The sequence below is a fragment of the Amycolatopsis sp. NPDC050768 genome, assembly GCF_040654155.1.
In the GTDB taxonomy this organism is placed as follows: Bacteria; Actinomycetota; Actinomycetes; order Mycobacteriales; family Pseudonocardiaceae; genus Amycolatopsis.
Window position 1 is genome coordinate 1,287,022 of the sequence record NZ_JBFAHL010000001.1, and the last position, 56,692, is coordinate 1,343,713.

Sequence of the window (56,692 nt, forward strand, 5' to 3'; positions counted from 1 at the left end):
CCCCCACCCTGGCGCCCACCCCCTCGCCACCCCCAGACGCACACCTCACCAACGCACCATGCGTTCCCCACCCCAGAAAGATGACAAACATCATTTCCCCAGCTCAGCGCTACCGCTACGGGTCTGGACCACGCTGGGTCAGCACCAACCGCACCGTGGGGGGTCCGGGTGGCTCGGCCCCCCGGGAGCAATGACGACCGACAAACGGGAGAAGCCCCGCAGTGCGCCAGCACTACGGGGCTTCGACCAAGGTGGGCGAGGAGGGAGTTGAACCCTCACGTCCTTTCGGACACACGGACCTGAACCGTGCGCGTCTGCCATTCCGCCACTCGCCCGAGTTGCTTCTCTCTGACAGCCAGTAAAGCGTAGCAGGGGGTTTTCACAGGTTTCAGCGGGGGTCGTGTCGAGGCTTCCTCTCCCGGATAGGATCGGTGCGGAAGCACACGTGCGAGGAGGTCACCCCAGGTGGGTCGGGTAGAGCGCTTCGACAGGCGTCTCGAGAACCTCGTGGGGAACACCTTCGCGCGCATGTTCGGTGGCAACGTCGTCACGCAGGAAGTGGCGGTGGCGCTCGAGCGGGAAGGCGAGGAAAACGTTCGTGAGCTGGCAGGAGGTCGGCAGCTCGCCCCGAATCACTACATCGTGTCCTTGGGGCAGGCTGACCACGATCGGATGGCCGGTGACGAGCAGCGGGTCACTGCGGTTCTCGCACAAGCTGTGGGCGAACACCTCGCCGAGCACGGCTGGGAGACCTATGGTGACGTCGTCGTATCACTCGAGCGCAACGAGGCGCTGCATACTGGACAGTTCAAGACCCGTTCGTCCGTCGATCCCGACGCCCACGCGAGTGGACCCGGTGGCTCGTCACGGTCGGCACGACCCAGCAACGCAGGAGACCCAGCAATGAGCCAGCCCCCCGGATACGGCCAATACGACCAGGGTGACCCGTACGGCCAGCAGGGCCAGTACGGCTACGGACAGCAGGGTGGCCAGCAGCCCGGGTACGACCAGGGCTATGGCCAGCAGGGCGGTTACGAGCAGCAAGGTTACGGCCAGCAGCCCGGCTACGACCAGTACGGCCAGCCCCAGCAGGGCGGCGGTGCCGCTCAGCCCGGCTACGAACAGGGTGGCCAGCAGCCCGGCTACGACCAGGGCTACCAGCAGGGTGGTTACGACCAGGGCTACGGCCAGCCCCAGCAGGGCGGCTACGACCAGTACGGCCAGCCCCAGCAGGGTGGCGCCTACGGCCAGCCCCAACAGGGCGGTTACGACCAGGGCTACGGCCAGCCCCAGCAGGGCGGCTACGACCAGTACGGCCAGCCCCAGCAGGGCGGCGGCTACGGCCAGGCGCCGGCGGCGGACCCGTACGCCCAGCAACAGCCCGGTTACGGCCAGGCCCCGGCCGACCCGTACGCCCAGCAGCAGCCCGGTTACGGCCAGCCCGCTCCCGCGGCCGGCCGCGCGCTCGCGGCGAGCCTGCAGCTGGACGACGGCTCGAACCGGACGTACTCGCTGAAGCAGGGCGGGAACGTCGTGGGCCGCGGCCAGGACGCCGACTTCCGCCTGCCCGACACGGGGGTGTCGCGCCGGCACCTGGAGATCACCTGGGACGGCCAGAGCGCCACGCTCGCCGACATCGGGTCCACCAACGGCACGACCGTGAACGGGACTCCGGTGCAGACGTGGCAGCTGGCCGACGGGGACGTCATCCGGGTGGGTCACTCTTCGTTGGTGTTCCGAACCCAGGGCTGACCAGAGGCCGGTAACGGGGTTCCCGCAGAATTGTCTTGCGGGGGGATCCGCGGTGCGCGCGCGCCGCGGCTTGCAGGCAGAGTCGGGAGCGGACACAACAAGTGCCAGAGCTGGTCGTTCAACTCACCAGAGTGGGCTTTCTCGTGCTGCTCTGGCTCTTCGTGTTCGCCGCCCTGCGGGTCGTCCGTTCTGATCTCTACGCCGCGTCCGGCCTGCGGGTGCAGGTGCCCTCGTTCCGGCGGAACAAGGAGAAGAAGCCGCGGGGCAGCAAGGCCCCGCAGCAGCTCCTGGTGACCCACGGGGCGCTGGCGGGTACCCGCATCGCGCTCGACGGCCGGCCGATCCTGATCGGCCGCGCCGACGACTCGACGCTGGTGCTCGACGACGACTACGCGTCGACCCGCCACGCCCGCATCGCCCTGCGCGGGGAGGACTGGTACGTGGAAGATCTGGGCTCGACGAACGGGACTTACCTCGACCGGGCTAAGGTCACTGCACCCCTCCGGGTCCCGCTCGGAGTCCCCATCCGGATCGGCAAGACGGTGATCGAGCTTCGCCCATGACTCTCGTCCTCCGCTACGCGGCCCGCAGCGACCGGGGCCTGGTTCGTTCGAACAACCAGGACTCTGTGTACGCCGGCCCTCGCCTCCTCGCGCTCGCCGACGGTATGGGCGGCCACGCGGCCGGTGAGGTGGCCAGCAAGGTCGTCATCGCCTCACTCGCCCCGCTCGACGACGACGAGCCGGGCGACGACCTGCTCGGTCAGCTCCGCGAGGCCGTGACCAACGGCAACGCGGCCATCGCCGAGCTCGTCTCCCAGGATCCCGATCTCGACGGCATGGGCACCACGCTCACCGCCGTGCTCTTCGCGGGCAACCGCCTGGGGCTCGCGCACGTCGGCGACTCCCGCGCGTACCTGTTGCGCGGCGGCCAGTTCGCGCAGATCACCCGCGACGACAGCTTCGTCAACGAACTGCTGGAGCAGGGCCGCATCACGGCCGAGGAGGCCGCGGTGCACCCGCAGCGTTCGCTGCTGCTCAAGGCGCTCACCGGGCACGAGGTCGAGCCGAGCCTCACCGTGCGCGAAGCGCGTCCCGGTGACCGGTACCTCATCTGTTCCGACGGTCTGTCCGGCATGGTCTCCGACGAGACGATGTCCGAGGCCATCCGCATCCCGGACCCGCAGGACTGCGCGGACCGGATGATCGAGCTCGCCCTCAAGGGCGGCGGCACGGACAACGTCACCGTGATCATCGCCGACGTGGTCGACGTCGACTTCGGTGACGACGCCCCGATCGTGGGCGGCGCCGCCGGCGACGGCAGCGACGAGCAGCACCAGGGCGACTCGCCGGCCGCGCGGGCCCGGGCGCTCACGCAGCCGCCCCCTCAGCCGCGGCCCGAGCCGCAGGCGTTCGAGGAGGACCCGAAGGCCAAGCGCCGCAAGCGGTTTCGCTGGCTCGTCGGCGCCGTCGTGGTGCTGATCGTGCTGGCCGCGGCCGCGATCGCGACCCGCTACTTCGTGCTCAGCCAGTACTACGTGGGAGAGGGTCCCGACCAGGAGGTCGTGATCTACCGCGGGGTGCCGGGCAGCATTCTCGGCATCCAGCTGCACTCCTTCGAGCAGGGCTCGTGCCCGCCGGGGACGCTGTGCACCGACAAGCTGCGCGTGCCGGCCCTGCAGGAGGACGCGCGCATCGCCGTGCAGAACGGCGTGAAGCGCGACAGCCTCGACGATGCCCGCACGTACATCGACGACTTCCTGCGCCTTCGCAAGCAGCTGACCGACTGCCCGCCGGTCACCCCCGGCACCACTTCCGGCGTACCGACGGCTCCCGGCGGTCCGCCGGCGTCGTCGAGCAGCGCTGTTCCGCCGCCTTCGAGCGGTGCGTCTTCGTCGGCGAACCAGCCTGCGGGGAGGGACTGCTCGACGTCGAGTACGGCGCCGACAGGAGGCGGTAACTGATGGGTCAGCCCCTGGCCGACCCGTTGTCGGCGCAGTTCGCCACCAATCCGCCCCGGGAGCTGCCCAAGCGCCGGGGCACCGAGCTGTTGCTGCTGGCGTTCGCCGCGTTCATCGTCACCCTCGCGCTCGTGCTCGTGGAGGCCAACCAGGAGCAGGAGCTCACGCTCTCGATCCTGTGGCTCGGCCTCTCCTACCTCGGTGTCCTGACCGCCGCGCACCTCGCCGTGCGCCGGTGGGCGCCGTACGCCGACCCGGTGCTGCTGCCGTGCGTCGCGCTGCTGAACGGCATCGGGCTGGTGATGATCCACCGGCTCGACCTGGCCGAGGCGGAGCAAGCCGCGCAGAGGGGCAGCGAGTACAGCCCCGAAGTGACCAAGCAGGTGCTGTTCACGGTCATCTCGCTGGCGCTGTTCGTGGTCGTGCTGGTCGTGGTCAACGACCACCGCACCCTCACGCGCTACGGCTACACGTTCGGTCTGATCGGCATCGCCGCGCTGGCGCTGCCCGCGGTGCTGCCGTCGAGCCTGTCCGAGGTCAACGGCGCGAAGGTCTGGCTCAAGCTGCCGTTCTTCTCGATCCAGCCCGGTGAGTTCGCGAAGATCCTGCTGATGATCTTCTTCGCGTCGTTCCTGGTGTCCAAACGCGACTTGTTCATGGTGGCGGGCAAGAAGGTCCTCGGCGTGGAGTTGCCGCGCGCCCGCGACCTGGGCCCGATCCTCATCGCGGCCGCGGCGAGCATCGGCATCCTGGTGTTCGAGAAGGACCTCGGCACGTCGCTGCTGTACTTCAGCATCATCCTGGTGATGCTCTACGTCGCGACCGAGCGCGTGATCTGGGTCGTCGTCGGGCTTACGTTCTTCGTCGGCGGCTGCATCATCGCCTACAACCTCTTCACGCACGTGCAGCAGCGCGTGGAGAACTGGCTCAACCCGCTGGGCCCGCGCTACGACGAGCTCGGCGGCTCCTACCAGCTCGCGCAGGGCCTGTTCGGCCTCGGCACGGGCGGGGTCGGCGGCACCGGCCTCGGCGCGGGCCGGCCGGACATCGTGCCCGCCGCGGGCACCGACTTCATCACCGCGTCGATCGGCGAGGAGCTGGGCTTCATCGGCCTGGCCGCCGTGCTGATGCTGTACCTGCTGATCGCGATGCGCGGCATGCGCAGCGCGCTGGCCGTGCGCGACACGTTCGGCAAGCTGCTCGGCGGCGGGCTCGCGTTCACGATGGTGATGCAGATCTTCGTGGTCGTCGGCGGCGTCACGGCGCTGATCCCGGAAACCGGTATCACGGCACCGTTCCTGTCCCAGGGTGGTTCGTCGCTGCTCGCGAACTACATCCTCGTCGCCTTGTTGCTGCGCATCTCCGACGCCGCGCGCAAGCCGGCCAAGCGCGCGAAACCGCAGCAGCCCCAGGCCCCGATCGCCGAGGCGCACACCGTGCTGGTGCAGCGCCCGCCGGCCGGCGGCAGCCCGAACGGTGACGGGAGGACCGCGTGAACACTCCCCTGCGCAAGGTCGGCATGGCGATGCTCGTGATGATCGTGCTGCTGCTCGCGAACGACACCTACATCCAGGTCGTGAAGGCCGACGACTACCGCACCGACTCGCGCAACCAGCGCGTGCTCTACGACGAGTACTCGCGCCAGCGCGGTCAGATCGTCACACCCGACGGCGTGGTGCTGGCCGGCGTGAAGGCCTCCAGCGACAAGTTCAAGTTCACGCGCACCTACACCGACGGCCCGATGTACGCGCCGGTGACCGGGTTCTACTCGATCAACTACGGCGCCGGCGGCCTCGAGCGCGCCGAGGACGACGTGCTCAACGGCTCCGACCCGCGGCTGTTCGTGCGCCGCCTCTCGGACATGGTCACCGGGCGCGACCCGCGCGGCGGCAACGTGAAGCTCACGATCGACCCGAAGGTCCAGAAGGCCGCGTACGACCTGATGACCCAGCACGGCTACACCGGCGCCGTTGTGGCGATGGAGCCGAAGACGGGCCGGATCCTCGCGATGGTGTCCACGCCGTCGTACGACCCGAACGCGCTGGCGTCGCACGGCAAGGACCAGAACACCGCCTGGACGAACTACTCCAAGGACCCGAAGAACCCGATGCTGAACCGGGCGATCTCGGAGACCTACCCGCCGGGGTCCACGTTCAAGCTGGTCACCGCGTCGGCGGCGCTCGAGGCCGGCATCGGCCCCGACACCGTGATCAACACCGCGCCCAACGTGAAGCTGCCGGGCACCAACACCACGCTCGAGAACTACGCCGGTGAGACCTGTCCCGGCAACACGTTCAAGGACGCGCTGGCGCACTCGTGCAACGTGCCGTTCGCGACGTTCGCGGGCCAGCTCGGCGCCGACAAGATGAAGGCGACGGCCGCCAACTTCGGCATCGGCCAGACCGACCTCACCGTGCCGATGAAGGTGGCCGCGTCCACCGTCGGCGCGCTCGACTCGCAGGGCGCGCTCTACCAGAGCGGCATCGGCCAGCGCGACGTTCGGCTCACGCCGCTGCAGGACTGCCTGCTCGCCGCGACCGTCGCCAACGGCGGCATGGCGATGAAGCCGGAACTCGTGCAGTCGATCCTCGCTCCGGACCTCTCGACGATCGAGGACACCGACCCGGAGCAGCTCACCGGCACGCCGGCGCTCTCGCCCTCGAACGACCAGATCCTCACGCAGATGATGATCGCGTCGGAGGGCTTCACCGCGGGCAAGGGCAAGGACCCGGCGCTGAAGATCGCGTCGAAGACCGGCACCGCCGAGCACGGCACCGACTCGAAGAACACCCCGCCGCACGCGTGGTACACCGCGTTCGCGCCCTCGGACAACCCGCAGATCGCCGTGTCGGTCATCGTCGAGAACGGTGGCAACCGCGGGCTCGCCGCGACCGGTGGCTCCGTCGCCGCCGAGATCGGCCGCGCCGCCATCGCCGCGCGTCTCGGGGGTGGGTAGCCGATGCTGTCCTCGGGTCAGCTGCTGGCCGAGCGCTACAAGCTGACGAACCGGATCGCCGTCGGCGGGATGGGCGAGGTCTGGCAGGCGAGCGACACCCGGCTCGACCGGGTCGTCGCGGTGAAGGTGCTGAAGGCCGAGCTCTCCGGCGACGCCGAGTTCCTGCACCGGTTCCGGACCGAGGCGCGGATGACGGCGTCGCTCAACCACGCCGGGATCGCGGCGGTGCACGACTACGGCGAGACGTTCGCCGGAACCGAGGGTGGCAAAGAAGAAGACGCGCTGCCCATCGCGTACCTGGTCATGGAGTTCGTGGAGGGCGACCCGCTCGCGGGCATCCTCGCCAAGCACGGGCGGCTCTCGGCCGACTACACGCTCGACCTGCTGGAGCAGGCGGGCACCGCGCTGCAGGCCGCGCACGAGCAGGGCCTGGTGCACCGCGACGTGAAGCCGGGCAACATCCTCGTGACGCCGGCCGGCCAGGTGAAGATCACCGACTTCGGCGTGGCCAAGGCCGCGCACGCCGCCCCGGTCACGCGGTCGGGCATGGTCATGGGCACGGCCCACTACATCGCTCCCGAGCAGGCGCTGGGCCACGACGCCGAGCCGGCCAGCGACGTCTACTCGCTCGCCGTGTGCGGCTACGAATGCCTCTCGGGCCACCGGCCGTTCCTCTCGGAGAACGCGGTGAGCGTCGCCATGATGCACATCCGCGACCTGCCGCCGCCACTGCCGCCCGACGTGCCCCCGGGTGCGCGCGCGGTCATCGAGGCCACGCTGGTCAAGGACCCCCGGCAGCGCTACGCGAGCGGTGGCGAGTTCGCCGCCGCCGTCGCGGCCGTCCGCGCCGGGCACCCCCTGCCGACGCCGCTCGGCCTGGTCAACGCCGCCTACGCGGCGGGCCAGGTCCCGCCGTCGCCGCCCCCCGGGATGCCGCAGGCCGGCGAGCTCCCCCACGTGCCCATCGGTCCTGGTTCCAACCCCGGGTTCCCGCCGCTGTCGCCGGGTTCGGTGCACCCCGGGCACCCGCCCGTGCCGCGGCGGAAGAGCCAGTGGGGCTGGTGGGTGCTGCTCGCGGTGATCGTGGTCGCCGTGATCGTGGCAGCGGCGTTCGTCATAGCCAAAGTGGTGGGCACCGGCAACGGACAGACACCGAGAAGCGTGGACACAGGCAGACCGGCGCCGATCGAGCCGACCAGCCGCGCAGAAGGACCGACCGCAGGCGGACCCGCCGAACCGGGTGCGAGCGAGAAGCAGGGCCTGCAAGGCATCATGACCACACCTTGGACTGAATGGAACGGCACACAGAGATGAGCACACCCAGACTGCTCTCCAATCGGTACGAGCTGGGCGAGACGCTCGGCTACGGAGGCATGTCCGAGGTCCATCACGGACTCGACGTGCGTCTCGGCCGGGAAGTCGCGATCAAGGTCCTGCGTGCTGACCTCGCCCGCGATCCCCAGTTCCAGGAACGCTTCCGCCGCGAGGCGCAGAACGCGGCCGCTCTCAACCACCCCGCGATCGTGGCGGTCTACGACACCGGTGAGGCCAACACCGATTTCGGGAACCTGCCTTACATCGTCATGGAGTACGTCGAGGGCCGGACGCTTCGCGACATCGTGAAGACCGAGGGCCCGATGTCGCAGAAGCGGGCCATGGAGGTCATGGCCGACGTCTGCGCGGCGCTGGACTTCTCCCACCGCCACGGCATCGTGCACCGCGACGTGAAGCCCGCCAACGTGATGATCACGAAGAACGGCGCCGTCAAGGTGATGGACTTCGGCATCGCCCGCGCGATGCACGACGGCCAGTCGGCGATGACGCAGACGGCCGCCGTGATCGGCACCGCGCAGTACCTCTCACCGGAGCAGGCGCGCGGTGAAGCCGTCGATGCGCGTTCCGACGTGTACGCGGCCGGCTGCGTGCTCTACGAGCTCATCACCGGGGAGCCCCCTTTCACGGGTGATTCGCCGGTGGCCGTGGCGTACCAGCACGTGCGGGAGGACCCGAACCCGCCGTCGTCGGTGAACCCGGCGGTGACGCCGGAGCTCGACGCCGTGGTGCTCAAGGCGCTGGCGAAAGGCCCGGCCAACCGGTACCAGTCGGCCGCCGAGATGCGCTCGGACCTCGTGCGCACGCTCTCGGGCCAGCGCCCGTCCGCTCCGATGGTGATGTCGGAGGACGAGCGCACCCAGGTGATGAACCAGGACCGCCGGCAGCCCCAGCGGTACGAGGAGTACGCCGAGGAGCCGGACGAGGACCCGCGTGCCAAGCGCCGCAACCGCACGATCCTGGCGGTCGTCGCCGCGCTGCTCGTGGCCGGCGTGATCCTGCTGATCATGTGGCTCAACGGGGCATTCCGTTCCGAGGCGACCACCGCGACGATTCCGGACGTGATGGGCCACCAGGCGAGTGTCGCGAAGTCGGAGCTGCAAACGGCGGGCTTCTCGTCGTTCGCCCCGAACAAGAGCGTGATCTGCGGCGCTGCGGACCCGAGCACCAACCCCAAGAGCATCACCTGCGGCGACGACTCGATCGACAAGGTCGTCGGCATCGACCCGGGCCAGGGCCAGAACGTCGCGACGACCACGCAGATCCAGCTGTACGTGGGCGCGCGGCCGAATTCGTCCCAGGTGCCGGACCTGACCGGAAAGACGGCGGACCAGGCCGGCCAGCTGCTGACGGACGCCAAGCTGAAGCTGGGCAACACCACGAACGAGAACGTCGACAACCAGGACGACGTCGGCAAGGTCATCCGACAGGACCCGACGCCCAACTCGAGCGCGCCGCAGGGCTCGGCGGTGAACATCGTCGTGGGTGGCAGCGTGAACCTCAAGTCGGTGCCGGACACGACCGGCAAGGACTACAGCGCCGCGAAGAGCCAGCTCGAGGGTCTCGGCTTCACGGTGAAGAAGGTCGACGTGGACTCGAACGACCCGAAGAACCAGGTCGTCAACCAGCAGCCGAACGGCGGGTCCGTCGCTCCGGGCTCGACGATCACGCTGTCGGTCTCCAAGGGCCCGCAGAGCTTCACGATGCCGGACCTGACAGGGCAGACCGAGGACCAGGCGACGAATACGCTGCAGCAGATGGGCTGGTCGGGCAAGATCACCGTCCAGACGGTGCGTTTCGGCACCGTCCCGCCCAACACGGTCGTGCGCACCAGCCCGGATGCGGGCACAACGATTTCGCCGACGCAGAACATCACGCTGACGATCTTCGAGGTGGACGACGGTGGCACGCCGTCGACGTCGGGCAGCCCCGGCGGCGGCGGTGGTATCGGCCTCCCGCCCGGACACAATTGATCACCCGCTGAAACGCGACAGGGCCCGCACGGTTTTCCGTGCGGGCCCTGTGCTTTCCCGGGAAGTTTCTCAGTCCTGGTCGAGAAAGCCGCGGACGCTCGCGAGCACCGCGTCGACGTCGCTGCCCGAACCGCAGTCGACGTCCAGCTCTTCCACGGCGCCGGACCGCTTCAGCTTGAGCAGCACGCGTTCGTCGCCGCGGCCCTTGCGCAGCCAGCCGAACAGCGAGCGGCACAGCGTGCCCACGGAGCGGCTGCTCACCATCACGACCACGGCGTCACCCGCCACGTCGTCCGACACGGGTCTCTCGGCCAGCCGGACGCGGTCGCGGAGCTCGTCCTCTGAACGCAGCCAGGAGGCGAGCTGGTGCAGCTCGTCACCCGAGCCGGCCACGGTGATCGCGGCGATCCCAGCCGTCACGACTCTCCCCTCACGGGTGAACAGACGGCGCGAGGGTAACCGACGCGCTGACGCGGAGGAAGACCGCCTTCCTGTATTGCTTACTGCAATTTGCATCTGACTCAGTGCGATCGCTCCGGCCGGGCACCGGCATCCGCCGTCGGCACGGGCGCGTCGTGCAGCCGACGAATGCCGGTGGACCGGTAGACCCACCCGCGGCGCCGGAGCGTTTCCCGACGCCGCGGGCTCTCTCCGCAGCAGTTTTTTGCTGCTGGCCGGTGCCACCCGCGTGGGTGAAGGCAAGACATTAGCGTGCCCGGGGTGATCTCCGGAAGATCCGAACAAGAAATTGCTTTGTGCAATTTGCAGATTTATCTCGGAGCACGCGTCAATCGCTCCGAGCTCAGGCCCGCCGGCCCGCCAGCCACCCGACGACGCCGGCGCTGGCGCCCAGCGCGACCACCGACGTGGCCACGGCGAGGACGAGCGCGCCGCTGTAGGGCGCGCCGTTGGTCAGCGCCGTGATCAGCGGGTGGACCAATGGCACCCACTTGCCCAGCAGGACCAGGCCGAGCACGAGCACGGCCGCGAGCACCGTCCAGCCGATGCGCCCGACGAGCAGGCGCGAGCACGGCAGGCCGATCGCGATCCCGAGCAGCCCGCTCGCCAGGAGGGCCAGCAGGCCGACGCCGAACGCATCCCAGTGCAGCTGCCACGTCCTGATCGCCGACCACACGAGCGTGATCACGGTCAGCATCACCAGGCAGCCGAACACGGCAAGCACCGCGCCGCCGATGGTGCGCAGGCGGCTGCGTGCGTGGCTGAGCGTGACGAGCCGCTGCACCGGATCTTCGATGTCGAGCACCGCGATCGTGAGCCAGCAGCCGAGGACGACCAGCGCGCCGCTGCTCACGCCGTAGAGCGGCAGCACCGGCGAATGCGGGTCGGAGTAGAGGATCACCGACAGCGCGAGGTAGGCCAGAAACGCCGGCAGGTAGCGCTGCGAATGGCCCAGCAGCGCGAGGTAGTAGCGGCTCACGGCGAGCACGGCGCCACCTCCCGCACGGACCAGCCGCCCGACAGCGCGCGCAGGAGGACCGCGTCGGCGCTCGTCGCGTCCACGGTCAGGACCACGTGCGGACCCTCGGCGATCGCGTGGCGCACGCCGGGTTCGGCGGTCCAGTCGGTGCCGGTGCCCGCGAGCACGATCCGCGTGGCGGGTTCGGTCACCCCGTCGACAGCCGGGAGCCGGCCGCCTTCGATGCGGTAGACGGCGTCGGCGTTCTCGCGCACGACGGCCGGCCGGTGGTCGGTGAACACCACGCTCGCGCCGCGCGCCCGCGTCTCGGCCACCAGCTCGCCGAGCACCGCGTGGGTGCCGACGTCGAGACCCGACCAGGGTTCATCGAGGATCAGCAGGTCGGGCCGCGGCAGTACGGCCTGCGCGAGGCCGACCTTCTGCGCGTTGCCTTTCGAGAGCGTGCGCAGCTGCGCGTCGGGCCCGCCGACCAGTGCGAGCCGCTCCAGCAGCGGGTCGATCGTCGACAAGTCGGCAAGTCCGCGCATGCGCGCCATGTGCCGCAGGTACGACTTCGCGCTCAGCCGCTGCCCGCCGGGGAACCGGTCGGGCAGGTACCCGATCGACGGCGTGCCCTCGACCGTGCCGAGACTCGCGCGCGAAACGCCCGCCAGGATCCGCAGCAGCGTGGACTTCCCGGAGCCGTTGGCCCCGAGGATCCCGACCACGCACGCGGCGGGCACGGTCAGGTCGACGCCGTCGAGCACCAGCTCGCCGCCGCCGTACCGCTTACCGACCCCCACGAGCCGGATCAGCGGGATGGTCACGCAGCGGCGGCCTTCTGCAGCGCCTTCGTGGCGCGTTCCAGCTCGTCGACCTTCTTCGGGTCGACCGGGTGGCCGGTCGAGGCCAGCCACGTGGCCAGCATCCGGTGCCCGCCTTCGGTGAGCACGGACTCGGGGTGGAACTGCACGCCCTCCAACGGCAGCTCGCGGTGACGCATGCCCATGACCACACCTGATTCGGTGTGGCCGGTGACCTCGAAGATCTCGTCGCGGATCGTCTCGGGCAGCACGGTCAGCGAGTGGTAGCGGGTGGCGGTGAACCCGTCGGGCAGGCCGGCGAGCACGCCCTTGCCCTCGTGGCGGACCTGGCTCGTCTTGCCGTGCAGCAGCTCGGGCGCGCGGTCCACCGTCGCGCCGAAGTGCACGCCGAGGGCCTGGTGGCCGAGGCAGACGCCCAGCATCGGCGTGCGCGTCTCGGCACACTTCGCGATGACCTCGATGCTCTGGCCGGCGCGCTCGGGCGTGCCCGGGCCGGGCGAGACGAGCACGGCGTCGAACTCGGGCACCCGCTCGAGGTCGACCACGTCGTTGCGCCACACCGTGCACTCGGCGCCGAGCTGCGCCAGGTACTGCACCAGGTTGTAGACGAAGCTGTCGTAGTTGTCGACGACGAGTACGCGCATGCGGCCACCTTACTGCGTCCCATTTGCTGGACCGTACGCCAGATCACAGTGAAAGTTAGGTAGCCCTAACTTAGCGTGGGTACCGTGAGCCGATCCCTTCGCGTAGCGGTCGTGGGCGCCGGCCCCGCCGGTATCTACGCCGCCGACATCCTGGACAAGTCCGACACCGATGTGCAGGTCGACCTGTTCGAGCGCATGCCCGCGCCGTTCGGGTTGATCCGCTACGGCGTCGCGCCCGACCACCCGCGGATCAAGGGCATCGTCACCGCCCTGCACAAGGTGCTCGACCGCCCGAACATCCGTCTGCTCGGCAACGTCGACTACGGCACCGACCTGAAGCTCGACGAGCTGCGCGAGTTCTACGACGCCGTGATCTTCTCCACGGGCGCGATGGCCGACCGGCCGCTGGACATCCCGGGCGCCGACCTCGACGGCAGTCACGGCGCCGCCGACTTCGTGAGCTGGTACGACGGTCACCCCGACGTGCCCCGGACCTGGCCACTGGCCGCGAAGTCCATTGCCGTGCTCGGCGTCGGCAACGTGGCGCTCGACGTCGCCCGCATCCTCGCGAAGACGGCCGACGAGCTGCTCACCACCGACATCCCGGCCAACGTGTACGAAGGGCTGAAGGCCAGCCCGGTCACCGACGTGCACGTGTTCGGCCGCCGCGGCCCGGCGCAGGCGAAGTTCACGCCACTGGAGCTGCGCGAGCTCGACCACTCGCCGAACGTCGAGGTGATCGTGCACCCCGAGGACATGGAGTTCGACGAGGCCAGCATCACGGCGCTGCGGGCGTCGAAGCAGATCGACATGGTCGTGAAGACCTTGCAGGAGTGGGCGATCCGCGACGAGGGCACGCGCCCCAAGCGGCTGCACCTGCACTTCTTCCACTCGCCCGCCGAGGTGCTCGGCGAAGACGGCCGCGTGACCGGCCTGCGCACCGAGCGGACCGAGTACGACGGTGAAGGCGGCGTGCGCGGAACGGGCGAGTTCCACGACTGGGACGTGCAGGCCGTGTACCGCGCGGTCGGTTATCTGTCGTCGCACCTGCCGGAGATCCCGTTCGACCACGTCGCGGGCGTCGTGCCGAACCAGGCCGGGCGAGTGCTGGACCTCGACGACAACCAGCTGCCCGGCGTCTACGTCACCGGCTGGATCAAGCGCGGCCCGATCGGCCTCATCGGCCACACGAAGGGCGACGCGGCGGAGACCGTCGCGAGCCTGCTGGCCGACGCCGACACGCTCGCGTCGCCGAAGCACGACTCCCCCGACGCGATCCTCGACTTCCTCGCCGGGCGCGGGATTCCGTTCACCACCTGGGAAGGCTGGGGCAAGCTCGACGCGCACGAGAAGTCGCTGGGCGAGCCGCACGGCCGGGAGCGGATCAAGGTCGTGGAGCGCGACGAGATGATCCGCGTCTCGAGGGACTAGCGTTTCAAGGGATCAGCCGGCACCGAGGTAGGCGAGCACGGCCAGCACGCGGCGGTTGGTGTCGTCGGACGCGGCGATGCCGAGCTTCGCGAAGAGGTTGGCTGTGTGCTTGCCGACGGCGCCCTCGCTGAAGTGCAGGCGCGCGGCGATCGCGGCGTTGGAACAGCCTTCGGCCATGAGCTCCAGTACCTCGCGTTCGCGCGGGGTCAGGGCCGCGAGCGGGTCGGAAACGTTGCCCGCGACCAGTTTCGCGATCACCTCGGGGTCCATGGCCGTGCCACCGGCGGCGACGCGGCGCACGGCGTCCACGAACTGCTCGGCGTTGAACACGCGGTCCTTGAGCAGGTAGCCGACGGCGCCGGTGCCGTCGGCGAGCAGCTCGCGCGCGTAGAGCTGCTCGACATGTTGCGACAGCACGAGAATCGGCAAGCCGGGCATCTCCCGGCGGGCCGCGAGCGCCACCTGCAGGCCTTCGTCGGTGTTCGTCGGGGGCATGCGAACGTCCACAACGGACACGTCCGGCCGGTGTTCCCGCAGTGCCGCGGCGAGTTCCGGGCCGGAGCCGACCGCGGCGACGACGTCGAAGCCGTGCGCGGTGAGCAGGTGGGTCAGGCCGTCTCGGAGGAGGTACTGGTCTTCGGCGATGACGGTTCTGGGCCGGCCGGTGCCGGGTCCAGTGGTTCCGGGGCCGGTTCCGGGATTGTCTGGCACGGCACCTCCAGGATCGCCTCGGTCGGTCCGCCCGGTGGGCTGCTGAGGCTCAACGTACCGTCGAAAGCCCCCAGCCTGCGCTCGATTCCGCGAAGTCCCGAGCCGCGCGCGGCTTCGGCGCCGCCGCTGCCGTCGTCGGTCACGACCACGCGCAGCACGCCGTCGGAGTACACCAGCGAGATCGAAACCCGTTTCACCGCACCATGTTTCGCCGCATTGCCCAAAAGCTCGCACACGGCGAAGTAGACGCACGCCTCCACCGGTTGCTCGACGCGGCGGCGCACGTCGGCCGTCACCTCGACCTTCAGCGGACTGTCGAGCGCGACCGCGTGCACGGCGTCGACGAGGCCGCGTTCGGACAGCACCGGCGGGTGGATGCCGCGCACCAGCAGCCGCAGCTCCGTCAGCGCGTCCGACGACGCCGTGCGCAGCTCGGCTGCGAGCCGTTTGGCCGATTCGGGGTCGCTGTCGATGAGTGCCTCGATCGCGCCGAGTTTCAGGCCCATGGCCACGAGCCGGGACTGGATGCCGTCGTGCAGGTCGCGTTCGATGCGGCGCAGCTCGGCGGCTTGGGCGACCGTGACGTGGGTGCGCGACTCGTCCAGTCGCGCCACGCGTTGCGCGAGCCGCATCGCTTCCGTCGGCCCGAGCCACAGCCGGGCGAACCGCGCCTGCTCACGAGCCAGCCAGGTCGTGGGCGCAAGGCCGGCGACGATCAGCGCGAGCGCGACCGGCGTCTGGGCGAGCGCGCCGAGGTGCGTCGCGACTTCGGGTAGTGGGAACCACTGGACCGGTGCGGACACGAACGGCCGCCAGCCCCAGAGGATGACCAGCCCCGTCAGGCCCCAGCCGAGCAAGGCGACCGTGGGCACGGTCAGCAGCAGCGAGACCACCGGGATCAGCGCGCCGCCGGCGAGGTCACGCCAGGTGGCGCGGTCGCGCAGGATCCACTGCGTGCGGGCGCGCTGGACCGGCCACCACGGTTCGTCGTACAGCTGCTTGCCGACCTGGTAGAGCCCGTCCGGCCGCGGCACCGGCAGCCGGGGCGGCGGCAGGTACGGCCGCGTGATGCGCACCCCCGTCCAGTTGCCGGCTTCGCGGCGCAGGGTATCGGCGATCGTCCGGCACGAGACGATGAGCGGCGCCGCGACCGGGGCCGCGCCGATGATCACCACGAACTGCCACACCGAGAACCCCAGGTGCACCAGCGACAGCGCGAGGAGCCCGACCTGGTGGCCGAACGACTCGAGGTGCCGGTGCAGCCACCGCTTGCGCACGGGCCCGGCGGGCGGGCGCGGGCCGAGCCAGAAGCGTGTCCACCGGCCGTACCAGCGCAGCGCCCGGGCACCGGTGACGAGCGAAAGCAGGGCCGTGACCAGCGCGAACGGCGGGTTGAGCAGCTGCCAGCGGAGCTCGCGGCCGGTGGCCGGGTCCTCCATGATCCACGTGAAACGTCGGTTCCAGCGGATCCACCACGCCCGTTTGTAGAGCTGGTTGCCGTCGCGGTACCAGCCGTCCCGCTCGCGTTCCGGCTCTGCCGGCGCCGGCCGGTACGGCGTCGCGACCTCGATCTCGCACCACCGGCCGACGAGCTCCCGGGTGCGCGCCGAGCGCCCGCGTGCCCAGTCGATCGCCGGGGTGAAGAAGAACACGAGCCCGACGCAGAGCAGCAGGAAGGCGAGCAGCTCCACGAGCGCGTCGGCCCAGCTCAGCAGCGCGAGGCCGGCGAGGACCACCGCTCGCCGCACGGATTCCATTCGCCGCACCCCCTTTCCCGCAGTCTGATCTAGCCGGACCCTGGAACGCACTGGCCGAAGCTCCCGTACGGGGGTGGGCACAGCCCCACCCCCGCGTCAGCGAAACCCCACCTGAGCTGGGGTTTCAGCGTCATTCTGCCGGACGTCGCGCGCTTTTAGCGTTTCTCGCATGCCACTCATCGAAGTCACCGAGCTCCGGAAAACCTACGGCAAGCGGGTCGCGGTCGACGGCGTTTCGTTCGCCGTCGAGCGCGGCGAGATCTTCGGCATCCTCGGCACCAACGGCGCCGGCAAGACCACCACGGTCGAGTGCCTGCAGGGCCTGCGCCGGCCCGATTCCGGCGCGATCTCCGTGCTGGGCCTGGATCCGGCGAAGGACGCGGTGCGGCTGCGCCGGCTCGTCGGCGTGCAGCTGCAGGACGCGCGACTGCCCGAGAAGCTGCGGGTGGCCGAGGCGCTGGAACTGTTCGCCGCCTTCTACCCGAAGCCGGCCGACCTCGGCGGGTTGCTGCGGCGCCTCGGCCTCGAAGACCACCGGAACGCGGCGTTCGGCAAGCTCTCCGGCGGCCTGCGGCAGCGGCTGTCGATCGCGCTCGCGCTGGTGGGCGACCCGCAGGTCGCGATCCTCGACGAGCTCACCACCGGCCTCGACCCGCATTCGCGCCGCGAGACGTGGAAGGTCGTGACCGCCGTACGCGACGCCGGGGTGACCGTCGTGCTCGTCACCCACTTCATGGACGAGGCGGAACGCCTCTGCGACCGTGTGGCCGTGTTCGACGCGGGCCGGATCATCGCGACCGGCACCCCGGCCGAACTCCGTGCCACCACGGGGAAATCCACTTTGGACGACGCGTTCGTCACCCTCACCGGACGGGAGTGAGCACCGTGCATACCTTCACCAAGCTCGTCGCCACCGAGGCGAAGCTCTTCCTGCGCACGCCGCTGTGGGCGGTGTTCGGCGTCGCGCTGCCCACAGCGCTGCTGCTCGGCGTCGGCTCGATCCCCGGCATGTCGCAGCCAAGCGACGTGACCGGTGGTTACCGCTTCATCGACCTGTGGGTCCCCTCGCTCGTCGTGGTTTCGCTCGCGACGCTTGGCCTCCAAGCGATCCCCGCATCGGTGGCCACTTACCGCGAGCAGGGTGTGCTGCGCCGCCTCGCGACGACGCCGGTGCCACCGGCGCACCTGCTGCTCGCGCAGCTCGTGATCCACGCCGTGGTGGCGCTCGCCGGCGTGGTGCTGATGCTGGTGACCGCGCGCGTCGCGTTCGAGGTGCCGCTGCCCCGGCATCCGCTCACGTACGCGTTGACGCTGGTGCTCGGCCTGGTCTCGGTGTTCGCGCTGGGCCTGGTCGCGGCGTCGGTCGCGCGTACGGCCAAGGGTGCGTCGGCCCTGGCGATGATCGCGTTCTTCCCGATCATGTTCCTCGGCGGCGTGTACCTGCCACGGCCGCTGCTACCGGAGGTGATCCAGCGGATCGGCGCGTACGTGCCGCCGGGCACGCAGCCGCTGCAGGACGCGTGGGTCGGCGCAGGCGTTCAGCCGCTGCAGTTCGTCGCTCTGGCCGCGTTCGCGCTGGGCGGGACGGCGCTGGCCGTGCGGCTGTTCCGGTGGGAGTGATCCACCGAAGTGGTGATGAATACCGTTTTCTCTTGTGGGGTCCTCGGCCGGGCGAGTAGCCAAGGAGGGGGAACCACTCACCATGGAGGTTGTCTTGTCTCTGGACGTATCGCCCGCGCTGCTGGAAAAGGCCGAGCGCGGGGAGGTCTCCGACGCCGAGTTCGTCGCCTGCGTGCGGGAGTCGCTGCCGTACGCGTGGGAAGTGATCACGGGCGTGATCGCCGAGGCCGACGGCGCGCCGGACGGCTTCGCCGACAACGAGACGCCGCCGCCGAGCGAGGCCGCCCGCGGGCAGCTGCTGCGCGCACTGGCCTCCGACGCCATCCGCGGCGGGCTCGAGCGCCACTTCGGCGTGAAGCTCGCTTTCCAGAACTGCCACCGGGTGGCGGTGTTCCGGACGTCCGAACTGGACGGTGACCGCTACCGCGCGTTCGTGTCGGTGCGCGGCCAGCTGCTCAACCAGAGCCCGGAGCTGCGTGACTGTTAAGCGCTGCTGTTGAAACCCTGAGCGCGGGCAGCACCTCGGCGCCGATCCGCGCGATGTTCTCCTCTGTGCCCTCCGGCGTACCGGACGCTTCCACGAACATGATCACGTGGGCGGCCCCGGTGCGCCGGAGGCTCGTTTCCAGCGTCGCCACGCAGTACTCGGGATCCCCGACGGGGTGGATCTCGCACAGGTGCTCGGTGTACTCGTGCGGATCACGCGACGGACCGGGCCGCCCGTCCACCGTGACGTGCGCGCCGAGGCCGTCGGAAAGCCAGCCGGGCAACGACTTGCGCACCACATCGGCCGCCGCCGAGCGGCTCTCGCCGACCTGGCACAACACCGTCGACACGTGCGCGGCCTCGCCGCCGTACGCCTCGACCGTCGCCGCCTTCTCGTCGTCACCGGCGTGCAGCCCGAGCAGCATCGGGAGCCCACGTGCCGCGGCCAGGCGCACGGCGTCGGACTTCGGCCCGCCGGCCGCCACGACCACTTCCGGCTTCCGCCGCGGCGCCGGCACCAGCGGCACCTCGCGGAAGGTGAACTGCTCACCGGCTGCGGACGCGGTGCCCGAAGCCGCGCGGAGCAGCACGTCCAGCGACTCCTCGAAACCGCTCTCGTACCGCTCGAGCCCGGTGCCGAACACCTCCAGGTCCTGCCACGGCCCGCCGCGCCCGACGCCGAGGCGCAGCCGGCCGCCGGACACCGCGTCGAGCATCGACCACTGCTCCGCGAGCGCCACCGGATGCGTCGTCGACAGCACGCTCACCGCCGTACCGACGGCGATCCGCGACGTGCGCCCGAGCACGTGCGCGGCGAGCGTGATCGCCGACGGGCACACGCCGTAAGGCAGGAAATGGTGCTCGGCGAGCCAGACGTCGTCGAACCCCGCCGCCTCGGCGGCCTCGGCCGCGCGCACGGTCCTGAGCAGCACTTCGGCGTCCTCCTGCCCCGGGAACCGCCCGGAGACGAGGAAGACGCCGAAGCGGGTGTGCCTCAGTTGTCCACCGACACTTCGTTGAACGGCAGCAGCGGGTCGAGCCACGGGAACACCACGAACATCAGCAGCGCGATGATGCCGAGCACCAGCACAACGGCGATTGCCAGCTTCGCCGCGAACGGTCCCGGCAGGCGCCGCCAGATCCACGCGTACATCAGGAAGCACCGCCGATCTCGGTCAGCAGCTTGCCGTAGTCCGACACCTGCGACTTCGGCACCTGCTGCGTGAGCACGGACGTGATGATCAGCCGTTGCTTCGCGGAGAACTGCGGGTGGCACGTGGTGAGCGTGAGCAGCGACGCCTCCTGCGCCTTCGGCAGGACGTCGGCCGGCTTGTACGGCACCGGGTTCACGGCGTCGCCCTGGCTCGGGAGCACGACCTTGCGGCCGAACGTCTGGTCGTACGCGCCGCCGCCCGAGATGCTCGGGTTGCGCAGCGTCGAGACGCCCTTGCACTCCGGCTGCGCGCCCTTGCCGCTGCTCCAGCCGGACATCTCGTCGTCGTAGGGCAGGACCTTGTAGATGTAGAAGTCCGTCTGCGTCTCGATCACGATCTGGTCACACGAGCTGAGGTTGTCCAGATCGTTGAACGGCGCGCCCTTGCCCACGCGGTGGCCGGCGACGCCGAAGTTGCCGGGCTCGCCGGGCAGCGCCGTGCCCTTGTAGTGGCCGGGGCCGATGGCGAGCGAGTCCTCGCCGGTGCCCTCCTGGATCGTGAAGTTGAAGTCGGCGCCGAACTCCGGGATGTGGATGCGCGCGAACGCCTTGCCGTCGACGAGGCCCGGGTGCAGCGTGCGGTCCTGGGCCCAGTCGCCCTGGAGCTGGTCGCTCGCCACCGACTGCTTCTCCGCTGAGAACAGGTCGGTCACGTAGACCTCGTAGACCATGAACAGCAGCACGACCAGGCCGAGCGTGATGAGGATTTCCCCGGCCGTGCGGATCGCGACGCCGCCCTTGCCCAGCGGCGCGGGCTCGGGCTTCTCCTTCACCGCGGTGGTTCCGCCGGCCTCGACGGCGGCGAAGATCTCCGTCGGCTGGTCGGCCACGACGGGCCGGGGCCTCCGCGGGTCGCGGGGCGGCTGCGTCGGCCTCCCGGTGCCTCGCGGTGGAGTGCCCATCCGCTGGGTGCCTTGCGGCGAGGTTCCCTCGGCGCGCGGCGGGAGGTTCAGGCGCTCGGTGCCGCGAGGTGGCGTCCCAGGCCCTTCGGCACCCGCGCCACCACTCCTGCCCGAGTCGCCTTGGGCGCTCGCGCGACGGCCGCGTTCTCCCGGCGCACCCGCGCCCCGTCGGGAGCCGCCGGCGTCCGGCGTCGGGCGCCCCGGCTCGGTGCCGTACTGCTGAGTGGGACGCGGCTGCCTGCTCTGTTCGGGTGATCTGCGCTGGTCGGCCTGCCTGCGCGCCGGGTCACCCGCGACGCGGCGCGGAGGCTGCGGCGATCTCCGCGCGGGGTCCTCCGGGGGCTGCCTGCGTGGTCTCGCGGCGCCATCGGCACCGGGCGGCGGCTGGCTTCGCCGCTGGCCGTCGGGCCCTCCCGAGGGGCGGCGGCGGTCGTCTTCACCCGGCCAATCCTGCGTCGTCACGCAAGCTCCTCTCACACCGCCGGTGGAACTGCCGGTGGCGCTATTGTCACAGTCCGGAAATCCGACCGCTCCCGCCCGGTGCTCTGGAGCCGTCGTTTACGTTAACGTGTTCACGTGGCGCTGGTTGCGCAACCCGACGAGCGGGATGCCCGCGAACAGGCACCGCCACCAGCCAGAGCCAGAACCGCACGCGAGGAACACGATGCCGAAGTCCAAGGTCCGCAAGAAGACCGCGTACACCCCGCCCGTTGATCGCCGGACGCCGGTGAAGGTCAAGGCCGCGGGCCCGTCAAACCTGTTCTACAAGATCGTCATGTTCGGCCTCATGCTCCTCGGGTTGCTGTGGCTCATCGTGAACTACATCGCCGGCGACAAGATTTCGTTCCTGACTTCTCTCGGGAACTGGAACTTCGGCATCGGGTTCGCGGCGATGATCGTCGGCCTGCTCATGACTATGCGCTGGCGCTGATCATTACTCCGGATGGCGGCTTGACACCGAATTACACCGGTGTGACTCATCCCCAGTGTGGATAACCTCTGTGGATAACTACCCCACCTCGTGGGCTCCCCGTTCGGCCATTGTGGTAGTGGCCTGGCTGGTCACGGTCCTGCTGCTCGTCGGCGCGGTGCTCGACGGGATCTTCGGCGACGGCAAGGGCGCGGTCCTGATGGGGCTCGCCACCGTGGCGATCGGGGCGTTCGCGGTGCACTGGAGCGTGGTGCGCCCGCGGCTGTCCGCCGACGCCGAGGGCCTGGTCGCCCGCACACTCGGCGGCGCGCACCGCCTGCCGTGGGACGGGACCAGTGTCCAGCTGCGCACCACCCGCCGGCTGGGCCGCGACGGTGTGACACTCGAGCTGGAACACGACGACGAGCTCTACATCTTCGGCCGCGTCGACCTCGGCGAAGACCCGCGCGACGTCCTCGACGCGCTCACCGTCCTGCGTGGCGCTTTTTAGGCGGCCTTCGGCGCCGGCTTCCCGGTTCTAGGCCAGCAGCGACGAGAGTGCGGCGGCGCGGTAGACCGTGAGGCCGATCAGCGCCACCGCGATGATCGACACGCCGATCACCTGCCAGCGGACCCGGTCGCGCTCCGGCGCGTAGAGCAGCGCGACGGCCACGAGCGCACCCGTGATGAGCCCACCGACGTGGGCGAGGATCGAGATGCCGGGGATCGAGAACGTGATGTAGGCGTTGATCGCCAGCGTGATCAGCAACCCCGACGGGTTGAGCTTCAGCTTCACCACGATCACGGCGTAACAGCCCATGAGGCCGAACAACGCGCCCGAGGCGCCGCCGGAGATCTGGAGCGGGTTGTCGAAGAGCAGCACGGCGACCGAAGAGCCGAGCAGCGCCACGAAGTACAGCGCCGCGTAGCGGACTTTGCCGAAGACCTGCTCCAACGCTCGGCCGATCATCCACAGCGAGAACATGTTCGCGGCGATGTGGATGATCCCGAAGTGCACGAAGCCCGACGTGACGATGCGCCACCACTGGCCGTCGGCAAGCGCGGCGACGGGCTGCATGGCACCGGCGAGATCGATCGACGAGTTGCTGTTGTCGAGACTCTTCGCCTGCAGCGCGGTGATCAGGTAGACCAAGACGTTGACGGCGAGCAAGGTCATCGTGACGACGACGGAGTTCGTCGGCCGGGCTCCCGCGATCGTTCGCGTGCCCTTGCCGGAGTTCTGGTACTCGCGGTGCTGCTGCCGCGTCTGCTGCGAGCCGGCGTGCACGCAGTCGGTGCACTGGAAGCCGACGGGGGCTTCCCGGAGGCAGTCGGGGCACGCCGGCCGTCCGCAGCGCGCACAGCTCAGGCCGGTCGGGCGGTTGGGATGCCACCAGCAACCGGGGAGCGCGGCCTGCGGAGGGTACGCGGGGGGATTCGGCGGTTGGTTCACGATGACTCCAACCTACCGAAATCCCCCCGGGACGGCCCTAGGCCTCGATGGTGACCTTCTCGATGACGATGTCGGACAGCGGGCGGTCCGCCGGTCCGGTCGCCGCGCGCGCGATCGCGTCGACGACGTTGCGGGACTCCTGGTCCGCGACCTCGCCGAAGATCGTGTGCTTGAAGTTCAGGTGGGTCGTCGGTGCGACGGTGATGAAGAACTGCGAGCCGTTGGTGCCGGGCCCGGCGTTCGCCATCGCCAGCAGGTAGGGCTTGTTGAACTGCAGCTCGGGGTGGAACTCGTCGCCGAACTTGTAGCCGGGGCCGCCGCGACCGGTGCCGGTCGGGTCGCCGCCCTGGAGCATGAAGCCGTCGATGACCCGGTGGAAGATCGAGCCGTCGTAGAACGGGCCAGAGTTCGTGCCCTGCGCGTTCGGCTGCGTGTACTCCTTGGAGCCGTCGGCCAGCCCCACGAAGTTCGCGACCGTCTTCGGCGCGTGGTCGGGGAGCAGGTTCACGTGGATGTCACCCTGATTGGTGTGCAGGGTGGCCTTGCGGGCGCTTTCAGTCACGTCGCCATCGTGCCATCCCTTCCCACATTTGGGGGGTTCAGGGGGCTCGCCACGGGGCAACCCGAACGCAGGATCGCAGGAAGATGGGCATTTCCCGAGGTTTCACCGGTTCCCAATGGGGGAAGACACAGCGTCACGCCGGGAAAAAGGGCACGATAGGTTACGGGCAACAGAGCGATATCAAAACGATTGGTGAGGTGAAGGCCATGACCCGGGCCGCAGATTCGGTGGGCGAGTCGGTGAAGTCCGGCGCGGTCGGCCTGCGCAAGCGAGCCACCGAAGCGGGCAAGGCGGGGGCGGCTTCGGCAGCGAAGGCCGCGGAAGCCGGCGCCGAGGAGTTCGCCAAGCAGAGCCGCCGGGCACGCAAGAAGCTCGCGAAGAAGACCGAGCTGACGCGCAAGGAGCTCAAGAAGAGCTCGGCCGCGGCTCGCAAGGAGGCCCTCGCCCGCATCGCCGAGCTGAAGAAGCCCGGTCGCAAGGCGAAGAAGGCCGCGATCAAGGCCGCGAAGTCCACCGGTGAGTCGAAGCGCCGGGGCAAGAAGGACTTCAAGGCCGCGAAGAAGGACTTCCGCGCCGCGCTGGTCGAGGCGAAGTCGGCGGCCAAGGGCACGCGCAAGCGCCGCCGCTGGCCGTGGCTGCTCGGCCTGGGTGCCGTCGCCGTCGGCACGGCCGTGGTGCTGAAGTCGCGCCAGCAGGAGCCGCCGGTCGCCCCGGCGCCGCCGAAGGCCACCCCGCCGGCTCCCCCGGCGAAGCCCGCTTCGGAGACCAAGCCGTCTCCGGCGAGCAACGGCAAGGCGCCCAGCACGCCGGCCGCCGAGAAGAAGAACTGAATCAGACGCGAAGAGGGCCCCGGGATCGCCGTCCCGGGGCCCTCTTCCGTTGCTACTGAGGCTGATCAGGCCATCGCGGCGTGCTTGTCGATCAGCTGGCCGAGGCGGGGAAGGGCCTCCTCGACGTTCTTCTTGCCGTTCGGGCGCAGCTTCGAGTAGACCTTCTTGATGCTGTCGCGGCTGCTGCGGTCGGCGCGGCTGTCCGTGACACCCAGCAGAGCGTTGGACGCCTCGTCGGAGCGGCTGGTCAGGTAGGCACCGAAGTCGTTGCCGCCCTTGGCCTTGTAGTCGCCGTAGAACGGCTCGAGGGCCCCGGCGAAGTCGTCCAGCAGGGTGTCGACAGCCGAGGGGATGATGCCCGGCTTGATCTTCTTGACAGCGGCGAAGCCGGTCTTCACGACGGCGCCGGAGACCCCGCCCTTGTCGGACACCTCGGCGTCCACGAGGCCCTCGAGGTCGGTCACGACCGACGGGCGACGGCTGGAGTCGAGCAGGATTTCCTTGAGGGTGTCAGCCACGAATCTTGTCCTTGTCGTAGAGATGGCGAAGTGCTTCTGGTGCCGGACGGGCACCCGCCCGCGCGAGTGCTCCAGGGCCTGCGCGTGCCGCACAGGGTAATACAAGATCAACTTCACTCACCCGTGTGGAGGCCACTACTCAGAGCTTCAGGGCCGCGATAGCCTTCTTGGCCACTGTGCGTGCTTTGATGCTCTGCTGTTGGTTACTCGTCACGATGACGGCGGCTGCCCCCTTCGAGACCGCGTACACCACTCCGTCACCGGCCGGCTGGTAGCCGCCCTTCCATCCGGCGGGGTCGTTCGCGGGGTTGGACGTGTCGACCGGCGCGGCCCGGTTCACGAGTTTCGTCGCGACGTCCTTCGTGCCCACGTACACCTGCACGGTGACCTGGAGCCCGCCGTCGGGGCGATAGAAGAAGCACGACGGGTGCGGCTCGTCGTCGGACACGCGTACGGTCGTCACGTGCTGGCCGTTCGCGTCCTGCACCGTCTCGGCCGAGAGGTACGGGCACTTCGCTTCCCGGACCGGCTGCGGATCTGGCGGCAGGCCGGGCTCAGCAGCGTGCTTGGTGGTCGTCGGCGGCGGCGCGGGCTGCGCGGTGCCCGCGATGGGGGTCGACACGCTGCAGCCGGCGAGCAACGCCAGGGCGGGCGCGAGAGCGAGAATTCGTCGCATAGCGCGCACAGTCAATCATGTCCAGTCACACGAGAGTGAAGAGCGAAAGGTTCAAGTTCCAGTGAGTAAGGGATCTTTCACTCACTGTGGTGATAGTTGAGGGTTGGCTTACCTACCCTGGCAGTCACGTATTTTCCGACTGCCAGGGAGACGACAGCCGTGAAACTCTTCGACAGAGGCCGTGACCACGTCCTCGCGCTCTTCCGCATCGTGCTCGGTTTCCTGTTCTTCTGCCACGGTGCTTCGACCGTGTTCGGCCTCTGGGGGCACCACGCCACGGCCGTCGGCACGTGGCCCGGCTGGTGGGCCGCGCTGATCCAGCTCGTCGGCGGCGCGGCCGTGACGCTGGGCCTCGGCACGCGCGTCGCCGCCGTGATCTGCTCCGGCTCCATGGCCTTCGCGTACTTCACCGTGCACTTCGGCAAGGCCGTACTTCCCATCGAGAACGGCGGCGAGCAGGCCGCCATCTTCGCCTGGGCCTTCCTCCTGCTCGCCTTCACCGGCGGCGGCCACTGGGCACTGACCGACTTGTTCCGCCGGACCCGCGTGGTCCCGGCCACCGGCACGGTCACCGCCGGTTGACCGCCCCGACCGCCCGGCGTGCGACGATGGGCGCCGGGCGGTCGGTTGTCACGGTCAGGGGGTTCGAGTGTTCACGCCGGATCAGTACCTGCAGGTGGTGGCCGAGCGCGTCCAGCGCAGCGGCGGACGGCTCAGCACCGTCCAGATCGGACCCGTGACCGCGGCCGTCGGGCTGTTCACCGAGCCGATCATGTTGTCCACCATGAACTACTGCGTCGTCGCGGCCGCCTACCCGGAGATCGACGCGCAGACACTGTTCCAGTTCACCGGCCTCGCCACGCAGCACGCGCGCGCCAACGTGCAGGGCACCGTCGGCTGGACGGCCGCCTCCGTCGTGATCGCGGGCTTGGTGGGACGCGTGCACCCCGACGCCGCCACCGCCGCGTCGGCGAAGACCGCCAACCAGTTCGGCGGCGAGACCCGCATGGTCGCCGTCGATCCGTACGCAGGCATGACCTACGCCTGGGTCGGCGGCAAGGTCTGGGGCGCGGCGGTGCAGGGCTCGGTGAACGCGAAGCTGCTGTTCTGCTTCCCTCAGCCGACAGAGGCTTACCAGCAGCTGCAATGGCAAGCGCAGTGGCAGGCCCTGCAGGCCGGCCACAACGCCGGCCCTGGCGCGGCTGGTTATGGCGTCTCAGGCCCTGCCGCCAACAGCCCTGGCACGGCTGGTTATGGCACGGCCGGTTATGGCGCCAACACTCCTTACGCAGAGGGCTATGGCGCGTCAGGCCCTGCGGCCACCGGCCCTGGCGAGGCTCCGTACGGCGCGTCAGGCCTTGCGGCCAACGGCCCTGGCGCCGCTCCGTATGGCGCCCCTGGCCCAGCGTCGAGTGATCCCGGTGCGGTCTCCGGCACGACCGGTCCCACCACCGGCTACCCAGGCCCCGGCGGCTTCCCCGGCCAACAAATCCCAGCCGGCTGGCAACCCCAGATCCCGCCACCCCCGGCCGCCGGCCCACCCGGCCCCCAGCCGCCGCACTACCCACCACCGGGCCGCCCACCGTACGGTCAGTGACATGGTTTCCCTACGTGGCTGGCAATCCTTCCCCGAAGAACTCCCGTCCTTCGACCTGGAGGCGGCCCCGGAAACCCCGGAAGACCTGTTCCTCGAGTGGCTCACGGAAGCCGCCGAACACGTCCTCGCTCCCCACGCCGTCACCCTGTCCACAGTGGACTCCGAGGGCTTTCCCGACGCCCGCGTCGTGATCCTCAAGGACATCGCCCCGTCCGCCTGGGCCATCGCCACCAGCTCGGAAAGCCCCAAGGGCCACCAGCTAGACGCCAACCCCCACGCGGCTCTCACCTTCTTCTGGCCTGGCCGCGGCCGCCAGGTGCGCGTCCGCGGCACCGTCGCCCCGGCCTCCCCGGAGGTCTCGGCGGAAGACTTCCTGGCCCGCCCACCGGCCTCCCGCGTCGAGGCCTTCATCGGCCACCAGTCCGAGCCCCTCGCGGACCCCGCCAAACTCGTCGAAGCCGCCGACGCCGCCGCCCACTGGGTCGCCGAAAACCCCCACACCGCCCCAGAAACCTGGACGCGCTACCTCGTCACCCCCACGACGGTCGAGTTCTGGCAAGCCTCCCACGACCGCCGCCACCTCCGCCTCCGCTACCTCCGCGACGCCGACGACACCTGGACCCGCGAACGCCTCTGGCCCTGACCGGGCGCCCTCCAGGCCCGCCACCGCCCCCACGACCCCGACCGCGGCACAGCCCGCGCACCCCTCGGCCCGGCACGACACGCCCCGCCCGGCAACAGCCCACGTCGGCTTCCCACCGGGCGGGCCGTGAGTGCGGCGGGGTCAGGGTGCTGGTCGCGCAGGAGGGCGCGGATCAGCTCTTCGGTCATGAGCGGTCCCCCGGTGTCCGAACTGTTCAAGACGCGCGCGCCGAAGCGTGCGACGGTGACCGTATGACTGTGAACCTCGCTGCTGCCGCGTCCTTCCTCGCCACGCACGGGCGGGTGCTCGACCGCCGCCGGTTCGAGCTGCTGTTCGGCGAAGGTGTAGGTGATGCGGAGGCCGTGCTCTCGGCCGTCGCGGCGTATCGCAACGCCGACGGCGGCTACGGCTGGGGCCTGGAGCCCGACCTGCGCGCGCCGGAGAGCCAGCCGGGTGGGGCGCTTCACGCGTTCGAAGTGTTCGAGGACATCGCGCCGAAGACCACGCCGCTGTCGCTGGAGCTGTGTGACTGGCTGGAGTCCGTGTCGCTGCCGGGTGGCGGGTTGCCGTTCGCTTTCCCTGTCGCGGACCGCACCGGGAGCGCTCCGTTTTGGACGGACGCCGACCCGACGAAGTTCTCCCTCCAGAGCACGGCTTTCGTCGCGTCGACGGCGTTGCGCGTCGCGGCGCACGACAAGGCTGTGGCGGAACACCCATGGCTCATCGCGGCGGTGTCGACCTGCCTGGACGCCATCGCCCGGGTCGAAGAGCAGCCGCACGCGATCGAGCTGTCGTTCGCCATCCGCTTCCTCGACGCCGCGCACGCCACCCGCCCGGAGGCCGACGAGCTCCTCGACCACCTCGGCAAGTTCCTCCCGCCCGACGGCATCCTCCACGTCGCCGGCGGCGGCGAGGACGAGGTCCTGCGGCCGCTGGACTTCTCGCCGATCCCGGGCCCGTCGCGCAAGGTGCTCGACCCGGCCGCGATCGCCGCCGAGCTCGAACGCCTCGAGTCCCAACAGCTCGAAGACGGCGGCTGGACGGTTGATTTCGCCAGCTTCTCCCCCGCGGCGTCGCTCGAATGGCGCGGCTACGCCACCGTTCGCGCGATTTCGGTGCTGCGGGCCAACTCGTAGTGTGGGGGCGTGCTGCCGCAGGACAGCCACGTCCACACCGAGTGGTCGTGGGACACCGTCACCGGGTCGATGGTCGGCTCGTGCCGACGGGCGCTCGCGCTCGGGCTGCCGTCGGTGGCGTTCACGGAGCACGCCGACCTCACGCCGTGGCTCATCCCGGAGCCGATCCAGCCGCACCTGCCCGACCATTTCCGCGTGCGGCTGCGGACGGACGGCGTGCTGGAGCCGCCGGCCCTCGACGTCGAGGGTTACCTCGCGTGCGTGCAGGAGTGCCGCGAGCGGTTCCCAGACCTGCGGATCCTGTCGGGGGTGGAGCTGAGTGAGCCGCACTGGCACCGGCCGGAGGCGGACGCGTTGCTGGCGGCCCACCGCTTCGAGCGGGTGCTGGGGTCGGTGCACTCGCTGCCCGAGGGGTCCCACCACTACGAGCTGAGCGTGATCGCGGACCGCCCGGCCGACGCGACGCTGCGCGCCTACCTGGGCGAGGTGCTGGGCCTGGTGAAGTCGACGGCCGATTTCGAGGTCCTGGCCCACATCGACTACGCGCTGCGCACCTGGCCTTCGTCGAAACCCTTCGTCGCCGCGGACTTCGAGGAGGAGTTCCGCACGGTCCTGCGCACATTGGCCGGCAGCGGGCGCGCCCTGGAGCTCAACACGAAAGTCCCCCTGCCGCGCGACGTTCTCCTGTGGTGGGCCGCCGAAGGTGGCCGGATCCTCTCCTTCGGCAGCGACGCCCACGCGCCCGAACTCGTCGGCCACGCGTTCGCCGAGGCCGCCGCGTTGGCGGCTTCGTGCGGGTTCCGATCGGGCCGCACTCCGCACGACCTGTGGATCCGCCGCGGCTAACTCTTGCCGAGTGTCCCGAGGCCGTTCATCAGCAGGTCGAAGCCCAGTTCGGCCGCCGCGACCGCCTCGGGGTACGCGTCGGTCGCGGAGACGCCGTTCGCCATGCGGTGGTGGTTCTCCATCGACAGCCGCCACTGCACGGACACGATCTGCGCGGCCGCCAGGCGCGCGGTCAGCGGCGGCAGGTCCGGTGACTCGCCGAGCTCGGCCGCCAGCGCCAGCTCCCCGCTTTCCCGGAACCGCAACAAGGTCGGCAACAGCGTCGGCGTGCCCATGATCAGGCGGTACAGCGCCAGCACCTGCGGAAGGTCGCAGAGCCCGGTGATCGGGTCGTGGCGGCGCAGGCCGTCGAGGAAATGCTCACGCAGCGCGGGAAGCGGGGCTTCGCGGTGCGCCCGGACCACGCGCGCGCTCTCGTGCTCGTGGTCGGCGATGCGGTGCAGGACGAGGTCGTCCTTCCCCTGGAAGTAGGCGAACAACGTCCGCCGCGACACCTCTGCGGCCTCCGCGACCTGCGAGATCGACACCTGGTCGAAGCCGTGCTCGAAGAACAGCTTGAGGGCGGCGTTCGAGATCGCCTCGCGCGTGCGCTGCTTCTTCCGCTCCCGCAGGCCGGTCTGCTCGTCCACGAAAACAGGCTACCGCGTTGGTGCACTCGGGGCTATATTGCACTCAGTATACTTCTGCACTGAGGAGCACTTCATGGACGTGATCGTGGTCGGAGCGGGCCCGGCCGGGTTGACGCTGGCGCACGAGCTGGCGCTCGGCGGCGCCGAGGTCGTAGTGGTGGAAAAGCTGTCCGAACGCATCGAGCAGACGAAGGGCGGCACGATCCAGCCACGCACCGCCGAGCTGCTCGACGCGCGGGGCCTGCTCGACGCGATCGTCGAGCGGAAGTTCGAGCGCGCCGCCGTCGGCGGGCACTTCGCCGGGCTGCCCGTGCCGCTCGACTGCACGCCTTGGCAGACCAGGCATCCGCACCCGATCGGCATTCCACAGTGGAAGGTCGAGGAGGTGCTGGAGGCAGCGGCGACCGCCCGCGGCGCGCGCGTGCTGCGGGGCCAGGACGTCACCGCGATCCACGCCGACGACACCGGCGTCACCGTGACCACCGACCAGGACCTGCGCGCCCGGTACGTCGTCGCGTGCGACGGCGCGCACAGCACCGTGCGCAAGCTGCTGGACCTGCCGTTCCCCGGCCGGCCCGGCACCTATCGGGCTGTGCTCACCGACGTGCGCCTGTCGGCCGTCTCCGAGCTGGTGCCCGCGCGGGCCGGCCACATGAGCACGATGACCAGGACCACCGCCGACCACTGGGGCATGCTCGTGCCGACCGGCGGCGACCACTACCGCTTCACCTACGGCAGGCCCGACGAGGCCGAGCCGCCGATGACCACGGAAGCCGTGCAGCAGGCGCTCACCGCCATCTACGGCGAACCCACCACGCTGGCCGAGGTCCTCACGATCTCCCGCTTCAGCGACGCCACCCGCCAGCTCGAAAACTACCGCCACGGCCGCGTTTTCTTCGCCGGCGACGCCGCCCACATCCACGGCCCGCTCGGCGGGCAGGGTCTCAACCTCGGCGTGCAGGACGCGTTCAACCTCGGCTGGAAGCTCGCCGCGACGCTACGAGGTGCCGCGGACAGCCTCCTCGACACCTACCAAACCGAGCGCCACCCGAAGGCCGCTCGCGTGCTGCACCACACGTCGGCCCAACGCGTGCTCGCCGTGCCGAACCCGGACCCGGACCTGCTTGCGCTGAGCGAGATCTTCACCGATCTCATGCGCCTGCCCGACACCAACCGCTACCTCGCCGGGATGATGTCCGGTTTGGACGATCCCGCGCGGCTGCCCGACCTGGACCTCGTGACTGCCGACGGACCGACCCGCGTGGCCGAGCTCCTGCGCGACGGACGCGCCGTCCTGCTCGATTTCACCGGCGGCGTCGAGCTGCCCGCGGGCTGGGCCGAGCGCGTGAACCTGGTGCGCGCCAAGGCAGACACCGCGTTGCCGGCCGTGCTGCTCCGCCCCGACGCCGCCGTCGCCTGGCGCGGTGACACCCCCTTGAAAGACGCTCTGCGCGCGACCTTTCAGCCGGCCTTGGGCGCGTAGCGGATCAGCACGACGTCGCCGATCGCCCGCGTGTCCAGCAGTTTCATCCGCCCGCCCGGGTACAACGCGGGCAGCAGGAACCGCGGCGCGGCGGCGGCGCCGACCACGAGCGGCGCGATGGCGAGGTGGATCTCGTCGGCCAGGCGCTGCGAGAGGAACGCGGTGTGGATCTGGCCGCCGCCCTCGACCATGAGTCGCCGGATGCCACGGCTCCCGAGATCGTCGAGCAGCGCGCCGAAGTCCACCTCCGGTCCGAGCGCGACGACTTCGGCGAGCTGACCGAGCCGTTCGCGGGCGGCCGGGGCGCCGGATTCGGTGGTGTAGACGAGCTTTTCCCCACCGTGGTGCCAAAACTTCCACTCCGGGTCAACGTCACCCGACGCCGTCACAGTCACCTTCAGCGGATACGCGGGCTTGCCGGCGCGCACCCGCTCGGCCCGGCGCTCCTCGCTGTTGACCAGCAGCCGCGGGTTGTCGGCGCGGATCGTGCCCGCGCCGATCAGGATGGCGTCGGACTCCGCGCGCACCTGGTCGACGCGGTCGAAGTCCTCGGCGTTGGACAGCAGCAGCCGGTCGGGGGTCGTGTCGTCGATCGCCCCGTCGACACTCGTCGCGACGCTCAGCAGCACGTGGGGACGCATCGGCTCTCCCATTTTTCGGTTGACCAGCCGGGCACAGTAGATCTTCGTGACCCACGACGATTCGAACTCCCTGCGCCGCCTGGCCGGACTCGCGACGCCGATGTCGTTGCGCGTCGCTGTGACCCTCGCCCTGCCCGCGCGCCTGCGCAACCCCGCGCCCGCGTCCGAACTCGCCGCCGAGCTCGGAGTGAACCCCGTCGCGCTCGGTCTCCTGCTCGATCACCTCACGACGCTCGGCGTGCTCGAGCACACCCCCACTGGCCACCGCACCACCGCGTACGGCGAAAACCTCCGCGACGACTTCACCAAAACCCTCCTGAACCTGAACACCGCCGGCGGACGCGCCGAGTTGGCGTTCGTCGAGCTCGCCCACAGCATCACCACGGGCGAAGCCGCCTACCCACGCCGCTACGGCCAGGACTTCTGGGCCGATCTCGCCGAGGCCGACCACCTGCGGGAATCCTTCGACCGCCAGATGGCCTTCCGCATGCGCGAGCAAATCCCGCAGATCGTCGCCGGTTACGACTGGTCGCGGTTCTCGACGATCGTCGACGTCGGCGGCGGCCGGGGCGACATCCTCGCCGCCATCCTCACCGCGAACCCCGGGTTGCGCGGCCACCTGCTCGACCTGGCCCCGACCGCCGCCGACGCCCGCCGCACCTTCGCCGCCCATTCCCTGCACGCCCAGGTCACCGCCGGCAGCTTCTTCGACCCACTCCCACCCGGCGCCGACGCCTACCTGCTCGTCGACATCCTCCACGACTGGGACGACGCCCACGCCCACCGGATCCTGGCCCGCTGCACCGAAGCCGCCGGCCCGACGGGCCGCATCCTCGTCGTCGAACCCGTCACCGGCCGCCAGGCGAACACCGAAAGCGCCCTCGCCATGCTCACCATCTTCGGCGGCCGCGAACGCCACCTCGACGAGTTCCGCGGCCTCGCCTCGGCCCACGACTTGACGCTGGACACCGTCACGGACCTGACTTCGCAACGCTGCCTGCTTGAATTCCGCAGCTAGGGTGCTCCCGCCGTACGCGATACGGCCCGCGGCCACAGGCATGGCTGCCCGCCAGGGACGGCTCATCCGAGCGTGCTCACATAGGCCAGCAAGCCGACCGCGGGAATCGCAGCCATGGTCAGCCTGATCGTGCGGGCGTTCGGCCGGGGCCCCGAAAACACCAGGCTGATCCCGGCGGGCACCAGGGCGACGCACAATCCGATGGCTCCAACTATCGACATGACGGTCGTGCCCTTCAGGACGCCGAGCGGCATGAGTGACATCGCCGCCAGCGCCAGGCACCGTACTTTGTGGAGCGCTCCGCTGCGCCAGGCTCCGATCGCGAGCACGATCCAGCCGAGCAGGATCGTGAAGGACAGGTAGCTGAACAGGTGCAGGTCGCCGTAGGCCTGCGCGATGAAGGTGGTGGCGAAGTCCGCGCCGCGCCGCCGGACGAGGTCGATGGCGGCCTGGTCGAATCCGGCGTGGAAGGTGCGCTCGAAAAGCCCGGTCACGACCAGCACGGCACCCCAGGCACCCCAGGCCGGCAGCCGCACCGCGATCCGCGCGGCGAGCGTGAGCACGGCGGGCCACAGCAGGACCGTGCCGGCAAGAACGCAGGTGTAGGCGGCGGTCAGCAGGGCGGGGTGCTCGACGGCGGCCGTGAGCTGGTGTGGGAAGAAGAACGGGAACGGGGCGCGCAACAGGATCCCGGTGAGCAGCAGGACCGGCCCGATGATCATCGCCGGGCCGCCGATCCAGCGTTCGAGAGGTTCGCGAGTCATCCGGCGACCCTGTCAGCGAATTCGCCGCCGAGGATCGGCCCTTTGACGACAGTTCCGGCCGGCGAAGTCAGCCCTGGGGATGACGGCTGCGGTCCGATGTGCCATCCACCGTGTCCGGATACGGTGCGGGGATGAGCGATCACCGCTGGCGCAACCGCGTCACCGACGCACTGCTCGCGGTCGTGCTGGTGACGGCGGACGTCATAGTCGGCGGGAACATGCTGCGCGAAGACGGCGGATGGCGGTGGGGAGCTTCCTTTGGCGTCGCAGTGACGATCGCGCTGGCCGTTGTGTTCCGGCGCCGATGGCCGATCGCGGCGCTGGCCTGCGCCCTGACGCTCTCGGTGGCCGCGGCCTTCCTCGGCGTGCTGTGGGATCCGTTCGCGGGCTCTGCCCTGGTGCTCTACCTGGTGTCGCTCAGCCGCCGGGACTCGGTGGCCTTCCTCATTGTCGCCGCGGCAAGCCCAGCGATCGCCGGCCTCGCCGCCTGGTGGTTCGCGCTCGGTGTGCCCGTCGTGGCCGCCGCCTGGGCGATCGGCCGGGCGGTGCGCGACCATCGAGCACAGGCTGCACGCCTGGACAGGCAGCGGCAGCACCAGATCCTCATCGAGGAACGACTGCGCATCGCGCGCGACCTGCACGACGTGGTCACCCACGGGATGGGGCTGATCGCGGTGAAGGCCGGCGTTGCCAATCATGTTGCCGACTCCCAGCCGGAGGAGGCTCGCGAAGCCTTGCGGATCATCGAGGAGACCAGTCGCGAAGCACTCTCCGAGATGCGCAGGCTGCTGGACGTGCTGCGCGAGGAGGCCGAGCCACTATCGCCGGCGGGTCTGGCCGACTTGCCGCAGCTCGCGGAGCGGGTTCGGCCGGCGGGTGTGGACGTGGATCTGTGCATCGACGCGGTCGAGCTTCCCCCTCCGGTCGCGCTGGCGGCCTACCGCATCGTGCAGGAAGCGATCACGAACGTCATCAAACACGCGGCGCCCGCGCGGTGCCAGGTGCTGGTGCGTGCCGGCGACGGCGTCGTCCGGATCGAGATCACCGACGACGGCACCCGGGGACGCCCGTCCGCGGGTCCCGGCCACGGCATCGTGGGCATGACCGAGCGCGCCGCGCTGTTCGGGGGCAAACTCGAGGCAAAGCCATTGCCCGGCAAGGGCTTCCGGGTCGAAGCGAGCCTGCGGTACGCAGCGGCGGAGCTCAGCGATGTCTGACCCGGTCCGGGTGGTCATCGCCGACGACCAGGCACTGCTGCGCGGCAGTTTCCGGCTGCTCGTCGAGAACGAGCCCGACATGACGGTGTCGGGGAAGCCGCCACCGGCGCCGAGGCGGTCCAGATCGCCGACGCCACCCGACCCGACGTCGTGCTCATGGATGTGCGGATGCCCGAGATGGACGGAATCGAGGCAACTCGGCTTCTCGCCGAGCGGGTGCCCGCCACGCGCGTGCTGATCCTGACGATGTTCGACCTGGACGCGCACGTTTTCGGCGCGCTGCGCGCCGGCGCCACGGGGTTTCTGCTCAAAGACACGCGGCCGGCCGATCTGTGCGCCGCGATCCTGACCGTCGCGGCCGGGGAAGCGTTGCTCGCGCCGGTCGTCACCCGCCGCCTCATCGCGGAGTTCACCCGAATCGGCGTGGCCGGCCCGCCGCTCAGCCGCGAACTGGACGTGCTGACCGCCAGGGAACGCGAGGTCCTGACTCTGATCGCGCGAGGACTCTCCAACCCAGAGCTCGCCGAACGCCTGCACCTGTCCCTGGCGACGATCAAGACCTACGTCGGTCGGCTGCTGGCCAAACTGCACGCCCGCAACCGCGCCCAACTGGTCATCCTCGCGTACGAATCCGGCTTGGTCACCGGCCCGACGTGGCCGGGACAGCGGTAAGCGCGCCGGTGCCGCAACCACGCTTCGCGGTCGCTGACCTGGAACGAGTTACCTCGTCGCCTGGTCTGGCCCGGTTTGCGATGCTCTGATGTCCCTGCCCGCCGCGTGCTCGCAGTCACCATGGCTGTCATTGATCAACTAAGTAGCCACCTGGGTAGCCGCACCCTCTCCGCTGAGGAGCTCGACCGCATCGCGAACCTCGACCTGCTCGGCCTCGCCGACGGCACCTGCGATGTGATGTCGCACTGGTCCCGAACGAGAACATCGTTATCCGACGGAGACCTGCTTATTGTGGCTTCTCCCGCCGTTTTTCAAGGAGAACCATGATCTGCATTGACTGCGCGACACAAGGCATGAGCGAACCGGCCGTCGGGGTCTGTGTGCACTGCGGCGCCGCCACCTGCCTTGTGCACGTGGCCATCCAGGCGTTGCCGGCCTCGGCGCCGGGCGTCGTGGCACCTCGCCAGGCCCGGCGCATGATCACCTGCGCCCACTGCGGCGAACCCCGAACCACTCCAACCCGCGCCCGGCACAAGGCAACTGCGATCGACCGGTAAGTCTCGTCAAGAACACCTGACCGCCTAATCCGTAGTTCTAACGCTGACCTGGGGATGTATGGAAGGCCTGCTCGCGGTTGGCAGCATAGGTGCGAAAGTGGGCGTCCGGGGCACCAGTGGGCATCAGCCCGCAACCTGCGCAAACACCGCGACACTGCGCCAATCGGGCTAGCGTGGGCGACGGAGTGACCTGACTGCGCGTCGTGGCCAGGCGGTGGTGAGGCACGGACACCGACCGCGCACGCGTCCCGAGCTTCATCGAGCCAATGCTGCTGGCGGGTGGTCGTCGCCGGCGTTGGCTGTTGGGCACGTGGGTTCCGGCGGCGCCGCGTGGGTGCGGGGTAGCTGTGGCGTCCGGCGCGCCCGCCGGTGCAGTTGTCGTCGGCGCAGCCGGTTCGGGTGGTGCCGGCGTCGCGGCCGGGCTGGTCGTGGGCGTTCGAGCCGAAGCTGGATGGCTGGCTTCCCTGAACTTGTCAAGCGACGACGGGGTCCGGAAACGGGGTCGGTGCCGACTGCCTCGGCTGGAGGGTGACCGGAGACTTCGCGGTGCGTTGGTGCCCTCGCCCGGGATTTTTACAAGGGGCGGTGGTTGGCGAGTCTCGGTCGTACGGTGGTGTATGCCTGGATCAGGTCGGTGGGATGTCCTTGACCACGTGGTCGTGGTCATGTTCGAGAACCGGTCGTTCGACGATCTGCTCGGGCGTCTGTACGAGCCGGGCGAGGTCGCGGCGTTCGACGGGGTGCGTGGCAAGGAGCTGTCAAACCCGATTCCCGAGTGGGCCGGGCACGGCGACGGGCGGGGTGTGGTGCCCTACGGGGTGGCCCCGACCATGGACACGCCGAATCCGGACCCCGGCGAGGAGTACCAGCACGTCAACACCCAGCTGTTCGGGCTGATCGATCCGCCCGGCAACCGCGCAACCCTGGCCGAGCACATGGTCGCGCCCTACAACGCGCCCGAAGACGGGCGTGCACCCACGATGGACGGCTTCGTCGCCGACTACATCAGCGCGTTCCGGGCCGAGATGGGCCGCGAGCCCGGCTACGATGAGTACGCGCAGATCATGACGGGCTACACGCCGCAGCAGATGCCAGTCGTGTCGGCGCTGGCCCGCGGGTTCGCCACCTTCGACCACTGGTTCGCCGAGGTACCGACCCAGACCTTCGCCAACCGGTCGTTCCTGCACGCCGCGACCTCCTCCGGCCTGGTCGTCAACGCCCCATACGGAAATTTCCCGCTGCACAACACGGCCACGACGGTGTTCGAGCGGCTGGAGGCAGCCAGGCTGTCGTGGCGGGTCTACGTCGATCCGCCGAGCCGGATCCCGTTCACCGGCCTCATCCACGCGCCACGCCTACGCGACCGCTTCGCCACCCACTTCGTCACCACAGACCGATTCCTGCAGGACGCGCAGGAGGGGACGCTGCCGGCGTACTCGTTCATCGAGCCCAACCTATGGCACGGCCACAACGACATGCACCCCCCGATCTCCGCGCTCGCCCCGGGCATCGCGTTCGACGCGCCCTCCTCCCTGCTCGGCGGCGAAGCTCTGCTGGCGAAGATCTACAACGCCGTCCGCGCGTCGGCGTCCCCCGACGGGTCGAATTGCTTCAACACCCTGCTGATGGTCACGTTCGACGAGCACGGCGGGACCTACGACCACGTACCGCCGCCGGCCGCGACCCCGCCCGATCCGGCCCGCCCGGGCAGCTGGGCTTTGTCTTCGACCGGCTCGGCGTCCGCATGCCCGCGATCGCGATCTCGGCCTGGATCCCGCAGCGGACCGTCGTCACCGACGTACACCACCACACCTCGGTGATCCAGACGTTGCGGCAGCGCTGGAACCTCGGCACACCCCTGACCGCACGAGACGCGACCGCGCCCGACCTTGCGCCGATACTCAGCCGCGACAAGCCCCGCACCCCCGACGCCTGGCCCGACGTCCATCCCCAGCCGGTACCCGAGTTCCGCGAAAGCCTCGTGCCCGCCAACGCCCCACTGTCACCCTTGGCCACAGCCCTCCTCCACGGCTACCTGGCCCTGACCAGGCAACTCGGCCAGGCCGTGCCCGACATCCCGCCCGACGCCGACCTCACCGGCGGCCAAGCCCTGGACGTCGTCCACGAGACCGCCGGCGACCTCTTCCCCGGCCTCCGGATGGCGACAGCCCGATAGCCGAGCGGTGCGCGCCCGCGCGGGTCACGGCGGGACCTGTGCTGGTTCAGTCAACATGGCGTGCTGCCCTGTTTACCGATTCCGGTCTGCTGCAGTTGCGGCGGGACAACAACCTGGTCGTCTCGGGATGTCCGCACGACGATCGTCGTCACGCAGGGGTAACCGTTCTACCGTTCATGCAGTCGCTGACGCCACCACTCAGCCGCATGCCAGGGGCTGATCGAACTCGCCTTCGGGTCGGGCAGGGTCCTTCGCCTGAACTCGTCATCGACTGGAGCAAGACCCGACGCAGGTCAGCACGGGCGTCGTGCGGCAACGCTCGCAGGGCGGCTTCCAGTTCGTCACGGGCCTCGACCGGATCACAGCACGGGCAGTCGAGCCAGGGCACATACAACCAGCGGCCAGGTTGACGCAGGAAGCGCGTCCGGAGGTCAGCGCCGCTGGTCAGAAGTGTGGAGCTGAGGGGAATCGAACCCCTGACCCCCGCCTTGCAAAAGCGCTGGTCAACACCATCTCCGGCGTCCGCTGCAGGTCGGACTGACCCCGCTGTTGTCTCCGGTGGCTCACATGGATGGCGCAGACGTCATTTCGCACCCACGGTGGCTCCCATTGATCAACTAGCCCGCTCCAGCGCCGCTGGCGTCTGGAACCGACCGGTCGGACAGGTCGCCGCCAGCGCAGGCCTGCAGCACTGGTCCAACCTTTGTTGAGCACTAGAGTCGCTTGAGAGCGCAAGTACAAGGCGAGTCTGGACACGCTGGGCCGGTTCGCCGTTGGCCATTGCCGCCGGCTTGTGCTGACGCCCGACTCAACTGGGTCGATTTTCGGGCGACGTCTGGCGTCACCGTCCGGCTTTTGGGCAGCACAGGCCACGACCTGCCAAGTTCACTTTTGCGAACGGTCATCGACTAGGGTTGCCTGTCGTTGATGAGCATTCATACCGGAGCGTAAACGGGGCACTTGATCATGCCGAACCCGATGGGCAGCCCCTGCGACGTTGCGAGAATGTTGCCCAGGTGGGGCTATCCGGGTGATCTACCGCCAATGATCGCGGCGTCTTAGTCTCACGCCCTCCCACTAGCACCTGATCGCATGCTTGGCTGAGGGGGTGACGACGGCCTTCCCAGACATTCACCCGTCGGGTGCCCCGTTTGGGACAATGCACCCAAACAACTGCAAAGAGCAGATCAGCATCGCCTACGCGCACGCTGTGACCACGGCAGCTCGATGCAAGCTCGACCACATCGAGGTTGACGACAACAGCGTCGACGCGGTCGTCATGCAGAAGGCGAACCAAGAGTTCGTCGACGGCGTGGAGCTGGACATACAGCTGAAGTGCACGTCACAAGACCTCCTCAGGGAGGAGAGCCTGAGCTGGCCACTCGATGGAAGCAACTACAACGAGCTTGCCAACGAGCGTCGCTACAACAAGGCGATCTTGGTCGTGCTGGTCGTACCTGAGAGGCTTGATCACTGGTTGCGACAGACTGAAGACTGTCTGCAACTAGTGCGCTGCGCCTACTGGGTTCCCATGACAGGGTTACCCCTCACTGACCAAAAGTCCAAGACCGTGAAGTTACCAAGGAGCAATATCTTCAACGTGGAGCAGTTGTTAGGCATACTTCAGCGCATCGGCAGTCGGAGGTTGCCATGACGTCTGTGCTTGACGAACTGCCGGCCGACCTGGAGATCTCCCCGCAGGCTGTGGCCTCGTACCTGGGCACCAGCGGCTGGGACCTTGAGGTGACCGATCCGGCCCGGCAGGTCTGGTCCCTACGCGAAGGTGGCCATGTCGAAGCCGAGCTTTTCCTACCGCTCGATCCTACGTACGCAGATTTCAAACGCAGATTCGATATCTCTTTGCAGAAGCTCCGCCGCTTCTATGACTGGGACTCATTTCAACTTGCGACCAAGGTCCTGAGCGCACGCTCCGACTTACTCTTCATTCGCGCGGACCAAATCGTGAGGTACGACAGCATCCCAATCAAGCAAGCAGAGCAGCTGATCGTTGGCGCGTCTCAAATGATGACGGCCGCAGCATGGTCAACCTTGGAGAAGCGGCCCTCCTTCTCTGGCCACAAACCAGAGACCGTTAGAAACTTCATTGAAGACGAAGTCCGAATGGGGCACACTCAGCGTGGAAGCTTTGTCTTAACGATTCTAACCCGACTGGGCGATGAAGACTTAAGCAACAATCCGCAAGAGGGTCATCCCGGCGCCAATACGGTCGCGTCTGCCGACCACAGAACGGGGCAGACGGAGGACTCCCCCACAGACTCTCCGCAAGACGCTGCGACAGCCACAGCCTGGACACCCTTCCCGCGCAGGGTCATGTCCACGCTCGCGACAGCACTGAAGCAGACCTCCACCCTTGTCTCTGGCAAATCAGTGCCGCACGCACTCGACGAATCCGTCGACGTCGGCGTAAATGCAATGCTCTGCGATTCCCTTCAAGAAATGTCGCAGTTCGCCGGCCTGCGCGCCCTCGATTTGAGCTTCCAATGGGCGCCAGCAGTCCCCCAAGAGTCAACCGAAGTCAACCAGGTCGTATTTGAAAAAGACACTTTACTGAACGTGAGAACACTAAGTGATCGCCTTAAAGCGCGATCCGAAATACGGCGAATCACCGTATATGGACGCGTGACAAAGCTTGAGCGACCCGAAGGCGCTGAAGACCCTGACGAAGCGATTGTCACCGTCCGAGGTGATCTTGAGCGAAATTACGAGCGAGTCTTTAGAGTCACGTTATCCGGAGAATCTCACCGCATCGCAATTCGCGCATACCGTGAGCGAACTCCAATCGTGATTACCGGCGACGTAGATCTTTCGAAAGCTTCCTTGAAGTTCTCCGGGAACATCACCATCGCTGAAGCATGAACCTTCAAGTGGGTGGCTCCTTCGGGGTCCACACACGGACGCGTTTGATCCGCGGGCAGGCCCCGCTGAGACGCAGAGCGCAAGCCACGATCTGCACGAGGGCCGACTTCCCTGCCGGCGAAGCCTGACGCCCTGCCTTCGGGCGACCGCGACCGCCACGCGTTCCCGGTGCTCGACCGCGCTGCGTCGAACGAGGGGACCAGGGAATGCCGTGTCGGCTGGTCAACCGTGCTGGATCGTGTCGTGCTTCAATTCACTGGCGTCAGCCGGGGTTCGTCTACGCTTGCGCCGGTATCCCGGATTTCGTAGGCGCCATCAGCCCGCAGTTCGGAGCGCTGCTGGATCGTCTCGCGGTAGATGGCCGGCCACAACGTCTCCGAGGTCCACCGGACACCATCCATCGCGGCCGCGCCGATTCCCTGAGGCCAGTTTCCAAGATCGACCCCGGTTAAATTCGCGCCGGTCAGGTCCGCCTCCTGCAGGTTCGCTCGGGTCAGATTCACGCTGGTGAGGTCCGCCCCGGTCAGCTCCGCCCCGGTCAGGCTCGCCGCGACCAGGTTCGCGTCGACCAGGGTCGCGTCGGTCAGGTTCGCACGCCGCAGGCTCGCCCCGTCCAGGTCTGCCCCGGTCAGGTCTGCCCCGGTCAGGTCCGCTCCGGTCAGGTTCGCGTCGGTCAGGTTCGCATGCCGCAGGCTCGCCCCGGTCAGGATCGCCCCGGTCAGGTCCGCCCCGGTCAGGATCGCCACGGTCGGTTGAGCCCGAGTCAAGTTCGCCGAAGTCACGTTCGCCTGGCGCAGGTCCGCCCCGGTCACGATCGCCCGAGCCAGATCCGCTTCGGCCGGGCTTGCCCGGAGCCATTCCGCAAAAGCCAGGTCCGTACCAATCAGTTCCCTAGGATGACGTGGAGGGCGACGTGGGCGACGCAGGCGCACGAGCCGGTCGGTGAGTGTGATCGGGTCACCGGAGTTGGGCTGGTATGCCGGGGTACGGCGCTGGAAGACCATCCGAATCTGGGCGAGGAGAGACAGCTTGGGGGTCACCGTGTCACCTCGCCCTCGACAGCCTGGCCGGCGAGTGGGGTCGGTTCGGCGGGCTGAACTGCCGGCTGCGAATGGCCGGAACTCGCAGCCGAAGGGGCGTTCGTGGTGATCGCCGTTGCGGGGATGCCGGCCGAGGGAAAGGCCGATTCGGCGAGTTTCACGACCACGAGCGGGGTGGCGATCCCGATGGCGACTGCCGCCAGCGGGCCGGACACCTGACCGGACGCCGCCGCTGCCCCTGCCAGTAAGCCGCCGATGAGCAGCCGGATCGTCTCCACGATCAGGTACGCCCCCGGGCCGGGAACCGGTGTCTCGGCATCGGGCGCGGGCACGCGCCAGGGCCAGGTGCCCTTCGCGCGGACAACCGAATACAGGTCCAGCCCCTCGGCGATGAACCCGCCCGCCAGGCCCCACAGGCCCGCTTCAACCCACTGCATGCCGCACCCTAACCAGAAGATCCGCACGCTGACTTGTGTGGGCAGTGCAACTAGTGCGAGCGGCGCGAGCAAGCGTTGTAGCGCTCGCGAGCCTGCCCGCGACTGATGACTCGTGGACAAATTGCACAGCGTCACTGCCGGTCCCTATCTGACCGGTGACGGCATGACGGACCGAATGCTTCCGGAGTGCGAGTGGACCTGCACGTGTGGGGCCAGCGGGATCCTGGACGGGCGACGTGTCAGCAAGGCCAGGGAAGCGGGGAACCGTCACCTGGTCGAAGCTCATGGACAACAACCGACGCCCGATGTTGAGCCGAGCTCCTGACCTTCTGATCCGTAGTTCTAACGCTGACTTGGGAATACCCGGAACGCCTGGTCGCGGCAGGCAGCAGTTACATCAAACTGACTGTGTCCGGCACCGGTGGGCAGCAGTTCGTGGACCAGAGTGTGGACCAAGATCAATTCGCGCCGGCGCCCTCGCGTGGGGAGCAACCGGACCAGCAAGCACACGTATCCACGCTGCTGGCAGTTGTGCTGGAGGACTCGGGATCTCCGCTTCGGTCGGTGCCGGTAACGTTTCAGCGCGTGACAACGGGGGGTAGTGCGCAGGACGAGCTGACGGCGGTCGAGCGCGAGCTAGTGGAGCATGTTGAGCGCGGAGACCTTCTCGACCTGGCCAGAGATGGGCGCGTGGACGAAGCTGCCATGCGGGGTTGGGGCGAAAAGCAGACGATTCGAGCGTGGGTCGTGCGCGACATCGTGCGTGGCCGGCTCGCCCCCGATGCAGACCCGCATGGGTTACGCCTACGCGGTGCCCGCATCGCTGGCCGACTGGACCTCGACAACATCACCAGCACGGTTGCTCTGGCCCTAACCGACTGTCTGCTGGGCGAAGGATGTTCCGCCACGGGCAGCCACCTGGCAGATCTTAACTTGACCGGCTGTCGACTCGACCATCCCAATCTCGCGCCGCTGTCGGCTGATCGAGCGGTTATCACCAGGCTCGTCCTTGATCAAGCAACGGTGAGGGCCGACAGCTTACAAGGCTGCGTCAACCTACGGTGGGCTCAAATTCGTGACGTGAGCTGCACTGGAGCAACGCTACGCAACGACGCGGGCTCTGCTCTGGACGCCGACGGGCTCCAGACCGACGGCGCCATGTTCCTGGGCGATGGGTTCCGCGCGACCGGCGCCGGACCAAACGGGGCAGTACGCCTCGTCGGTGCCCACATCGGCGGCCAGCTGTCCTGCCGCAGCGCGACGCTGCACAACGACTCAGGCCCGGCGCTGGACGCCGACCGACTCCAGACCGACGGCGCCATGTTCCTGGTCAAGGGCTTTTCGGCGACCGGCGCGAGACGAGCCGGGGCAGTACGCCTCCATGGTGCCCACATCGGCGGCCAGCTGTCCTGCCGCAGCGCGACTCTGCACAACGACTCAGGCCCCGCGCTGAGCGCCGACGGGCTCCAGACCGACGGCGCCATGTTCCTTGACGATGGGTTCCGCGCGACCGGTGTTGCAGAAGCCGGGGCAGTACGCCTCGTCAGCGCCCACATCGGCGGCCAGCTGTCCTGCCGCAGCGCGACTCTGCGTAACGACTCAGGCCCCGCGCTGAGCGCCGACGGGCTGCGAACCGACTTCAACGTACTTCTATGCGACGGGTTTTCAGCGACCGGTGCCGGACAATACGGGGCAGTACGCCTCGCCGATGCCCACATCGGCAGCCAGCTGTCCTGGCGCAATGCGACGCTGCACAACGACTCAGGCCCCGCGCTGGACGCCGACGGGCTCCAGACCGACGGCGCCATGTTCCTTGACGATGGGTTCCGCGCGACCGGCGCCGGACAATACGGGGCAGTACGCCTGGTCGATGCCCGCATCGGCAGCCAGCTGTCCTGCGGCAGCGCGACGCTGCACAACGACTCAGGCCCCGCGCTAAACGGCGACGGACTCCAGACCGACGGCGCCATGATCCTGGACGATGGGTTCCGCGCGACCGGCGCCGGAGAAGACGGGACCGTACGCCTCCGCGGCGCCCGCATCGGCGGCCAGCTGCTCTGCCGCAGCGCGACTCTGCGTAACGACTCAGGCCCCGCACTGATCGGCGACGGGCTCCAGACCGACAGTGACGTGTTTCTGGACGATGGGTTCTGCGCGACCGGCGCCGGAGAAGACGGGACCGTACGCCTCCGCGGCGCCCGCATCGGCGGCCAGCTGCTCTGCCGCAGCGCGACGCTGCACAACGACTCAGGCCCCGCGCTGAACATCGGCAGGGTCGAGACCGACGGTGCCGTATTCCTGGTCAAGGGCTTTTCTGCGACCGGCGCCGGTGCCGGCGTGGTGCTGGATCTGACCGATCTTCGAGTCGGAGGCGCGTTGTTCTTTGATCCGACGGCGTTTGAGCACAACTGCAGAGCGGATGGTCGGCTGGCTGTTGACGGCTTGGTGTACTCCGGAGTGCCGCAAACCGTCTCGACCGACTGGCTGAGCCTGCTGGGCGAGGCTACCCCCGCGTACTCTGCCCAGCCCTATCAGCAATTAGCCGCCGCACATCGGGCGGCGGGGCATGACCGAGAAGCACGGCGAGTGCTCATCCAGCAAAGACGCGACCAAATTGAGCGAGGCGCGCTCACCGGACGAGGGGAACGCGCCTGGGTACGTTTCACGGGACGCGTCCTTGGCTACGGCTACCAACCCTGGCGAGCACTCCTGGGACTACTCGCCACCGTCATCCTGGCGGTCATGTTCAACGCAGTTCTGGGTGGCTACGGCGGATTAGCGCAAATCCCGAACCCTCCCAATTCAACGCCGCGCGCTTGCACAATCGTCGAACGCATCGGAGTTGGTCTCGACCTTGGCACACCCTTGATCTCAACCGGGGCCCGCGCGCACTGCGACGCCACCAACAGTGCAACTGGCGAGTCGCTCACCGGGCTTAGTTGGTTCCTCCGACTGAGCGCCTGGGGCTTCGCCACCCTCTTCATCGCAGGATTCACCGGCGCGGTCCGCAAGACGTGACCAGATGGAGAAGGCTGCCGACGTCGCCGACACGTTGGGCGGCGTTGTCGGACGACACCTACCAGCGCGACCATTGGCCTTTCACCTTGCAAAAGCGCTGGTCAACAACAACTCCGACGTCCGCGGCTGATCAAGCTGACCCAGGGACTGTCTGGACTGGCTCTGATGCCCCGTCCGACGGGCGTTCGCAGTCATCATGACTGTCACTGATCAACTTCGCAGGTGAGTGTCGCGTCGCCGGGTCAGGCCGTGGCGCGGCGGTCGTCGGCCGGAACGCCCGGCATGCGGCACCTTCCCGGTCAGGCGTTGGCAGGCGCCACATCTACATCGAATGTCGTTACAAAGTCCATGGAACGCCGATAGAGGGTTTTTTCGAAGCACCATGTCGACGGATCTGGTTCGACCTCGCGCGCGCGGAGCTTTTTTGACCACCAGTGCTACCGGCCCAGCTGAGCGCAGCGGCGAGCACGGCCCCCGCGGCTGTGCTCGACAGTTGCACGGCGTTGGGCACCTCGTGGAATCCTGCGGCCGACGCTAGAGCAACCGCGGCCGACGAAGCGACAGCTTGCAGGACTCGACGGCCCGCGCCAGTCGAACGCCCACCCTTCTTCGCCACGCCATGAGTGTGTCACAACGGCGTCACGAGATCAGTCCCATCCGCCGTTGCGTGTAGAGCTCGGCGCGTACTCGCTTGAAGCGGGCGATCTCGCGATGGACGGCGACTTCGACCGGGCTGGGAACCTCGTCGTACACGTAGTCGTCACGGCGCCGCTTCACCGTGTGCTCGAGGTGCCAGTCGCGCTGCGCCTCATCCCGCGCCCAGATGGGCTCGGGGTCCGTGGCCATAGACGCACGGAGCTCGTCACGGAGCGCGATTTTCCGCACGGTCGCGCCAGCAACCGTCGCGCCAACACTCAATTCGCTCATGTGTTCGACCGCATTGCTGCGCGCGACGCAGGTCAACGATCTAGTTCAGCCAGCCTGCTGGACGTTTCAGCTCGACGCGGTTTGGCGATCGTCGCCAGGGGTTACCTGAACGACACGATCACCGCGCCGGCGGTACCGGAGCGGGTAAATGTGCCGGGCGCTCTCGCGTGTTCTACGGCTTGCAGATCCTGCTCGCCTCGATCGTCGCGACGATCTTCTCGGCCTTCGCCTGGTCGACCGGTGCGTCTGCACCGAAGCGCAAGGCCGCGTTCTTGACCACGGTCGCGTGGCCCTTGCTCTGTGCGAAGTCCTCGCACACGTTCCGCCCATTGTCGATTGCGCGATTCGCGTGCCCGTCGACCAGCCCAGGGTCAATCTGATGCAGCAGCGCCGCGAGGTAGGTCCGCTCCACCGGCGCAACCGGATCCACCGCGACGTTTCGCGGCGGAGCTGAGGGCGTCACCGGATCCAACGACGCGACGTTCCGCGACGGAGCCGCGGCCGCCACCGTCGCCGGTGCAGGCGGCTGGCTACCGCAGCCGACGAGAAGGACGAGGGCACCGAAGATCACGAGACTTTCGCGCACGGTCGCTACAGCGTGATGCCGCGCCGTTTCGTTACCGATGGTCAACTGCGTCTTCGCTGGGCAGGGAGGCGGCCGGCATGCGACGCCGGGCGCCCTCGCGACACGCCGAAGAACGAATCTTGCGCGACACGCCGAGCGATGACACGAAAGTAGTCCACATTCCGTACTCAGGCTCTGAACTGGGCTTTTGTTGAAGCCACCGTCGGTTGTCCACATCTGTCCCCAGCGTGCCCACAACTCTCCACCGCAGGTAGTAGCACTTGTCCACAAATAATCCACAGGTCGGTCAACACCCCGAATTGCTCTCAGGGAGCGAATCGGTTCACCATGTCGTCGGGCCGAGCAAGCCACAAGCATCCGCAGGTCCACCTTCGTCGCAGGGCGCGCCGGCCGCGCCTGCGCGCCAGTCCAACCCGGGGCTTACCCACCAACAGGAGAGTCTTGACCGCCGCGAGCACGAAACGCAGAACCCGTCGTGCTGGTCGTGAGAGCCATGGTCGGCGCGACAAACACCGCCGTCGACGCCGTGCAGGCCGGAGGCAGGCCAAACTGACTGCTCGCCCCAGTGAACGTGGCAACAGCCAGCTGCTCGCAACGGACGGCGCCGCGGCGGCGTATCACCCTCGATGAAGGCCTTGTCGCCGGTTGTCGCGCCGCGCCGACCGTTTGGCGCTTCGCTTTACCTGCACCTACGCGCTAGGACAGAATCCTATGCGCGTGCAGATGCACGTGCATAGGCCACCAATACTGGGAGGTAGTCGAACAAATGAGCAGGACACGCGGCATGGCGAGCACGGTCTGGAGGTGTTCACTCCTACGCTCAGAGAGCCAACGAGGTTCCTCGCACTGCAGTCGAGGAAGCAACCCGGCGCCTCGGCTCCGGTAGGCGGCAACGCCTAACGGGACCGCTGGGAGGAAGTTGGTGAAGTGGCGTGGCTCGCAGCCGTCGCCGCAGAAACAAGTTCACCGTGAAGGTCACAGGATCCATGACCCTCACGGCGAACCAGCTGGTGTTCTGGCTACTACTGGTGGGACTGGGCTTGCAAACCGTCTACCAGCGGTAACCGATTTCCACATCGGCAACCGAGGCGGGTCGCCCCTGGCCGGGGGCGGCCCGTTTTTCTGTCTCCTGACGTCGCGGCTCACTGTAGGCGGCAAATCATGGCAAGTGTGGGACGGCAACCGAAGTTTACCTTTTAGCTGCACAACCACGATGAAGATTTGTGGCGTAACCCCTGGTCAGGGCCGTTTTGGGTCCGCAGAGCGCGGCGTCGCCACTACTCCATTCGAGTGAGTCGTGTCGTCGATTCTCTAGAGAATCGGTTGCTGAGTGTTGCTCCTGAAGGAGGGTGCGGCAGGTTCGCCGGCGTTCAATAACCCGAAGGTCAGCAGGCACCGGCAAGTGCCGAATCCGCTGGTCACCGACCTGCCCCGTGGCCGCGGCCAGCACCAAGCCGACATCCGGTCCGGTATCCCGCCGCTGATGGCGCTACCAGAGCGGAGTTGCCATCAGCTGGGTTGGTTGCCTGGCGACTGGCCTGCGAGGGGGTACGTCGTCGGTTTCGCTGACGAGCCGGCAGGTGTCATCGGCCGCCGGCAGTGTGAGGCGCGATCTTGGCCTCCGCCTCGCCTTGGGTGACCGATCATTGTGCCGACACCGTCCCGGGTTCTCGTAGATCACAGTCTGGTCGACCGGATGAACTGGCGTAACGGCGTTGACCCGATCGGCGACCACGTACGTAGTCGCGCGGCTGGGTGCTGGGCTTGCTCCTCGGTGCGCTCGCCACCAGCGCCGGAGCAGCCGCGATCACTCAGCAAATTTAGGCCGGCATATTTTCTCTAGAATTTTGTGCTAGCGTGCGTCGAACACAAAAGGCGGCCCGGTGCACGACTCGTGGGGAGCACGCACCGGACCGCCCGGACACGAACCGCAGTTCGCACAGGAAGGATATCCGCATGTCAGACGTCAGCGCTCCGCTGACCTTCGACGCCGACGCACTCAAGCGCGCCGGCGTGCCGGTCGGGATCAAGTTCGAGAAGCTGGCCCTCATCGGCCAGGCCGGCGACACGAAGAAGGCCACCTTCACGGTGACGTTCGAGGAGCTCGCGCGCATCTTCACCTTCGACCGGCTCCTGACCCGGCACGACTACGACATCGACGACCCCAACACGCCCGGCAACCGGGACATCATCGACAACCACGTCAAGCGGATCCTCAGCGGCCTGCGCCTGATGGAAAACCCGCACCTGGGCACTGTCACGGTCGCGTTGCCAGCCGAGCACGCCAAGATCAAGAACATCCAGAAGATCAGCAAGTACGCGGCCCTCGGCGTGCTCACGGTGCACACGGACGCGCCGAACCCCGTCGTCTTAGACGGGCAGCACCGGATCGAGACCTCGCACCGGCTGTGGAACATGATCCAGGACTCGACCGACGAGGACGACATCGCGATCCGCGAACGACTCGAAAAGACCTCGGTCGAGGTCACCCTGATGCTCGCAAGCGACGCCGACGCGCTGTCAACCATCTTCGTGCGGATGGGGTCCACCCGCCCCATCTCGGCCAGCCTGATCGCCGTCATGGACAAGAGCAACTTCCAGAACCGCTTCGGCCAGTACGTGATGCGTCACAGCGACCTGTTCAGCGACCGCACGACCTACCTGTCCGCGACCGCCCAGAAGCGCATCTCCGAACGCCGCGGCCGAACCTTCGACGGCCTGTACCCAGCCGCGGCCGTCCGGTCGGCGGCCGCATCCCTGGCCGGTGTCGGCGTGCGGGACCGGACACCAGACCAGCGCGAGGGGTTGATCAAGCAGTTCATCGAGGCCAAAGCCACGAAGGAGCGCATCTCCGAGGCCACGGCGCTCTCGCAGCTCGGCGACGAGGTCGCGGCACTGCTCAACTACGCCTACACCGTGATCCCGGGCTGGCGAGAGATGAGCAGGAAGAAGATCACCGCGGCCGAGTTCAAGAAGGAGTTTGTCCACTCGTCGGCGGCCGGGCTCCACGTCATCGCGAACGTCATCTGCGCCGCGAGGGCCGCGAAGGTCAACGCGCACCTCGCGATCGACGCCCTCGCCGAACTGCCGTGGCGCAGCGACGCCCTGCGCGCTGGCAAATCGGAGACGGGCGAGGAGATCCAGGTGCACGAGTTCTTCGAGGGTGCCCTGGTCTCGACCTCCTTCGACGTGAAGTCCGGAGAGTGGCGAACCGGCACCGCCGGGGCAACCCGTTCGACGTATGAGACGGCGATCGACAAGGTGCTCCGCCACATCTCGCTGACGACCCCCTCCCTCAAGCCCATCGCCAGCGAAGCCACCTACAAGGCCATCGGCCTCATCGGACGGCAGTCCGGGCCAGGGCGACCGCGGAAGGCCGCATAAGCCAGTCGAACGGTTTTATTCGGGTGCTGGGGCCGGCGCTCACCGGCCCCAGCACCCGGCGCGGCGGAAGTACCACAGGATCTTTCTCTGGTCCCGCCAGTAACAATCTGTCGAGGCCGGCAGACGCTACCCCGCGAGGCGGCAGTTCCGCTTCGCTGAGCCGGTGGGCGCGACCGCCTGGACACCCGTCAGCCGACGAACTAGAGGAGGCCTGGGTGACGCTGGGCGATCTCACCAGCCGCGAGGCGGTGATCGAGGCAATACGACAGTGTGCGGACGTTGGCCGCGAGCAGTTCGTTCATGACCACGGATTCGGGCCCGCGCGCGACTTCCTGCTGGAGTTCGAGGGCCGCTACTACGACTCGAAGGCCATCGCCGGTGTCGCGTACGGCATCCAGCACCCTGACCGCAGCACCCTGCTTGCGGCCAAGTTCAACGGCGGGGCTGCCGGCGCCGCGCGACGCCTGAAAGCGCTCGGGTTCACCGTCGTGACCGCAGCACAGCTGTCGCCTCCCGCCCTCGGCGACGAGTACCCCAACCGGACCGCGATTCAAGCCGCCTACGGCGGAAACGGCGTCGCCGGGATCATTCGATTCCCAGGCGAGGCTGTCGTCAACGCGTTCTCTGACGAAACCGGACCGTACGCCGACGAGCCACCCGATGCGGTCAACCCGTTCGAATACCGCGGCGACGGCCGCCGCGGGCACCAGCGGCTCGTGCGTGGCAACAAGATGCTGGACCAGGCACGCCGTGGTCATGAGGCTGTCCGGTTCTGGTATCGCCCCGCCGGCGAGGCCTTCAGGTTTGTCACGTGGGCAGCGGTCCTCGACCGCGCGCAGGTGTGGGCGTTGGACGACGATACGCAGGTGCGTCTCGAGTACTCGTTCTTGGTGATGGCGATCCCGGACCCTGATCCGACCACGTGGCCACGTCAAGTGCTCGACCGCATCAACGACCTCGAGATCCGTGACGACCCCCTTCCGCCACCGACGTCGCCATCCGCAGACGGCGCCGTGAAGCGCGCGACGTATAAGGACTACGTGCAGGGACTGGCCGACCTGACCGTCGACGACCAGCAGCACCCCTCGCCAACGAAGAAGGCTCGCAACCACTACCAGCGCAACCGCAAGGCGCGCGACGCGGTGCTCCTTCGGGCGGCGAACAAGTGCGAGAACGACCGATGCACTGGTATGCCGAGTGACACCACCGCCGACGGCTCGGCGATTCTTGAGGTCGATCACGTCGACGACCTGGCGCTCGGTGGGCCAGACCACCCCAGCGGAATGATCGCGTTGTGCCCAAACTGCCACGCAGCCAAGACCCGAGGGCGCCGGCGCGCGACGTTAACGCGCCACCTGCGCGTGCGAGCTGCAGCTCTACATCAACGCGCGCTTGATCGAACGATCAGCTGACCTGATCGCTGGTGGGGTTCGACTTTTCGGAAAAGTCGGCCGACGTGGCAGCGATCAGCCGGTTGGCCAACCTGACGTACTTCCGTGCCCGGCTGGCGTCGACCAGGCCGCTGTCACCGAGGCCGTGCGCCACCTTGTTACGCAGGTCGCGAAGATCCTCGAACGCGGCGTACTCCGCCTCGCTCAGTACTTTTCGAGCGATTGTGCTGGTGGGGGAACGAACCCCGAACTGTTCGGCTGGATCCGGAAGGTCGGCCGCCGAGTCTCGAATCGCCTTTTCTACGAGCGCGAAGCTCACAAAGACGGCCGCCGGTGGCCAGGTTGTGGCCAGGTTCGCGACCTCATCCGGGATAGCCCCGGGCTCGTCAAACGAGGCCCCAGGCTGAGAGCCGTCCTGGTCAGGTTTGGCACGAGGTTGCTCCGCTTCCTCGATGTGGGCTTCAGCGCCCGCCAGCTTGTCGTCGAAGTACTGCAGCTCCAGACCACCGGGGCCAGCTTTGAGCGATTTCAGCGGTCGAGCCGTGAGAAGGCGTGCGATCGGCTTGCGCAGTGCGATGACCAGCGTCGTGACGACAACTGGCCATGCCAAGGAGCTGACGAGCGAGCTGATGAACTCCAAGGCGCCCACGGCGGAGAAGTAAATCACATCGTCGTTCGGTGCCTGCCGGCCTCTTTGATGCTCAGCGGGTGAGGCTGCGGACGACCTCACCACCAAGGAGCGGCTTGTCGTCCGGTCCTTTGAGGTAGGGGCCACGGTAGATGATCTTGTGGCGGTGTTCTGATGGGTACCACTGGCGGACCTTGTGCATCCGCACCACCCAGCGGTGCTGCCACCGCCCATCGCCGGCGTCGGTGGAGTTAGCTTCCTGGCTGGACTTGACGGTGCGCAGCTGGACGACACGCACGTCTGGCGAAACGCCGTGCTTCGTCGCGGCCAGCTGCGCGGCGTGACGGACGTCGGCTGGAGCGGTAACGGCGATCTCCTGCGCGCAGAGCCGCCAGAAGGCGTAGAGGAACCGTATGTTGAACGCGCCGTCGGCGTTGTCGATCTCGGTGCCCGGCTGATACTCGCCCAGCACGCGGTCCTCGTCCGCGCCCCGCGCCGCCTGGGCGGACCGGTAGGCCTGCCCGACCTGGCGAGAGGCGGCGAAGTAGTGCTCGAGGGAATCTCGTTGTTCGGCGTTCGGAGCGCTCTCGAACTGGTGGCATTGGATGGAATCCAGCAGCAGACGCGGCAGCGGGTAGCCCTGACGTCGGGATTCGTCGGCGAACTCGAGGAACGAGTCTGGTCGAACGGGGCCGTAGCTGTCGTGGTAGCTCGACACGCGCACCGCTGGCCGCGGTGCCCAACTGGTGCCATCGTCGTTTGGCCTGGAAAAGCTGGCCGGCGTGCGCCAGTGCAGGGCGCGGTCGTCGCCGAGGTTGCCGTTGACCGCTCGCACCATCAGCGGGTGCGGCAGAAGGACCAGCCCGGTCGGGGACGGCAAATCCTCGAGGGCAAGGAGGCCGAGGTCGTCGAGGGTGAGACTCTGCGCCGCGGCGATCACCACGTCGCACATCTGCGGGCTCAGCACGTACAGCTGCGATTGCTCCAGGAATCGCGCTTCGTCGACCAAGACTTGCTCGGCGACGGCGTCCCACCCTGTCGGACGTTCTCGGGGGTCGTAGCCGAGACCTGCGAGCAACAGCTGTGCTGCACCGACCGGGTGTCGCAGGTGCGCGAGTTTGGCCTGGAACGCTTCGACCAGTCGCGCCGTTTCCCACTCTTGTGCTAGTGGCGCCTCTCGCAGGTACCGCGCGGTCGCGATTCTCGCTTCTCGAGCCGCCTTCGCGGCACTTGCGGACGTCCACGGCTTCGACTTCTTCGTCCCCATGCATGCCTTCTTATCACGCAATGTCGTCACAGTGATACCGTTAGTGATCTACCTACACGAACGGCCGCACCTACAGGGTGCGGGCGTTCGTGGTCATGCTCAGTCGGCTCGGGGCCGGTCAGCTGGGGGGTTGCTACATGTCGCGTTCGCGCTCATCGAGCAGGGCGGGCAGGCAGCCGCACTCCTCGTCGTCCTCGTGGTGGTAGCCGATGCAGCGGTCGTCGGGGCAGCCACATGCGTCGCCGCGCCACCGTCCGTCGGCATAGTGGTCGCGGCGGGCCCAGTCGGCTTTGCTGATCCCGACGTCTCGGAGTTGTTCGCGGGCCTGGTGGTTGAGTCGCGTGTCTGGGTGTCCTTCGGGTCGTTGGTGAGGTGAGCGCGGTGGCGGTGGTCGCCCGCCAGCGCCCGACGTGGGTAAGGTCGGGGCCGGTCGGGCCAGCTAGTCCCTGGCCCGACCGCCACCGGTGTTCAGCGCTTGGCGCCGCATCCGGATTTGCAGCAGACCCAGACGGTCGGGTCCACGTTGGACTTCACGAAGTAGTGGCCGTCGCCGTTGGCGGGGTCGCAGCTCATGTCGCTCACCTCCTCTCGCGGTGGTCGTCGGGCGGGGTCGTGAGGGGCGCGAGGTGTGCGGCGAGGCGGTGGCGCAACGCCACGAGGTGCTCGAGGACCTTGTCGAGTTCGGCGAGGGCTCGGATCCCGGCGTCGGTGCGCGATTCGGTGGTCAGGGATCGCCAGTCGCCGAGGCCGGCCCACTGGCCCAGGCGGATGGCGACGCCGGCACGCAGCGCGGCCTCGATGTGCCGTAGCCGGCTGATCAGCTCACGAGGATCGTCGCTGGTGGGCGTGGTTTTCCTTCGCATTGGTGGTGTGGGCTCAGAAGTCGACGCGGCTGGCGAGGAAAGCGGCCGGGTTGTCGGCGCGGCGGACGAAGGCGCGGTCGTTCGAGCTGACGCTGGCGAGGACCTGGGTTGGGGTTTCTCCGGTGGCCTGGCAGCGGTCGAGGACCTTGTACTTGAGGGCGCCGTAGGCATCCGAGCTGGCGATCGTGTGCCGATCGCGGGGGAACATCTCCCCGAGCGCGTCGGCGAACTCCTGCTCCAACGTGCGCGACAATGCCGACGCAGTCGGCTGTGCGAGTGCGGGGATCGGCTTGGACACCGGCACGTCGTCGCTGTCGACAGCCGGCCACTGCGCGGCATCGACCTCCGAGCCCGCAATCAGGGCGATCAGGGCGGCTGCCAGCTCGCTGCGGTTGGCGTGCAGGATGGCCATGAACGAGGCGTTCGCGGCGTCGTCGCCGAGGTTGGGTTCGTTGTGCTGCAGCTCGTCGTGGAGTTCTTCGCGGGTTTCGAGGACGGTCTCGGCGTAGCTGAATTGCGGGTTTTCGTACTCGTCGCGGTACCAGGCAGTGGCGGTGGTGATCGCTGTGGTGAGGTCCACGGTGTTGACTCCTTTGCTGGTCACTGGTGGTTGGGTTCGCACGCGAACAGCTGCTCCTGGCCCTCGGCCTGGCCCCACGTCGCGAGCTTGGTGTCGGCGCCGGCGGTGCCCTTCGGTCGCTTGCCGCGCCCGCGCGCGGCGGCGGTCTGGGTTTTGGCCCGGCGCCACTGCTCGGCGGTCATGCCGTGTCGTTCGGCGATTTCCTCGTTGGTCAGCTTTTTCTTTGGCGCCATGGGTGATCTCCCGTTCGCGAATTGGGTTAGTGCCTGGTTGGGGTGGTTTTCTTCGCTGCCCGTAGGGCTGGGCGTCGGCAGTTGCCGTCGCCCTTTTCGGCGCCTGGCGCGGCCCCAGAGGCTCGCGATCAAGGGATCAGGTCGAAAAGTTTTGG

General features: G+C 68.5%; 54 protein-coding genes, 1 tRNA gene and 2 pseudogenes. 31 read left to right on the top strand and 26 right to left on the bottom strand.

Going from position 1 to position 56,692, the window contains the following annotated elements:
* Positions 1-252: 252 nt before the first annotated feature.
* Positions 253-335 (bottom strand) — tRNA-Leu (locus tag AB0H62_RS06565).
* Positions 336-465: 130 nt separating this feature from the next.
* Between AB0H62_RS06565 and AB0H62_RS06570 the strand changes: the two genes are divergently transcribed.
* From AB0H62_RS06570 to pknB, 7 genes are all read left to right on the top strand, one after another.
* Positions 466-1,752, top strand: coding sequence for a DUF3662 and FHA domain-containing protein (locus AB0H62_RS06570; protein WP_220245449.1), 1,287 nt, complete (start codon positions 466-468; stop codon positions 1,750-1,752).
* A gap of 101 nt (positions 1,753-1,853) precedes the next feature.
* Positions 1,854-2,315 carry an FHA domain-containing protein gene (locus AB0H62_RS06575; RefSeq protein WP_037718919.1) on the top strand — a complete coding sequence of 154 codons (462 nt, stop codon included), beginning with the start codon at positions 1,854-1,856 and terminating at the stop codon, positions 2,313-2,315.
* Positions 2,312-3,715 carry a PP2C family serine/threonine-protein phosphatase gene (locus tag AB0H62_RS06580; protein WP_220245448.1) on the top strand — a complete coding sequence of 468 codons (1,404 nt, stop codon included), beginning with the start codon at positions 2,312-2,314 and terminating at the stop codon, positions 3,713-3,715. The genes AB0H62_RS06575 and AB0H62_RS06580 overlap by 4 nt, the downstream gene beginning before the upstream one ends.
* A complete protein-coding gene (locus tag AB0H62_RS06585) occupies positions 3,715-5,208 on the top strand; it encodes an FtsW/RodA/SpoVE family cell cycle protein (RefSeq protein WP_220245447.1) in 1,494 nt (497 codons plus the stop codon). The genes AB0H62_RS06580 and AB0H62_RS06585 overlap by 1 nt, the downstream gene beginning before the upstream one ends.
* The gene (locus AB0H62_RS06590; protein WP_220245446.1) at positions 5,205-6,668 is read left to right on the top strand and encodes a penicillin-binding transpeptidase domain-containing protein; all 1,464 of its coding nucleotides are present in this window, start codon (positions 5,205-5,207) and stop codon (positions 6,666-6,668) included. The genes AB0H62_RS06585 and AB0H62_RS06590 overlap by 4 nt, the downstream gene beginning before the upstream one ends.
* A 3-nt stretch (positions 6,669-6,671) precedes the next feature.
* Positions 6,672-7,982, top strand: coding sequence for a serine/threonine-protein kinase (locus AB0H62_RS06595; RefSeq protein WP_220245445.1), 1,311 nt, complete (start codon positions 6,672-6,674; stop codon positions 7,980-7,982).
* A complete protein-coding gene (pknB, locus tag AB0H62_RS06600) occupies positions 7,979-9,973 on the top strand; it encodes a Stk1 family PASTA domain-containing Ser/Thr kinase (protein WP_360584507.1) in 1,995 nt (664 codons plus the stop codon). Before AB0H62_RS06595 ends, pknB begins: the two co-directional genes overlap by 4 nt.
* Before the next feature lie 69 nt (positions 9,974-10,042).
* Here pknB and AB0H62_RS06605 read toward each other — a convergent pair whose 3' ends face one another.
* The 4 genes from AB0H62_RS06605 to AB0H62_RS06620 form a co-directional block, all read right to left on the bottom strand.
* A complete protein-coding gene (locus tag AB0H62_RS06605; RefSeq protein ID WP_220245443.1) occupies positions 10,043-10,393 on the bottom strand; it encodes a hypothetical protein in 351 nt (116 codons plus the stop codon).
* A 382-nt stretch (positions 10,394-10,775) separates the two neighbouring features.
* On the bottom strand, positions 10,776-11,420 hold the full coding sequence (locus AB0H62_RS06610; protein ID WP_220245442.1) for a hypothetical protein: 645 nt from the start codon (positions 11,418-11,420) through the stop codon (positions 10,776-10,778).
* A complete protein-coding gene (locus tag AB0H62_RS06615) occupies positions 11,408-12,205 on the bottom strand; it encodes an ABC transporter ATP-binding protein (protein ID WP_220247272.1) in 798 nt (265 codons plus the stop codon). Before AB0H62_RS06615 ends, AB0H62_RS06610 begins: the two co-directional genes overlap by 13 nt.
* Positions 12,206-12,213: 8 nt before the next feature.
* Positions 12,214-12,858 carry an aminodeoxychorismate/anthranilate synthase component II gene (locus AB0H62_RS06620; RefSeq protein ID WP_220245441.1) on the bottom strand — a complete coding sequence of 215 codons (645 nt, stop codon included), beginning with the start codon at positions 12,856-12,858 and terminating at the stop codon, positions 12,214-12,216.
* Between the two features lie 111 nt (positions 12,859-12,969).
* Here AB0H62_RS06620 and AB0H62_RS06625 point away from each other — a divergent pair, with 111 nt between their 5' ends.
* On the top strand, positions 12,970-14,289 hold the full coding sequence (locus tag AB0H62_RS06625) for an FAD-dependent oxidoreductase (RefSeq protein WP_360584683.1): 1,320 nt from the start codon (positions 12,970-12,972) through the stop codon (positions 14,287-14,289).
* A gap of 12 nt (positions 14,290-14,301) precedes the next feature.
* On the opposite strand, the gene AB0H62_RS06630 is transcribed toward AB0H62_RS06625, so the two are convergent.
* Together AB0H62_RS06630 and AB0H62_RS06635 are read right to left on the bottom strand one after the other, a co-directional pair.
* Positions 14,302-14,901: a response regulator transcription factor gene (locus AB0H62_RS06630; protein WP_255638772.1), complete on the bottom strand. Its 600-nt coding sequence runs from the start codon at positions 14,899-14,901 to the stop codon at positions 14,302-14,304.
* The gene (locus AB0H62_RS06635; protein WP_360584509.1) at positions 14,898-16,757 is read right to left on the bottom strand and encodes a histidine kinase; all 1,860 of its coding nucleotides are present in this window, start codon (positions 16,755-16,757) and stop codon (positions 14,898-14,900) included. Before AB0H62_RS06635 ends, AB0H62_RS06630 begins: the two co-directional genes overlap by 4 nt.
* A gap of 169 nt (positions 16,758-16,926) precedes the next feature.
* On the opposite strand from AB0H62_RS06635, the gene AB0H62_RS06640 reads away from it, so the two are divergent.
* From AB0H62_RS06640 to AB0H62_RS06650, 3 genes are all read left to right on the top strand, one after another.
* On the top strand, positions 16,927-17,637 hold the full coding sequence (locus AB0H62_RS06640) for an ABC transporter ATP-binding protein (protein WP_220245439.1): 711 nt from the start codon (positions 16,927-16,929) through the stop codon (positions 17,635-17,637).
* A 5-nt stretch (positions 17,638-17,642) separates the two neighbouring features.
* Positions 17,643-18,377, top strand: coding sequence for an ABC transporter permease (locus AB0H62_RS06645; RefSeq protein WP_220247269.1), 735 nt, complete (start codon positions 17,643-17,645; stop codon positions 18,375-18,377).
* 94 nt (positions 18,378-18,471) lie between these two features.
* Positions 18,472-18,864: an SCO5389 family protein gene (locus AB0H62_RS06650; protein ID WP_220245438.1), complete on the top strand. Its 393-nt coding sequence runs from the start codon at positions 18,472-18,474 to the stop codon at positions 18,862-18,864.
* Here AB0H62_RS06650 and AB0H62_RS06655 read toward each other — a convergent pair.
* Genes AB0H62_RS06655 through AB0H62_RS06665 form a run of 3 tightly spaced genes read right to left on the bottom strand, consistent with a single transcriptional unit; the run spans position 18,833 to position 20,906 of the window.
* On the bottom strand, positions 18,833-19,861 hold the full coding sequence (locus AB0H62_RS06655; protein WP_220247268.1) for an LLM class flavin-dependent oxidoreductase: 1,029 nt from the start codon (positions 19,859-19,861) through the stop codon (positions 18,833-18,835). The two genes, AB0H62_RS06650 and AB0H62_RS06655, sit on opposite strands and share 32 nt — an antisense overlap.
* Positions 19,858-20,016, bottom strand: coding sequence for a hypothetical protein (locus AB0H62_RS06660; protein WP_220245437.1), 159 nt, complete (start codon positions 20,014-20,016; stop codon positions 19,858-19,860). The genes AB0H62_RS06655 and AB0H62_RS06660 overlap by 4 nt, the downstream gene beginning before the upstream one ends.
* Positions 20,016-20,906: a class E sortase gene (locus AB0H62_RS06665; RefSeq protein WP_360584512.1), complete on the bottom strand. Its 891-nt coding sequence runs from the start codon at positions 20,904-20,906 to the stop codon at positions 20,016-20,018. Before AB0H62_RS06665 ends, AB0H62_RS06660 begins: the two co-directional genes overlap by 1 nt.
* Before the next feature lie 736 nt (positions 20,907-21,642).
* Between AB0H62_RS06665 and crgA the strand changes: the two genes are divergently transcribed.
* Both crgA and AB0H62_RS06675 read left to right on the top strand, forming a co-directional pair.
* A complete protein-coding gene (gene crgA, locus AB0H62_RS06670; RefSeq protein WP_220245435.1) occupies positions 21,643-21,909 on the top strand; it encodes a cell division protein CrgA in 267 nt (88 codons plus the stop codon).
* 70 nt (positions 21,910-21,979) lie between these two features.
* A complete protein-coding gene (locus AB0H62_RS06675) occupies positions 21,980-22,399 on the top strand; it encodes a PH domain-containing protein (RefSeq protein WP_255638574.1) in 420 nt (139 codons plus the stop codon).
* Between the two features lie 27 nt (positions 22,400-22,426).
* Here AB0H62_RS06675 and AB0H62_RS06680 read toward each other — a convergent pair whose 3' ends face one another.
* Both AB0H62_RS06680 and AB0H62_RS06685 read right to left on the bottom strand, forming a co-directional pair.
* Entirely contained in the window at positions 22,427-23,176 is a 750-nt protein-coding gene (locus AB0H62_RS06680; protein WP_360584514.1) for a rhomboid family intramembrane serine protease, read from the bottom strand.
* A gap of 202 nt (positions 23,177-23,378) precedes the next feature.
* The gene (locus AB0H62_RS06685; protein WP_220245433.1) at positions 23,379-23,903 is read right to left on the bottom strand and encodes a peptidylprolyl isomerase; all 525 of its coding nucleotides are present in this window, start codon (positions 23,901-23,903) and stop codon (positions 23,379-23,381) included.
* Between the two features lie 206 nt (positions 23,904-24,109).
* Here AB0H62_RS06685 and AB0H62_RS06690 point away from each other — a divergent pair, with 206 nt between their 5' ends.
* On the top strand, positions 24,110-24,733 hold the full coding sequence (locus tag AB0H62_RS06690; RefSeq protein WP_220245432.1) for a hypothetical protein: 624 nt from the start codon (positions 24,110-24,112) through the stop codon (positions 24,731-24,733).
* A 65-nt stretch (positions 24,734-24,798) separates the two neighbouring features.
* Here the strand turns inward: AB0H62_RS06690 and AB0H62_RS06695 are convergent, their stop codons facing one another.
* Together AB0H62_RS06695 and AB0H62_RS06700 are read right to left on the bottom strand one after the other, a co-directional pair.
* A complete protein-coding gene (locus AB0H62_RS06695) occupies positions 24,799-25,251 on the bottom strand; it encodes a hypothetical protein (protein WP_220245431.1) in 453 nt (150 codons plus the stop codon).
* Between the two features lie 139 nt (positions 25,252-25,390).
* A complete protein-coding gene (locus tag AB0H62_RS06700; RefSeq protein ID WP_220245430.1) occupies positions 25,391-25,927 on the bottom strand; it encodes a DUF2020 domain-containing protein in 537 nt (178 codons plus the stop codon).
* A gap of 159 nt (positions 25,928-26,086) precedes the next feature.
* On the opposite strand from AB0H62_RS06700, the gene AB0H62_RS06705 reads away from it, so the two are divergent.
* The 5 genes from AB0H62_RS06705 to AB0H62_RS06725 all read left to right on the top strand — a co-directional run bounded on the left by AB0H62_RS06705 (position 26,087) and on the right by AB0H62_RS06725 (position 30,149).
* Positions 26,087-26,509 carry a DoxX family protein gene (locus AB0H62_RS06705; protein WP_220245429.1) on the top strand — a complete coding sequence of 141 codons (423 nt, stop codon included), beginning with the start codon at positions 26,087-26,089 and terminating at the stop codon, positions 26,507-26,509.
* A 67-nt stretch (positions 26,510-26,576) separates the two neighbouring features.
* Positions 26,577-27,524 (top strand): hypothetical protein, encoded by a 948-nt coding sequence (locus tag AB0H62_RS06710; protein WP_255638573.1) that lies wholly within the window; start codon positions 26,577-26,579, stop codon positions 27,522-27,524.
* 1 nt (position 27,525) lies between these two features.
* Complete coding sequence (locus tag AB0H62_RS06715) at positions 27,526-28,167, top strand: pyridoxal 5'-phosphate synthase (RefSeq protein ID WP_360584518.1); 642 nt, start codon at positions 27,526-27,528, stop codon at positions 28,165-28,167.
* 251 nt (positions 28,168-28,418) lie between these two features.
* Positions 28,419-29,303, top strand: a complete 885-nt coding sequence (locus AB0H62_RS06720; protein WP_360584520.1) for a hypothetical protein — start codon at positions 28,419-28,421, stop codon at positions 29,301-29,303.
* A gap of 9 nt (positions 29,304-29,312) precedes the next feature.
* Entirely contained in the window at positions 29,313-30,149 is an 837-nt protein-coding gene (locus AB0H62_RS06725; RefSeq protein ID WP_360584522.1) for a PHP domain-containing protein, read from the top strand.
* Here the strand turns inward: AB0H62_RS06725 and AB0H62_RS06730 are convergent.
* Entirely contained in the window at positions 30,146-30,778 is a 633-nt protein-coding gene (locus AB0H62_RS06730) for a TetR family transcriptional regulator (RefSeq protein WP_360584524.1), read from the bottom strand. The genes AB0H62_RS06725 and AB0H62_RS06730 overlap by 4 nt on opposite strands.
* A 73-nt stretch (positions 30,779-30,851) precedes the next feature.
* Between AB0H62_RS06730 and AB0H62_RS06735 the strand changes: the two genes are divergently transcribed.
* Positions 30,852-32,261: an FAD-dependent oxidoreductase gene (locus AB0H62_RS06735; RefSeq protein WP_360584526.1), complete on the top strand. Its 1,410-nt coding sequence runs from the start codon at positions 30,852-30,854 to the stop codon at positions 32,259-32,261.
* Here AB0H62_RS06735 and AB0H62_RS06740 read toward each other — a convergent pair.
* Positions 32,240-32,902: a dihydrofolate reductase family protein gene (locus AB0H62_RS06740; RefSeq protein ID WP_360584528.1), complete on the bottom strand. Its 663-nt coding sequence runs from the start codon at positions 32,900-32,902 to the stop codon at positions 32,240-32,242. The genes AB0H62_RS06735 and AB0H62_RS06740 overlap by 22 nt on opposite strands.
* Before the next feature lie 46 nt (positions 32,903-32,948).
* Between AB0H62_RS06740 and AB0H62_RS06745 the strand changes: the two genes are divergently transcribed.
* Entirely contained in the window at positions 32,949-33,920 is a 972-nt protein-coding gene (locus tag AB0H62_RS06745) for a methyltransferase (protein WP_360584530.1), read from the top strand.
* Between the two features lie 62 nt (positions 33,921-33,982).
* On the opposite strand, the gene AB0H62_RS06750 is transcribed toward AB0H62_RS06745, so the two are convergent.
* The gene (locus AB0H62_RS06750; protein WP_360584532.1) at positions 33,983-34,684 is read right to left on the bottom strand and encodes a hypothetical protein; all 702 of its coding nucleotides are present in this window, start codon (positions 34,682-34,684) and stop codon (positions 33,983-33,985) included.
* Positions 34,685-34,815: 131 nt separating this feature from the next.
* Between AB0H62_RS06750 and AB0H62_RS06755 the strand changes: the two genes are divergently transcribed.
* From AB0H62_RS06755 to AB0H62_RS06785, 7 genes and pseudogenes are all read left to right on the top strand, one after another.
* The gene (locus tag AB0H62_RS06755) at positions 34,816-35,901 is read left to right on the top strand and encodes a sensor histidine kinase (protein ID WP_360584534.1); all 1,086 of its coding nucleotides are present in this window, start codon (positions 34,816-34,818) and stop codon (positions 35,899-35,901) included.
* Positions 35,894-36,573, top strand: a pseudogene (locus AB0H62_RS06760) (response regulator transcription factor). Before AB0H62_RS06755 ends, AB0H62_RS06760 begins: the two are co-directional and overlap by 8 nt.
* A 323-nt stretch (positions 36,574-36,896) precedes the next feature.
* Positions 36,897-37,130, top strand: a complete 234-nt coding sequence (locus AB0H62_RS06765) for a DUF2180 family protein (protein ID WP_360584536.1) — start codon at positions 36,897-36,899, stop codon at positions 37,128-37,130.
* Between the two features lie 665 nt (positions 37,131-37,795).
* Positions 37,796-38,919: pseudogene (locus AB0H62_RS06770) on the top strand (alkaline phosphatase family protein); the annotation flags it as partial.
* A gap of 27 nt (positions 38,920-38,946) precedes the next feature.
* Positions 38,947-39,306: a hypothetical protein gene (locus tag AB0H62_RS06775; RefSeq protein WP_360584688.1), complete on the top strand. Its 360-nt coding sequence runs from the start codon at positions 38,947-38,949 to the stop codon at positions 39,304-39,306.
* 1,108 nt (positions 39,307-40,414) lie between these two features.
* Positions 40,415-40,960, top strand: coding sequence for a DUF4365 domain-containing protein (locus AB0H62_RS06780; protein WP_360584538.1), 546 nt, complete (start codon positions 40,415-40,417; stop codon positions 40,958-40,960).
* A gap of 5 nt (positions 40,961-40,965) precedes the next feature.
* A complete protein-coding gene (locus tag AB0H62_RS06785; protein ID WP_360584539.1) occupies positions 40,966-42,183 on the top strand; it encodes a hypothetical protein in 1,218 nt (405 codons plus the stop codon).
* A 248-nt stretch (positions 42,184-42,431) separates the two neighbouring features.
* Here AB0H62_RS06785 and AB0H62_RS06790 read toward each other — a convergent pair whose 3' ends face one another.
* Positions 42,432-43,223 (bottom strand): pentapeptide repeat-containing protein, encoded by a 792-nt coding sequence (locus tag AB0H62_RS06790; protein WP_360584541.1) that lies wholly within the window; start codon positions 43,221-43,223, stop codon positions 42,432-42,434.
* Entirely contained in the window at positions 43,220-43,687 is a 468-nt protein-coding gene (locus AB0H62_RS06795) for a hypothetical protein (RefSeq protein WP_360584543.1), read from the bottom strand. Before AB0H62_RS06795 ends, AB0H62_RS06790 begins: the two co-directional genes overlap by 4 nt.
* Positions 43,688-44,350: 663 nt before the next feature.
* On the opposite strand from AB0H62_RS06795, the gene AB0H62_RS06800 reads away from it, so the two are divergent.
* Positions 44,351-46,678 carry a hypothetical protein gene (locus AB0H62_RS06800; RefSeq protein WP_360584545.1) on the top strand — a complete coding sequence of 776 codons (2,328 nt, stop codon included), beginning with the start codon at positions 44,351-44,353 and terminating at the stop codon, positions 46,676-46,678.
* A 639-nt stretch (positions 46,679-47,317) separates the two neighbouring features.
* Here AB0H62_RS06800 and AB0H62_RS06805 read toward each other — a convergent pair.
* Positions 47,318-47,524: a hypothetical protein gene (locus AB0H62_RS06805; protein ID WP_360584547.1), complete on the bottom strand. Its 207-nt coding sequence runs from the start codon at positions 47,522-47,524 to the stop codon at positions 47,318-47,320.
* 253 nt (positions 47,525-47,777) lie between these two features.
* Positions 47,778-48,236, bottom strand: a complete 459-nt coding sequence (locus tag AB0H62_RS06810; protein WP_360584549.1) for a DUF732 domain-containing protein — start codon at positions 48,234-48,236, stop codon at positions 47,778-47,780.
* Between the two features lie 1,911 nt (positions 48,237-50,147).
* Here AB0H62_RS06810 and AB0H62_RS06815 point away from each other — a divergent pair.
* Positions 50,148-51,575: a DNA sulfur modification protein DndB gene (locus tag AB0H62_RS06815; RefSeq protein WP_360584551.1), complete on the top strand. Its 1,428-nt coding sequence runs from the start codon at positions 50,148-50,150 to the stop codon at positions 51,573-51,575.
* A gap of 215 nt (positions 51,576-51,790) precedes the next feature.
* The gene (locus AB0H62_RS06820; RefSeq protein WP_360584553.1) at positions 51,791-52,987 is read left to right on the top strand and encodes an HNH endonuclease signature motif containing protein; all 1,197 of its coding nucleotides are present in this window, start codon (positions 51,791-51,793) and stop codon (positions 52,985-52,987) included.
* On the opposite strand, the gene AB0H62_RS06825 is transcribed toward AB0H62_RS06820, so the two are convergent.
* From AB0H62_RS06825 to AB0H62_RS06845, 5 genes are all read right to left on the bottom strand, one after another.
* Positions 52,980-53,615 (bottom strand): hypothetical protein, encoded by a 636-nt coding sequence (locus tag AB0H62_RS06825; RefSeq protein WP_360584555.1) that lies wholly within the window; start codon positions 53,613-53,615, stop codon positions 52,980-52,982. The two genes, AB0H62_RS06820 and AB0H62_RS06825, sit on opposite strands and share 8 nt — an antisense overlap.
* Positions 53,616-53,667: 52 nt before the next feature.
* Positions 53,668-54,861: a hypothetical protein gene (locus tag AB0H62_RS06830; RefSeq protein ID WP_360584557.1), complete on the bottom strand. Its 1,194-nt coding sequence runs from the start codon at positions 54,859-54,861 to the stop codon at positions 53,668-53,670.
* A gap of 578 nt (positions 54,862-55,439) precedes the next feature.
* Entirely contained in the window at positions 55,440-55,724 is a 285-nt protein-coding gene (locus AB0H62_RS06835) for a hypothetical protein (protein WP_360584558.1), read from the bottom strand.
* Positions 55,725-55,737: 13 nt separating this feature from the next.
* Positions 55,738-56,304 carry a hypothetical protein gene (locus tag AB0H62_RS06840; RefSeq protein WP_360584560.1) on the bottom strand — a complete coding sequence of 189 codons (567 nt, stop codon included), beginning with the start codon at positions 56,302-56,304 and terminating at the stop codon, positions 55,738-55,740.
* A 20-nt stretch (positions 56,305-56,324) separates the two neighbouring features.
* Complete coding sequence (locus AB0H62_RS06845) at positions 56,325-56,537, bottom strand: hypothetical protein (RefSeq protein ID WP_360584562.1); 213 nt, start codon at positions 56,535-56,537, stop codon at positions 56,325-56,327.
* Positions 56,538-56,692 lie beyond the last annotated feature (155 nt).

Excerpts from the sequence above, each read along its gene's own strand:
- AB0H62_RS06580 (WP_220245448.1), top strand. The coding sequence starts at position 2,312 with ATGACTCTCGTCCTCCGCTACGCGGCCCGCAGCGACCGGGGCCTGGTT.
- AB0H62_RS06585 (WP_220245447.1), top strand. The coding sequence starts at position 3,715 with ATGGGTCAGCCCCTGGCCGACCCGTTGTCGGCGCAGTTCGCCACCAAT.
- AB0H62_RS06595 (WP_220245445.1), top strand. The coding sequence starts at position 6,672 with ATGCTGTCCTCGGGTCAGCTGCTGGCCGAGCGCTACAAGCTGACGAAC.
- pknB (WP_360584507.1), top strand. The coding sequence starts at position 7,979 with ATGAGCACACCCAGACTGCTCTCCAATCGGTACGAGCTGGGCGAGACG.
- AB0H62_RS06620 (WP_220245441.1), bottom strand. The coding sequence starts at position 12,858 with ATGCGCGTACTCGTCGTCGACAACTACGACAGCTTCGTCTACAACCTG.
- AB0H62_RS06635 (WP_360584509.1), bottom strand. The coding sequence starts at position 16,757 with ATGGAATCCGTGCGGCGAGCGGTGGTCCTCGCCGGCCTCGCGCTGCTG.
- AB0H62_RS06640 (WP_220245439.1), top strand. The coding sequence starts at position 16,927 with ATGCCACTCATCGAAGTCACCGAGCTCCGGAAAACCTACGGCAAGCGG.
- AB0H62_RS06660 (WP_220245437.1), bottom strand. The coding sequence starts at position 20,016 with ATGTACGCGTGGATCTGGCGGCGCCTGCCGGGACCGTTCGCGGCGAAG.
- crgA (WP_220245435.1), top strand. The coding sequence starts at position 21,643 with ATGCCGAAGTCCAAGGTCCGCAAGAAGACCGCGTACACCCCGCCCGTT.
- AB0H62_RS06690 (WP_220245432.1), top strand. The coding sequence starts at position 24,110 with ATGACCCGGGCCGCAGATTCGGTGGGCGAGTCGGTGAAGTCCGGCGCG.
- AB0H62_RS06700 (WP_220245430.1), bottom strand. The coding sequence starts at position 25,927 with ATGCGACGAATTCTCGCTCTCGCGCCCGCCCTGGCGTTGCTCGCCGGC.
- AB0H62_RS06715 (WP_360584518.1), top strand. The coding sequence starts at position 27,526 with ATGGTTTCCCTACGTGGCTGGCAATCCTTCCCCGAAGAACTCCCGTCC.
- AB0H62_RS06720 (WP_360584520.1), top strand. The coding sequence starts at position 28,419 with ATGACTGTGAACCTCGCTGCTGCCGCGTCCTTCCTCGCCACGCACGGG.
- AB0H62_RS06735 (WP_360584526.1), top strand. The coding sequence starts at position 30,852 with ATGGACGTGATCGTGGTCGGAGCGGGCCCGGCCGGGTTGACGCTGGCG.
- AB0H62_RS06740 (WP_360584528.1), bottom strand. The coding sequence starts at position 32,902 with ATGCGTCCCCACGTGCTGCTGAGCGTCGCGACGAGTGTCGACGGGGCG.
- AB0H62_RS06750 (WP_360584532.1), bottom strand. The coding sequence starts at position 34,684 with ATGACTCGCGAACCTCTCGAACGCTGGATCGGCGGCCCGGCGATGATC.
- AB0H62_RS06755 (WP_360584534.1), top strand. The coding sequence starts at position 34,816 with ATGAGCGATCACCGCTGGCGCAACCGCGTCACCGACGCACTGCTCGCG.
- AB0H62_RS06765 (WP_360584536.1), top strand. The coding sequence starts at position 36,897 with ATGATCTGCATTGACTGCGCGACACAAGGCATGAGCGAACCGGCCGTC.
- AB0H62_RS06805 (WP_360584547.1), bottom strand. The coding sequence starts at position 47,524 with ATGGCCACGGACCCCGAGCCCATCTGGGCGCGGGATGAGGCGCAGCGC.
- AB0H62_RS06815 (WP_360584551.1), top strand. The coding sequence starts at position 50,148 with ATGTCAGACGTCAGCGCTCCGCTGACCTTCGACGCCGACGCACTCAAG.
- AB0H62_RS06830 (WP_360584557.1), bottom strand. The coding sequence starts at position 54,861 with ATGGGGACGAAGAAGTCGAAGCCGTGGACGTCCGCAAGTGCCGCGAAG.
- AB0H62_RS06835 (WP_360584558.1), bottom strand. The coding sequence starts at position 55,724 with ATGCGAAGGAAAACCACGCCCACCAGCGACGATCCTCGTGAGCTGATC.
- AB0H62_RS06845 (WP_360584562.1), bottom strand. The coding sequence starts at position 56,537 with ATGGCGCCAAAGAAAAAGCTGACCAACGAGGAAATCGCCGAACGACAC.